Source organism: Streptomyces sp. NRRL S-920, from assembly GCF_000717945.1.
In the GTDB taxonomy this organism is placed as follows: Bacteria; Actinomycetota; Actinomycetes; order Streptomycetales; family Streptomycetaceae; genus Streptomyces; species Streptomyces alboniger.
Map to the genome: position 1 here is coordinate 1 of NZ_JODF01000020.1, position 57033 is coordinate 57033.

54 protein-coding genes and 1 pseudogene (1 of these 55 only partly in view) are annotated in these 57033 nt (G+C 71.3%); 36 read left to right on the forward strand and 19 right to left on the reverse strand.

The annotated features are described in order from the left end of the window. Window positions 1-575 (forward strand): annotated as a pseudogene (locus tag IG54_RS0116775) (hypothetical protein); the annotation flags it as partial. 292 nt (window positions 576-867) lie between these two features. Here IG54_RS0116775 and IG54_RS0116780 read toward each other — a convergent pair. Both IG54_RS0116780 and IG54_RS0116785 read right to left on the reverse strand, forming a co-directional pair. Further along, window positions 868-1371 (reverse strand): DUF3574 domain-containing protein, encoded by a 504-nt coding sequence (locus IG54_RS0116780; protein WP_030784031.1) that lies wholly within the window; start codon window positions 1369-1371, stop codon window positions 868-870. A gap of 58 nt (window positions 1372-1429) precedes the next feature. After that, window positions 1430-2047, reverse strand: coding sequence for a 2'-5' RNA ligase family protein (locus IG54_RS0116785; RefSeq protein ID WP_051819555.1), 618 nt, complete (start codon window positions 2045-2047; stop codon window positions 1430-1432). 157 nt (window positions 2048-2204) lie between these two features. On the opposite strand from IG54_RS0116785, the gene IG54_RS0116790 reads away from it, so the two are divergent. The 4 genes from IG54_RS0116790 to IG54_RS41325 all read left to right on the forward strand — a co-directional run bounded on the left by IG54_RS0116790 (window position 2205) and on the right by IG54_RS41325 (window position 5754). Continuing rightward, on the forward strand, window positions 2205-3227 hold the full coding sequence (locus tag IG54_RS0116790) for a phosphatidylinositol-specific phospholipase C domain-containing protein (RefSeq protein WP_051819574.1): 1023 nt from the start codon (window positions 2205-2207) through the stop codon (window positions 3225-3227). A gap of 71 nt (window positions 3228-3298) precedes the next feature. After that, window positions 3299-4681 (forward strand): amidohydrolase, encoded by a 1383-nt coding sequence (locus IG54_RS0116795; protein WP_030784038.1) that lies wholly within the window; start codon window positions 3299-3301, stop codon window positions 4679-4681. Between the two features lie 110 nt (window positions 4682-4791). Beyond that, window positions 4792-5475: a DUF899 domain-containing protein gene (locus IG54_RS0116800; RefSeq protein WP_030784041.1), complete on the forward strand. Its 684-nt coding sequence runs from the start codon at window positions 4792-4794 to the stop codon at window positions 5473-5475. A 105-nt stretch (window positions 5476-5580) separates the two neighbouring features. Next, complete coding sequence (locus IG54_RS41325) at window positions 5581-5754, forward strand: hypothetical protein (RefSeq protein ID WP_106977024.1); 174 nt, start codon at window positions 5581-5583, stop codon at window positions 5752-5754. Between the two features lie 4 nt (window positions 5755-5758). Here the strand turns inward: IG54_RS41325 and IG54_RS0116810 are convergent, their stop codons facing one another. Both IG54_RS0116810 and IG54_RS0116815 read right to left on the reverse strand, forming a co-directional pair. Beyond that, window positions 5759-6202: a hypothetical protein gene (locus IG54_RS0116810; RefSeq protein ID WP_030784044.1), complete on the reverse strand. Its 444-nt coding sequence runs from the start codon at window positions 6200-6202 to the stop codon at window positions 5759-5761. A gap of 178 nt (window positions 6203-6380) precedes the next feature. After that, window positions 6381-6974 carry an ATP-binding protein gene (locus IG54_RS0116815; RefSeq protein ID WP_324615416.1) on the reverse strand — a complete coding sequence of 198 codons (594 nt, stop codon included), beginning with the start codon at window positions 6972-6974 and terminating at the stop codon, window positions 6381-6383. A gap of 65 nt (window positions 6975-7039) precedes the next feature. On the opposite strand from IG54_RS0116815, the gene IG54_RS0116820 reads away from it, so the two are divergent. From IG54_RS0116820 to IG54_RS0116830, 3 genes are read left to right on the forward strand one after another with little or no spacing between them, the layout of a single operon-like run. Then, window positions 7040-7900: a helix-turn-helix domain-containing protein gene (locus tag IG54_RS0116820; protein ID WP_030784049.1), complete on the forward strand. Its 861-nt coding sequence runs from the start codon at window positions 7040-7042 to the stop codon at window positions 7898-7900. Between the two features lies 1 nt (window position 7901). Next, window positions 7902-8222 (forward strand): DUF397 domain-containing protein, encoded by a 321-nt coding sequence (locus IG54_RS0116825; RefSeq protein ID WP_234336209.1) that lies wholly within the window; start codon window positions 7902-7904, stop codon window positions 8220-8222. A gap of 59 nt (window positions 8223-8281) precedes the next feature. After that, entirely contained in the window at window positions 8282-9079 is a 798-nt protein-coding gene (locus IG54_RS0116830) for an SAM-dependent methyltransferase (protein WP_030784054.1), read from the forward strand. Between the two features lie 94 nt (window positions 9080-9173). On the opposite strand, the gene IG54_RS0116835 is transcribed toward IG54_RS0116830, so the two are convergent. Both IG54_RS0116835 and IG54_RS0116840 read right to left on the reverse strand, forming a co-directional pair. After that, the gene (locus IG54_RS0116835; RefSeq protein ID WP_030784057.1) at window positions 9174-10664 is read right to left on the reverse strand and encodes a glutamate synthase subunit beta; all 1491 of its coding nucleotides are present in this window, start codon (window positions 10662-10664) and stop codon (window positions 9174-9176) included. A 112-nt stretch (window positions 10665-10776) separates the two neighbouring features. Then, window positions 10777-11256: a DUF1772 domain-containing protein gene (locus IG54_RS0116840; RefSeq protein WP_030784059.1), complete on the reverse strand. Its 480-nt coding sequence runs from the start codon at window positions 11254-11256 to the stop codon at window positions 10777-10779. Window positions 11257-11498: 242 nt separating this feature from the next. Here IG54_RS0116840 and IG54_RS0116845 point away from each other — a divergent pair, with 242 nt between their 5' ends. The 3 genes from IG54_RS0116845 (at window position 11499) to IG54_RS0116855 (ending at window position 13196) form a co-directional block, all read left to right on the forward strand. After that, window positions 11499-12131 carry a uridine kinase gene (locus tag IG54_RS0116845; RefSeq protein ID WP_030784062.1) on the forward strand — a complete coding sequence of 211 codons (633 nt, stop codon included), beginning with the start codon at window positions 11499-11501 and terminating at the stop codon, window positions 12129-12131. Between the two features lie 119 nt (window positions 12132-12250). Then, the gene (locus tag IG54_RS0116850; RefSeq protein WP_030784065.1) at window positions 12251-12667 is read left to right on the forward strand and encodes a PPOX class F420-dependent oxidoreductase; all 417 of its coding nucleotides are present in this window, start codon (window positions 12251-12253) and stop codon (window positions 12665-12667) included. A 109-nt stretch (window positions 12668-12776) separates the two neighbouring features. Beyond that, a complete protein-coding gene (locus IG54_RS0116855) occupies window positions 12777-13196 on the forward strand; it encodes a CBS domain-containing protein (RefSeq protein ID WP_030784069.1) in 420 nt (139 codons plus the stop codon). Window positions 13197-13235: 39 nt separating this feature from the next. Here the strand turns inward: IG54_RS0116855 and IG54_RS0116860 are convergent, their stop codons facing one another. After that, the gene (locus IG54_RS0116860; protein WP_030784071.1) at window positions 13236-14381 is read right to left on the reverse strand and encodes a magnesium and cobalt transport protein CorA; all 1146 of its coding nucleotides are present in this window, start codon (window positions 14379-14381) and stop codon (window positions 13236-13238) included. 147 nt (window positions 14382-14528) lie between these two features. Here IG54_RS0116860 and IG54_RS0116865 point away from each other — a divergent pair, with 147 nt between their 5' ends. After that, window positions 14529-15359, forward strand: a complete 831-nt coding sequence (locus tag IG54_RS0116865) for a methyltransferase domain-containing protein (RefSeq protein ID WP_030784073.1) — start codon at window positions 14529-14531, stop codon at window positions 15357-15359. Window positions 15360-15432: 73 nt separating this feature from the next. On the opposite strand, the gene IG54_RS0116870 is transcribed toward IG54_RS0116865, so the two are convergent. The 3 genes from IG54_RS0116870 to IG54_RS0116880 form a co-directional block, all read right to left on the reverse strand. Continuing rightward, window positions 15433-16020 carry a DinB family protein gene (locus tag IG54_RS0116870; protein ID WP_030784075.1) on the reverse strand — a complete coding sequence of 196 codons (588 nt, stop codon included), beginning with the start codon at window positions 16018-16020 and terminating at the stop codon, window positions 15433-15435. A gap of 107 nt (window positions 16021-16127) precedes the next feature. Next, window positions 16128-17081, reverse strand: a complete 954-nt coding sequence (locus IG54_RS0116875; protein WP_106977025.1) for a carbohydrate kinase family protein — start codon at window positions 17079-17081, stop codon at window positions 16128-16130. Beyond that, on the reverse strand, window positions 17081-17986 hold the full coding sequence (locus IG54_RS0116880; protein ID WP_030784080.1) for a pseudouridine-5'-phosphate glycosidase: 906 nt from the start codon (window positions 17984-17986) through the stop codon (window positions 17081-17083). Before IG54_RS0116880 ends, IG54_RS0116875 begins: the two co-directional genes overlap by 1 nt. Before the next feature lie 83 nt (window positions 17987-18069). Between IG54_RS0116880 and IG54_RS0116885 the strand changes: the two genes are divergently transcribed. Continuing rightward, entirely contained in the window at window positions 18070-18435 is a 366-nt protein-coding gene (locus tag IG54_RS0116885; protein WP_030784083.1) for a cupin domain-containing protein, read from the forward strand. A 39-nt stretch (window positions 18436-18474) separates the two neighbouring features. Here IG54_RS0116885 and IG54_RS0116890 read toward each other — a convergent pair whose 3' ends face one another. The 3 genes from IG54_RS0116890 to IG54_RS0116900 all read right to left on the reverse strand — a co-directional run bounded on the left by IG54_RS0116890 (window position 18475) and on the right by IG54_RS0116900 (window position 21412). Continuing rightward, window positions 18475-19743, reverse strand: a complete 1269-nt coding sequence (locus tag IG54_RS0116890) for an MFS transporter (RefSeq protein ID WP_030784086.1) — start codon at window positions 19741-19743, stop codon at window positions 18475-18477. Between the two features lie 138 nt (window positions 19744-19881). Continuing rightward, window positions 19882-20442 (reverse strand): methylated-DNA--[protein]-cysteine S-methyltransferase, encoded by a 561-nt coding sequence (locus IG54_RS0116895; protein ID WP_030784089.1) that lies wholly within the window; start codon window positions 20440-20442, stop codon window positions 19882-19884. 73 nt (window positions 20443-20515) lie between these two features. Beyond that, window positions 20516-21412 (reverse strand): glycerophosphodiester phosphodiesterase, encoded by an 897-nt coding sequence (locus IG54_RS0116900; RefSeq protein WP_030784092.1) that lies wholly within the window; start codon window positions 21410-21412, stop codon window positions 20516-20518. 274 nt (window positions 21413-21686) lie between these two features. Here IG54_RS0116900 and IG54_RS0116905 point away from each other — a divergent pair, with 274 nt between their 5' ends. The 6 genes from IG54_RS0116905 to IG54_RS0116930 all read left to right on the forward strand — a co-directional run bounded on the left by IG54_RS0116905 (window position 21687) and on the right by IG54_RS0116930 (window position 29946). Continuing rightward, entirely contained in the window at window positions 21687-22562 is an 876-nt protein-coding gene (locus tag IG54_RS0116905; protein ID WP_030784094.1) for an MHYT domain-containing protein, read from the forward strand. Between the two features lie 62 nt (window positions 22563-22624). Then, window positions 22625-24778 (forward strand): excinuclease ABC subunit UvrB, encoded by a 2154-nt coding sequence (uvrB, locus tag IG54_RS0116910; RefSeq protein WP_030784097.1) that lies wholly within the window; start codon window positions 22625-22627, stop codon window positions 24776-24778. A 155-nt stretch (window positions 24779-24933) separates the two neighbouring features. After that, window positions 24934-25512 (forward strand): TerD family protein, encoded by a 579-nt coding sequence (locus IG54_RS0116915; RefSeq protein ID WP_030784099.1) that lies wholly within the window; start codon window positions 24934-24936, stop codon window positions 25510-25512. 70 nt (window positions 25513-25582) lie between these two features. Then, a complete protein-coding gene (locus IG54_RS0116920) occupies window positions 25583-27514 on the forward strand; it encodes a TerD family protein (RefSeq protein WP_030784101.1) in 1932 nt (643 codons plus the stop codon). A 233-nt stretch (window positions 27515-27747) separates the two neighbouring features. Beyond that, window positions 27748-28767, forward strand: a complete 1020-nt coding sequence (locus IG54_RS0116925; RefSeq protein ID WP_030784105.1) for a TerC family protein — start codon at window positions 27748-27750, stop codon at window positions 28765-28767. A gap of 78 nt (window positions 28768-28845) precedes the next feature. Then, window positions 28846-29946: a calcium:proton antiporter gene (locus IG54_RS0116930; protein ID WP_030784108.1), complete on the forward strand. Its 1101-nt coding sequence runs from the start codon at window positions 28846-28848 to the stop codon at window positions 29944-29946. A gap of 12 nt (window positions 29947-29958) precedes the next feature. On the opposite strand, the gene IG54_RS0116935 is transcribed toward IG54_RS0116930, so the two are convergent. Both IG54_RS0116935 and IG54_RS0116940 read right to left on the reverse strand, forming a co-directional pair. Further along, the gene (locus IG54_RS0116935; protein WP_030784110.1) at window positions 29959-31221 is read right to left on the reverse strand and encodes an MFS transporter; all 1263 of its coding nucleotides are present in this window, start codon (window positions 31219-31221) and stop codon (window positions 29959-29961) included. A gap of 96 nt (window positions 31222-31317) precedes the next feature. Next, complete coding sequence (locus IG54_RS0116940) at window positions 31318-32364, reverse strand: S66 family peptidase (protein WP_030784112.1); 1047 nt, start codon at window positions 32362-32364, stop codon at window positions 31318-31320. Between the two features lie 79 nt (window positions 32365-32443). Between IG54_RS0116940 and aroQ the strand changes: the two genes are divergently transcribed. Beyond that, complete coding sequence (gene aroQ / locus IG54_RS0116945) at window positions 32444-32917, forward strand: type II 3-dehydroquinate dehydratase (protein WP_030784114.1); 474 nt, start codon at window positions 32444-32446, stop codon at window positions 32915-32917. Window positions 32918-32950: 33 nt separating this feature from the next. Here aroQ and IG54_RS0116950 read toward each other — a convergent pair whose 3' ends face one another. Both IG54_RS0116950 and IG54_RS0116955 read right to left on the reverse strand, forming a co-directional pair. Continuing rightward, window positions 32951-33607 (reverse strand): MBL fold metallo-hydrolase, encoded by a 657-nt coding sequence (locus IG54_RS0116950; protein ID WP_030784117.1) that lies wholly within the window; start codon window positions 33605-33607, stop codon window positions 32951-32953. 10 nt (window positions 33608-33617) lie between these two features. Beyond that, window positions 33618-34310 (reverse strand): maleylpyruvate isomerase family mycothiol-dependent enzyme, encoded by a 693-nt coding sequence (locus IG54_RS0116955; RefSeq protein WP_030784118.1) that lies wholly within the window; start codon window positions 34308-34310, stop codon window positions 33618-33620. Window positions 34311-34537: 227 nt separating this feature from the next. Between IG54_RS0116955 and uvrA the strand changes: the two genes are divergently transcribed. Continuing rightward, window positions 34538-37663, forward strand: coding sequence for an excinuclease ABC subunit UvrA (gene uvrA / locus IG54_RS0116960; protein ID WP_037897284.1), 3126 nt, complete (start codon window positions 34538-34540; stop codon window positions 37661-37663). A gap of 174 nt (window positions 37664-37837) precedes the next feature. Beyond that, complete coding sequence (locus IG54_RS0116965) at window positions 37838-38608, forward strand: crotonase/enoyl-CoA hydratase family protein (protein WP_030784120.1); 771 nt, start codon at window positions 37838-37840, stop codon at window positions 38606-38608. A 359-nt stretch (window positions 38609-38967) separates the two neighbouring features. Here the strand turns inward: IG54_RS0116965 and IG54_RS0116970 are convergent, their stop codons facing one another. Next, window positions 38968-39882, reverse strand: a complete 915-nt coding sequence (locus IG54_RS0116970; protein ID WP_030784122.1) for a carbohydrate kinase family protein — start codon at window positions 39880-39882, stop codon at window positions 38968-38970. Window positions 39883-40087: 205 nt separating this feature from the next. Here IG54_RS0116970 and IG54_RS0116975 point away from each other — a divergent pair, with 205 nt between their 5' ends. Then, window positions 40088-40531: a Rieske (2Fe-2S) protein gene (locus IG54_RS0116975; RefSeq protein WP_030784125.1), complete on the forward strand. Its 444-nt coding sequence runs from the start codon at window positions 40088-40090 to the stop codon at window positions 40529-40531. Between the two features lie 15 nt (window positions 40532-40546). Here the strand turns inward: IG54_RS0116975 and IG54_RS0116980 are convergent, their stop codons facing one another. After that, window positions 40547-41527 carry a hypothetical protein gene (locus tag IG54_RS0116980; RefSeq protein ID WP_030784127.1) on the reverse strand — a complete coding sequence of 327 codons (981 nt, stop codon included), beginning with the start codon at window positions 41525-41527 and terminating at the stop codon, window positions 40547-40549. A gap of 225 nt (window positions 41528-41752) precedes the next feature. Here IG54_RS0116980 and IG54_RS0116985 point away from each other — a divergent pair, with 225 nt between their 5' ends. The 13 genes from IG54_RS0116985 to pgi all read left to right on the forward strand — a co-directional run. After that, on the forward strand, window positions 41753-42433 hold the full coding sequence (locus IG54_RS0116985) for a papain-like cysteine protease family protein (protein WP_030784130.1): 681 nt from the start codon (window positions 41753-41755) through the stop codon (window positions 42431-42433). 5 nt (window positions 42434-42438) lie between these two features. Then, window positions 42439-43281, forward strand: coding sequence for a hypothetical protein (locus tag IG54_RS0116990; protein WP_030784133.1), 843 nt, complete (start codon window positions 42439-42441; stop codon window positions 43279-43281). Between the two features lie 119 nt (window positions 43282-43400). Then, window positions 43401-45704, forward strand: coding sequence for an excinuclease ABC subunit UvrC (uvrC, locus tag IG54_RS0116995; protein ID WP_234336210.1), 2304 nt, complete (start codon window positions 43401-43403; stop codon window positions 45702-45704). After that, window positions 45701-46636, forward strand: coding sequence for an RNase adapter RapZ (rapZ, locus tag IG54_RS0117000; RefSeq protein WP_030784139.1), 936 nt, complete (start codon window positions 45701-45703; stop codon window positions 46634-46636). The genes uvrC and rapZ overlap by 4 nt, the downstream gene beginning before the upstream one ends. Continuing rightward, the gene (locus IG54_RS0117005) at window positions 46633-47655 is read left to right on the forward strand and encodes a gluconeogenesis factor YvcK family protein (protein ID WP_030784142.1); all 1023 of its coding nucleotides are present in this window, start codon (window positions 46633-46635) and stop codon (window positions 47653-47655) included. The genes rapZ and IG54_RS0117005 overlap by 4 nt, the downstream gene beginning before the upstream one ends. Next, window positions 47646-48635 carry a DNA-binding protein WhiA gene (gene whiA / locus IG54_RS0117010; protein ID WP_030784145.1) on the forward strand — a complete coding sequence of 330 codons (990 nt, stop codon included), beginning with the start codon at window positions 47646-47648 and terminating at the stop codon, window positions 48633-48635. The genes IG54_RS0117005 and whiA overlap by 10 nt, the downstream gene beginning before the upstream one ends. Window positions 48636-48833: 198 nt before the next feature. Continuing rightward, window positions 48834-51797, forward strand: coding sequence for a M14 family metallopeptidase (locus IG54_RS0117015; protein ID WP_030784148.1), 2964 nt, complete (start codon window positions 48834-48836; stop codon window positions 51795-51797). A 189-nt stretch (window positions 51798-51986) separates the two neighbouring features. After that, window positions 51987-52997, forward strand: coding sequence for a type I glyceraldehyde-3-phosphate dehydrogenase (gene gap / locus IG54_RS0117020; RefSeq protein ID WP_030784152.1), 1011 nt, complete (start codon window positions 51987-51989; stop codon window positions 52995-52997). A 110-nt stretch (window positions 52998-53107) separates the two neighbouring features. Continuing rightward, window positions 53108-54319: a phosphoglycerate kinase gene (locus tag IG54_RS0117025; RefSeq protein WP_030784155.1), complete on the forward strand. Its 1212-nt coding sequence runs from the start codon at window positions 53108-53110 to the stop codon at window positions 54317-54319. A 6-nt stretch (window positions 54320-54325) separates the two neighbouring features. Further along, window positions 54326-55102 carry a triose-phosphate isomerase gene (gene tpiA / locus IG54_RS0117030; RefSeq protein ID WP_030784157.1) on the forward strand — a complete coding sequence of 259 codons (777 nt, stop codon included), beginning with the start codon at window positions 54326-54328 and terminating at the stop codon, window positions 55100-55102. A gap of 101 nt (window positions 55103-55203) precedes the next feature. Then, the gene (gene secG, locus IG54_RS0117035) at window positions 55204-55434 is read left to right on the forward strand and encodes a preprotein translocase subunit SecG (protein ID WP_030784160.1); all 231 of its coding nucleotides are present in this window, start codon (window positions 55204-55206) and stop codon (window positions 55432-55434) included. Window positions 55435-55593: 159 nt separating this feature from the next. Continuing rightward, window positions 55594-55929, forward strand: coding sequence for an RNA polymerase-binding protein RbpA (locus tag IG54_RS0117040; RefSeq protein WP_003957010.1), 336 nt, complete (start codon window positions 55594-55596; stop codon window positions 55927-55929). 181 nt (window positions 55930-56110) lie between these two features. Beyond that, a protein-coding gene (pgi, locus tag IG54_RS0117045) for a glucose-6-phosphate isomerase (protein WP_030784163.1) crosses the window boundary here: on the forward strand, window positions 56111-57033 show its 5' portion. 730 nt of this gene lie beyond the right edge of the window; the window shows 923 of its 1653 coding nt (coding positions 1-923); its start codon is at window positions 56111-56113; its stop codon lies beyond the right edge, outside the window.

Here is a 57033-nt window from a genome sequence, read left to right on the forward strand (position 1 = left end):
CGCAGGCGCCCCCGGCCCACCCCGGCGAGCCTCCCGTGCTCCCCTCCCTGCCCGGAGCCCCGGACCCGACCTCCCTGGAGTTCCTGGTCACGGACGCGGCGGCGAGGGCCCACGCCTACCTCACCACCGGCGCGGACCCCTTCACCGCCGCGTCCCCCTGGCACGACGCGGTCCGCCTCGCGGCCTGCCACCCCGGCCTCACGGGCCGCCGCACCTTCAGCCGCCCCTTCGCCGAGCTGGCCCGCTCGGTGGGCCGCACCCCCGCCGACCTGTCCCGGGCGGCCGCGGCCTGGCGCCAGGGCGGCGAGGAGGGCCTGGCGGTCCTGGAAACCCCCTGGGACCCCCCGGCGGGCCCCTTCGACCGGGCCCGCGGAGCCCTCGCCGGGGCGGACCTCCCCCGCATGACGATCCACCGCAACACCCTGACGAACGCGGAAGCGTCCCTCCAGATCCGCTACGGCCGCGACGGCCGCTGGTACCCGTACCGCAGCGAGCCGCGCGCGGAGGACTGGTGGCCCGAGGGGGAGGCGGACGTGGACGTGGTGGGGGCGCTGACGGCGGTGCTCGGTGCGTGAGGAAGGGATGGCCTCCGCGAAGAGCGCCGGGCAAGGCGCCCGTCGTCCTCGGCGGCTCCCGCGCGCAGGGCACCCGCACCGCCGACAGCGATAACGTGCTGCCGGGCGAACTGCCGCGCCCCGCCTACCCCGAGGCCCTGCGCCGCGAGGCGCTCCGCGTCTGGCTCGCCCGCGCCCGCGCGACCCGCGGCTACGCGCGGGCAACGCCCCGCGCGCCCAGCCCACCGAGGTCGCCGGCGCCCTCGCCGCGAAGGCAGCGGAGTCCTCCTGGCCGCCGCGTCTGCGGAACCGCTCAGAAGTCGGCCCGCGTCCGTTCGTCGAGCCGCGCCACCGAGTCCTGCGCGAACGCCTTCTCGTAGTCGCCGCGGATCTCCTCGATCAGGACGTCCTTCTTGCGGGCCTCGCCCGTCGGGTACAGCAGGATCAGTTCGTACGAACGTTCCCGCTCGATCCTGCCGTTGGAGTCGCGCCACTGCCCGCGCCCGTCCTGGATGGTCAGCCCGTCGGGGAAGCCGGGCGTGACCTCCTTGTCGATGAAGGCCATGAACTGCTTGTCCGTGACGGCGGGCCCGCCGTCGGGGCGCTCCGTGCCGAAGAAGAGCCGGGTCTCGGTGAAGGGCTTGCCCCGGGCGGCCGTCGAGGAGGTCGTCGAGGAGGTGGACGCGGCCGAGGACGACGGCCGTGCCGCGCCCTCCAGGGAGGCGTACGCCGCCGGGGCGCCGACCGCGAGGACCGCGGTCACGGCGCCCGCCACGGCGAGTCGGGTGCGGGTGATGCGGGAGAGGCTGCGAGTCACGGCGTGGTCCCTTTCGGTGGAGGGCGAGGGCGTCCGGCTGCGGCGGCGGGCGAGGGCGTCAACCCGCGTGTGACGAGGAGCCGTACTCCGTCGTCGGCCGCACACCGTAGCGGACACCTAGGCGGTATGTGGCGAGGTCCCGCCACGCGCCGCCCGCCCCGTCGGTCACGATCAGGTGGACCGTGTCGACGCGTCCGACGATCGGCAGGTGAGGGGCCAGCTCGGACTCCAGGGCGTCGTAGGCGGCCTGATAGGTGTCGGGGCCCTCGTGGTTCGCGAGCGTCAGATGGGGTGCCAGGGGCGGCGTGAAGACGCCGCGGTAGGGGACCGCCTCGGGCCAGCGGGCGGTGAGGGACGCGGTGAGGGCGCGGACCGGGGTCTCGGGCCGCGGGGGCAGGTAGAGGACGCCCGGATAGCGGCGGAACTCGGTGAACGCCAGGGTGAAGGGCGCGTGGGCCGCGAAGAGGTTCGTCAGGTCGGCATGGGTCGAGGCGGTGAAGCGGGACGTGTTGAGGAAGGGGTAGAGCACGGTCACATGGGCGGGAAGGCCCGTCCTCACCAGGGGGTTCACCTCGGGGACGCGGATGGTGAGGGCCGTGTCACCGGGCAGGTCGGCCCAGCCGCCGCCCGCCGCGTCAGTGACTGCCCCTGCCGGTTCTCGTACCTCGTTGCTCACAGCCCGGCATCGTGTCACGGCGGACCCCGGGCCCCCAAAGCCGTAAGACGGTGTCTTCCCTTACGTCATTCGACTCCCTTACGTTGCGCATGACTTGGCCGGTGTGATGTGCGAGGGGGCGGTGGGCGTGACGGTGCGCAGGGGAGTGGTGGGGCTGATGGCGGGAGCCCTCGTCGCGTGGGGCGCCCTGGGGGGCGGGAGCGGGGACGCGGTCGCCGCCGACGGTCCCGCGCCGGACTCCGCGTACTCGGCCACGACCGGCGTCGGTCTGCACAACGCGTACGAGAAGGCGAAGTACCCGTACTTCGCCGACGCCCTCGACTCGGGTGCCGGGATGCTCGAACTCGACGTATGGACCAACGGATTCGGCAGCGGCTGGCGGGTCTCGCACAGCAACCCGCTCGGCAACGACAACAACTGCGAGAACGCCCAGCACCCCGGCGAACTGCGCACCAAGCCGCGCAACCAGAGCCTGGCCGGGTGCCTGCGGGACATGCGCACCTGGCACGACGCCCACCCCGGCCACCGGCCCGTCCTGGTCAAGGTCGAACTGAAGGACGGCTTCCATGGCAGACGCGGGCGCGGGCCCGCCGACCTCGACGCGCTCCTGACGAGCGTGCTCGGCGACGCCGTGTACCGGCCGGGCCGGCTGGCCGCGGGACACCCCACCCTCGACGACGCCGTACGGGCCAAGGGCTGGCCGTCGCGCGCCGAACTCGCGGGGAAGTTCGTGGTCGAGCTGATACCGGGCACCGTCGAACAGGGCAACCCCGCGGACACCCTGTGGACCGACCGCGAGTACGCCACCCATCTGCGCGACCTCGCCGCGGCGGGGCGCCTCGGGGAAGCCGCCGCCTTCCCCGCCGTGCTCGGCGCCGTGGCGGGGGATCCGCGCGGCCGGTACGCGGACCCCTCGATCCGGCCGTGGTTCGTGCTGTTCGACGGGGACGCCACGGCGTACGCGGGCGGGGGCATCGACACCCGGTGGTACGCCGACCGGCGCTACCTCCTCGTCATGACCGACGCCCACAACGTCGCCCCCGCCATCGACGGCACACGCCCGACCGAGGCACAGGCGAAGGAACGGGTCGCCCTGCTCGCGGGCCGGCACGCCAGCATCGTCTCCTCGGACTGGCATCCGCTGCCGACGGTCCTCTCGACCGTCCTGCCGCGAGGCTGAACCACGGCCGAACCGGGGTGAACTCCCGTCGGGAGGCGGGCACGGGGCGCCGCGCTGGCTACCGTGAACAGATGACGCCGCCTCCCGCCCCGGGCCCCGCCGACCTCGTCATCACCGGCTGCACGGCCCTGACCCACCGCCCCGACGGGGAGATCCTCTTCGTCGAGGACGCCACGATCGTCGTACGCGAGGGAGTCATCGCCTCCCTCACCGCCCCCGGCGCCGAGCCGGGCCAGGATCCCGCCGGGCCGGGCGCCGCCGTCGAGCACATCGACGGCCGGGGCACGGTCGCCCTCCCCGGCCTGGTCAACTGCCATACGCACACCCCCATGGTCGCCCTGCGCGGGCTGGCCGAGGACCTGCCCGCCCACGCGTGGTTCAACGAGTGGATCTGGCCCGTCGAGTCCAATCTGACCGAGCGCGTGGTCCGGCTCGGCGCGCGGCTCGCCTGCGCCGAGATGATCCGCGGCGGCGTCACCACCTTCGCCGACCACTACTTCGCGATGGACGCGGTGGCCGACGTCACCGAGGAGAGCGGCCTGCGCGCCGTCCTCGGCCAGGCCTACTTCAGTTCCCAGGGGCCCGAGGGCCGGGCCGCCTCCCTCGACTTCGCCCTGCGCCGGCGCGGCACCGCGGGCGGCCGCGTCACCACCTGCCTCGCCCCGCACGCCCCCTACACCGTCGATGACGCCGACCTCGCCGCCACCGCCGGACTCGCCCGCGAACACGGCCTCCTCGTCCACCTCCACGCCGCCGAGAACCGCGAGCAGACCGACCACAGCCTGGCCCGGCACGGCCGCACGCCCATCGAGGTCCTGGAGCAGGCCGGACTCCTCGACGTGGATCTCCTCATGGCCCACGCCACCGGCCTCGACACCGCCCGCGACCTGCCCGCACTGCGCCGCGGCGGCGGACGCGTCGCCGTGGCCTCCGCGCCCCGCGGCTATCTGAAGTTCGCCTGGGACACCACGCCCGTGCGGGCGCTGCGCGACGCCGGCATCCCCGTCGGCCTGGCCACGGACGGCGCCGCGTCCAACAACACCCTCGACGTGTGGGAGTCCATGACGCTCACCGCCCTCGTCCAGAAGCACGCGGAGCACGACCCGACCTGGCTCACCGCCCGCCAGGCCCTGGACCACGCCACCCTTCAGAGCGCGCGAGCCGTCGGCCTGGGCGAGGAGATCGGGAGCCTCGCCGCGGGGCGGCGGGCCGACATCGTCCTCGTGGATATGACCGGCCCGCACACCCAGCCCGTGCACGACCTGGCCGCCACCCTCGTACACAGCGCCCGCTCCGCGGACGTACGCACCACGGTCGTGGACGGCCGGGTCCTGATGCGCGACCGCGAACTGCTGACCGTCGATGTGCCGCAAACCGTACGGGAGTTGGGGGAACTCCTGCCCGAACTGGTCGACCGGAGCCACGGCAGGCGCGTCCAGGAGTACGGGGGCTGAATCTTTTCCGGCTTTCTCGCCGCCGAGCGATGAGTTCGGCACACCCCGCCGGTCCACCCTTCGCGGAGCTGCACGCTCGAAGGCCGCTCGAAGGGTGGAGGAGACACGCCATGGGACTTCCGGACATCGTCACACGCGAGGAGTGGCTCGTCGCGCGTGAGGAGTTGCTGGCCAAGGAGAAGGCCGCCACTCGCGCGCGCGACGCGCTGAACGCCGCGCGGCGCGGCCTGCCGATGGTGGAGGTCGACAAGGAGTACTACTTCGACGGTTCCGCCGGGAAGGCGACGCTGCTCGACCTCTTCGACGGGCGTGACCAGCTGATCGTCTACCACTTCATGTTCGCCCCGGAATGGGACGCGGGCTGCCGCAGCTGCTCCGCCTTCCTCGACCAGATCGGACACCTCGCGCATCTGCGGGCCCGCGGTACGAACTTCGTGGCCGTGTCGCGCGCCCCGTACACCGCGCTGCTCACCTTCAAGGCCCGTATGGGCTGGACCGTGCCCTGGTTCTCGACGAACGGCGGCGACTTCAACTACGACTTCGGGGCGTCCTTCCCCGAGGAGCCGCGCGATGTGCCCGCGATCAACTGCTTCCTGCGGGACGGCGACCGCGTCTACCACACGTACGCGACGTTCGCCCGAGGCCTGGACGGCATCGGCTCCACGAGCAGCCTCCTCGACCTCACGGCGCTCGGTCGGCAGGAGGAGTGGGAGCGGCCCGCGGGGCGTGCCTCGGCGCTCGGGGCCCCGGCGGGCAGCGCGCGGGTGCGGTACCACGACGAGTACGAAGACTGAGGAATGCCTCAACTCCGTGTCGGTTCGGTCACGTTGCGAGCCCTGAGGGGGTCCGCGCGCGTTCTCACAGACAGAGCCGGACCGAATCGTACGGGGGACAGGAACATGACGAACGGACGAGTGGTGCTGGAGAGGTTTCCCGCGGGCGGACCCCGCGGTTCGTGGCCCGCGGAGGAGTTCGCGTGGGCCCGCCGCCAGGAGGGGCAGCCCGCGGAGGTCGTGATGGACCTCGCCTCGGACGCCTACCTGGTGATCGTGCGGGAGCCGGCCGCCCGGTAGACCCTCACCCCGGCGGAGCGCCCGCGCCCACCGGGGACCACCCCGGCGTGGTCCCCGTCACCCGGCACAGCGCCAGATACAGCGGAATCGGCGGGGTGTAGGGCACGTCGCCCTCGGGCCGGTTGATGAGCACGGGCGTCCGGCGCCCGCCGCTGCGCACCACCGCGCCCGCCGAGTAGGCGACCGGCGAGGGCCACTCCATGGCGACGTCGGAGTCCGCGGGAACGATCCACCACCAGTGCGGCCCGTCCTCGTACACGCAGCCCACGCGGGGCAGCCGGGACATCAGCCGGGGCCCGAGCGCGGCGGGCACCGCCACCGCGTCGCAGCCGAGCGGCTCGGTCATCCCCGCGGGCAGATCGAGCCGCAGGGGTGGTGGCGGGGCCCCGGGGCGCTGTCGACGCCGGGAGAGCCGGACCAAGGTGTTCAGATCCAACGGCCGCACCATACCCGCGCTCACATGCCCCCCGCCCGCATCACTGCCACGCTCGCCATCCCGTTGTCCGAACGTGCCGACGCTGTCGTTCCGGTCCACGCCGTCACTTCGGTACTGCTGTACTTCGTTCGGTACTTCGGTCCTCAGGTAGGCCGGTCCTCAGGTAGTCCGGTCCCTTCGCCGGCCCGGTCTACGCGAACTCCGGCGCTCCCTTCGGCGTCCTGCGCAACTCCGCCCACACCGTCCGCCCGATTCCGGGCCCCGCGTCGTGGACGCCCCACGCACTGCTCACCGCGTCGACGAGAAGCAATCCCCTCCCGTGCTCCTCATCGGCCCCCCTGTGCACCGGGCGCGGCGTCCGAGTACCGCAGCCTTCGTCACGTACGGCGATTCGCAGCCTCTCCGTATCCGCGCACAGCTCGCAGATGATCCGCCGGCTCGCGGTGTGCACCACGGCATTGGTGACCAGTTCGGAGAGTATGAGTGCCGCCGCGTCGCAGGCGTCGTCGTCCCGCACCGCCCACTCGCCGAACCGCACGCGCATCAGCCTTCTGGCTTGCGCTACGGAGTTCGGTCGCGGGGCGAGGGCGAAACTGACGCAGACCTCGGCAGCGCTCACAGGACGTGCCTCGGCGGGATCACCAAGACGGCCTTCGGCGGCTTCGGTTCCTAACGGCGCGGGCGGAGTCACGCTCTCCACTATCGCCCCGCCCCGAACACCTTGGCAAGACCCACTCTGAAAAGTGCACAGTGGCGTGTTCCTTCGAGACGGCGCATGGCACACTGCTCGCAACAGCTCGCGGTGCGGTGTGAGTTGTGAAAACGCGCAGTCGGGTGGAGGTAGGAGACGTGAGCGAACCGCGGTCCGCGCCGACCGTCGGCCAGGTCGTTCTCGGTCGTCGTCTCCAGGACCTGCGCGAAAGCGCGGGCCTGAAGCGCGAGGAGGCCGCGAAGATCCTGCGCGTCGCCCCCGCCACCGTCCGCCGCATGGAGACGGCCGAGGTCGCGCTGAAGATCCCGTACCTCCAGCTGCTCCTCAAGGCCTACGGCGTCTCCGACGACGAGGCCGACGCCTTCGTGACCCTCGCCGAGGAGGCGAACAAGCCGGGCTGGTGGCAGCGGTTCCACGACATCCTGCCCGGCTGGTTCAGCATGTACGTCAGCCTGGAGGGCGCGGCCAGCCTCATCCGGTCCTACGAGCCCCACTTCGTGCCGGGCCTGCTCCAGACCGAGGAGTACGCGCGCGGAGTGATGCGCTCCGGAGCCATCGGCCAGACCCGGCCCGCGGACATCGAGCGGTACGTGGCGCTGCGCATGGAGCGCCAGGCGCTGCTCACCCGCGAGGACGCGCCCCGCCTGTGGGTGGTGATGGACGAGACCGCGCTGCGCAGGCCCGTCGGCGGCCCCGAGGTGATGCGCGAGCAGCTCGACCGGCTGCTCGAAGCCACCGAGCTGCCGCACGTCACGCTCCAGGTCGCGCCGTTCGCGGCGGGCCCGCACCCCGGGACGTACGGACCGTTCGTGCTCTTCCGCTTCGCCATGGCGGAGCTGCCCGACATGGTCTACAGCGAGTACCTGACCGGCGCCGTCTATCTGGACGCGCGCAAAGAGGTGGCCACCCACTTGGAGGTCATGGACCGCATGGCGGCGCAGGCCGCCACCGCACAACGCACGAAGGACATCCTCCGCGATGTCCGCAAGGAGCTGTGACATGGACCGACACCGAGCCGGCACGCGCCCTGCCGGTCCGCGCGCACCCGGGGCCCGCGACGACTCGCGAGCCGAGCCCCGCGGGGAGTCCCGCATCTACAACGGCATGCCCGCCCGCGACCTCGGCAGCGACGGCTGGCACAAGCCGTGGAGCGGCGGCAACGGCGGCAACTGCCTGGAGGCCATGAAGCTGGCCGACGGCAGGGTGGCGGTGCGCCAGTCCGCCGACCCCGACGGCCCCGCGCTCATCTACACGCACGGGGAGATCACCGCGTTCATACAGGGCGCGAAGGCCGGCGAGGCGGACTTCCTGCTGTCGTGACCACGGAGTTCCCTCCTCCCTGACCGTCGCCTACGCCTACGCCTACGCCTGGAGCCGCTGTGACCGACCCGTCGTACATCGACACCAGCAAGCCGCACCCCGCACGGATGTACGACTGGTTTCTGGGCGGCAAGGACAACTACCCGGTGGACGAGGAGATGGGCCGCCAGCTCGTCGCGATGGACGGGCGGGTCCTGACGACGGCGCGGGCCAACCGCGCGTTCATGCAGCGCGCCACGCGCTGGCTCACCGACCATGGCGTACGGCAGTTCCTCGACATCGGCACGGGCATTCCGACCGAGCCGAACCTCCACCAGGTCGCCCAGGGGATCGCCCCTGACGCGCGCGTCGTCTACTGCGACAACGACCCCATCGTCCTCGCCCACGCCGAGGCGCTGCTCCGCTCCACGCCGCAGGGCGCCACCGAGTACATCCAGGCGGACTTCCGCGAACCGGACAAGATCCTCGAAGGGGCCGCGCGGGTCCTGGACCTCGACCGGCCGGTCGCCCTGTCGCTCGTCGCGCTGCTGCACTTCATCGCGGACGAGGACGGCGCGTACGACCTGGTGGACCGGCTGATGCGGGCGCTGCCCCCCGGCAGTTACCTGATGCTGTCGCACGGGACGGGCGAGTTCACCCCCGAGACGGCGCGGCGGGCCACGGAACTCTACAAGGCGCGCGGCATGACCCTGGCGCTGCGCACACGCGCCGAGGTGGAACGCTTCTTCGACGGTTACGAGATGGTGGCCCCCGGAGTGGCGGTCATCGACCACTGGAAGCCGGAACTGGGCGAGCGGGCGCCGGACACGGGGGAGGGGCCGACGCCGGGGTACGGCGCGGTGGCGCGCAAGCGCTGAGGGTTCGCGCAGCGGGGGTGCGGAGGTTGTGGCGCACCGGCCGGGGTGGAGGGGTGCGGGGCCCGGGATGCTCGTTGTCGGGCCCCGCGCCCGATCACACCGTCATCGGACGGTCGTACGGGGTGATCGGGGCCGGGAGGGACGTCGCGCCCATCAGCCAGCGGTCCACCGCGGCGGCGACCGCACGGCCCTCCGCGATCGCCCACACCACGAGCGACTGCCCGCGCCCCGCGTCCCCGGCCGCGAAGACGCCGGGGACGTTCGTCGCGAAGGCGGCGTCGCGGGCGAGCGCACCCCGGTCGTCGAGGTCCACGCCGAGCTGGTCCAGCAACCCGCCCGGCGCGCGCTCGGGCCCGGAGAAGCCGAGCGCGAGCAGCACCAGATCGGCCCGAAGCTTCCGTTCCGTCCCCGGCAGCGGCCGGCGCCGCTCGTCGACCCCGGTGAGGTGTACCGCCCGGACCCGCCCCGCGGCGTCCCCGCTGAAGCGGAGCGTGGACGCCGCGAAGAGGCGCGCGTCGGCGTCCGCGAGGGGCGCGGTGCGCAACTCCCCTGCCTCCTCGTGCGCGGCGGAGAGCCGGTAGAGCCTCGGATACGTCGGCCAGGGCTCCGCCAGCTCGTCACGGGCCTCGCCCGCTCGCGCGTAGATGTCCACCTGCGTGACGGACGCGGCCCCTTCCCGCACCGCCGTCCCCAGGCAGTCGGCCCCGGTGTCACCCCCGCCGACGATGACGACGTGCTTCCCCGCCGCGGACAGCGGCGAGGCCTCCAGCTCCCCCTCGCACACGCGGTTGGCCAGCGGCAGATACTCCATGGCCTGTACGACGCCCCTCAATTCCCGCCCGGGTACGTCCAGTTCGCGCCGGGCGGTCGCGCCGACGGCCAGCACCACCGCGTCGTGACGGGACCGCAGCTCCGCCGCGCCCACATCCCGCCCGGCCTCCGTCGACGTACGGAACCGCACGCCCTCGGCGGCCAACTGGCCGAGCCTGCGCTCCAGGTGGTGCTTCTCCATCTTGAACGCGGGGATGCCGTAGCGCAGCAGACCGCCCACCCGGTCGTCCCGTTCGTACACGGCGACGGTGTGCCCGGCGCGCGTCAGCTGCTGCGCCGCCGCGAGTCCGGCCGGGCCCGAGCCGACGACGGCCACCGTCTTCCCGGAGTGTCGCGAGGGCACCCGCGGCGGGGCGAGGCCGTCGGCCCAGATACGGTCGGCGACGGCCGCCTCGACGTTCTTGATCGTCACCGCGGGCTGGTTGATCGCGAGGACGCAGCCCGCCTCGCAGGGAGCCGGGCACAGGCGCCCGGTGAACTCGGGGAAGTTGTTCGTGGCGTGCAGCCGCTCCGCCGCCGCGTGCCAGTCGGCGCGCGAGACCAGGTCGTTCCAGTCGGGGATGAGATTGCCGAGCGGGCACGCCTGGTGGCAGAAGGGGACGCCGCAGTCCATGCAGCGATCCGCCTGCCGCTCGATCAGGGGCAGCAGGGCTCCGGGGACGTACACCTCGTCCCAGTCCTTCACCCGTTCCCCGACGGGACGGCGCGGCCATTCCTGGCGCGCGGTGGTGAGGAAGCCCTTGGGGTCGGCCATGGCCTCTCCCTCGCGCAGGCTTTTTGTCACCATACGTCCACCTGTCGGCCGCGGCGCGCTCAGGTTGCTCAGGCACTCGGGTCGCTCAGGTCTCTCGGGTCGCTCAGGTCTCTCAGGTCAGAGCGAGGAGGAAACACGCCGCCGCGGCGAGCGAGGCCGCACCGCGCACGTGGTTCCACGCGGTCCATTCACGGACGTACGTACGCCAGTACGCCGCGCCCTCCGCGCTCCGCGGGTCGACCTCGGCGAGGGCGTCGTTGCGCGGGACGTTCGCGGCGACGGTCACCCCGAACGAGCCGAAGAGGTGCAGCGCGGAGCCGAGCAGCAGTTCGACGGTGCCGTCCTCGGGCCAGAGTACGAACGTCACGACGGCGAGCACCGCGCAGAGTCCCGTCGCCCCCAGGAACACGGCCATGAACGCCGGGCCGACCGCGGTGACGTTGATCGAGTTCATCGCGGCGATGCCCTGGGCCGGGGGCAGCGCGGCCAGGCCCCTCATCACGAAGGCCGAGAACGCGACGAAGGCCCCGGCGGTGAGACCGCAGGCGAGCACCCCGAGCACGGTGAGGACGAAGTACGGTCCGTCGATCATGGCAACTCCCGGGGTGAATGGGGCGGTTACGTCTCGGATGGGCGGCCGCGAGTGATCCTGCACGGCGTCCCGTATACCCACAAGTCAATTGCGATGCGGCGGCGGGCACCATACGCGCATCTCGCGGGCGCATACGTCGGCGTCTCAGCCAGCGCCTCAGCCGGTGCCTCAGTCTGTGTCTCGGCTCCGCCGCCTGCTGGGGCCGCACGCGGTCGGCGGGGGCCCGGCGGCATCATGGGCCCGTGCGACTCGAACCGATCACCTGGGAACGTCTGGCCGACACCCTCGCCGACCGTCTGCTCGACCTGAAGGCGGCGGACGGGGGCCCCTGGCTCCGCGTCGCCGTGGACGGGGCGCCCGCGAGCGGCACCGGCGAGCTGGCGCGGCGGGTCGGTGACGCGCTGCGGCTGCGCGGGCGCACCTCGCTCGCCGTCGCCACCGAGGGGTTCCTGCGGCCCGCCTCGCTGCGGCTCGAATACGGTCACCAGGACGTGGAGGCGTACTACAGCGGGTGGTTCGACACCGGCGCGTTGTGGCGCGAGGTCCTCGGGCCGCTGGATCCGGACGGCACGGGGCGCGTGCTGCCCGATCTCTGGGACCCGGTGGCCGACCGCGCGACCCGCAGCCCGTACGTCCGACTCCCGCCCGGCGGCGTGCTGTTGCTGCACGGGCCGCTGCTGCTCGGCCACTGGTTCCCGTTCGACCTGACGGTTCACGTGCGCCTCTCGCCGGGAGCCCTGCGACGGCGTACGCCGGAGGGGGAGCGGTGGACGCTTCCGGCCTTCGAGCGGTACGAGACGGAGACGGACCCCGTGTCCGTGGCCGACGTGGTGGTGCGGGCGGACGACCCACGCCATCCGGCCTGGAGCGGCTGAGTGATCGGAACCGAGTGGAAGTAGGAGGAAGCGAGGGGGTTGGGGGCGAGAGGAACTCACTGGAACTGAGTGGAGCGGAAGCCTATCTACATGCATGTGCATATAGATAGGCTTCGGTCATGACCTCGAACCCGAGCACGACCCCTGTCGCCCTGGGCGAATCCGTCCGCGCCCTCCTCGACGGCAAGAACTTCGCCGCCGTCGCCACCCTGGGCCCCAGTGGCGCCCCGCAGAACTCGGTGGTGTGGATCAAACGGGACGGCGACGCCGTCCTGTTCTCCGCCACCGCGGGCCGCCAGAAGGTCCGCAACCTCGAACGCGACCCGCGCATCAGCGTCTCCGTCTACGACATCACCAACCCCTACTCCTCCGCCGAGATCCGGGGCACCGCCGAGATCCTGCCGGACGAGGGCAAGCGGCTCCCGCACGAGCTGTCGCACAAATACCTCGGCATCGACCCCCCGGCCGAGAAGGACGACGAGGTCCGGGTCATCGTCCGCGTGACGCCGCACAAGGTGATCACGTTCGCGCCCTGAGCGTCCGTCTCCGGATGCGCGCCGTCGGGGGCGCCGCGAGAATGAGGGGCGCCGGGACCAGCGGCGCGCTCGCGCCGCTCCGGACACTGCCCGGCAACGGGAGGTACCGATGACCACCGCCGGAGACATCATGCACCGGGGCGCCCAGTGGATCCCCAAGCACGAGACCCTGGACCGCGCCGCCCAGCTGATGCGCCAACTCGACGTGGGCGCGCTGCCCATCGGCGACGAGAGCGAACGGCTCTGCGGCATCCTCACCGACCGTGACATCGTGATCGGCTGCGTGGCCATGGGGCACGACCCCGCCAAGGTCACAGCGGGTGAGATGGCCAAGGGCACCCCGCGCTGGATCGACTCGGGCGCCGACGTCGACGAGGTGCTGCGGGAGATGCAGGGCCACCAGATCCGCCGCCTGCCGGTGATCGAGAACAAGCGGCTCGTCGGCATGATCAGCGAGGCCGACCTGGCCACGCACCTCAACGACGACCAGCTCGCGGGCTGGGTCGAGAGCGTCTACGCCAAGAACTAGCGTCCACGCCGAGACGTGGCGCTGTGGCGTCCCCGGGTGTCACAGCCATCCGCTCCTCCGGAACCCTCGGTACAGCGTGAGACAGGCCGCCACGACCAGGCTCATGACCAGTGGGTAGCCGAACCGCCAGTGCAGCTCGGGCATATGGTCGAAGTTCATGCCGTACATGCCGCAGACCATCGTCGGTACGGCGATGACCGCGGCCCAGGCGGTGATCTTCCGCATGTCCTCGTTCTGCGCGACGGTCACTTGCGCGAGGTGTGCCTGGAGGATGGAGTTCAGCAGCTCGTCGAAGGCGGCGATCTGCTCGGTGGCCCGCTTCAAGTGGTCGTCGACGTCCCGGAAGTACGCCTGTATCTCCGGGGCGATGACCCGCATCGGCTGGGTGGCGAGCACCTGGAGCGGGCGGCCGAGCGGCACCACCGCCCGCTTCAGCTCAAGCAGTTCGCGCTTGAGCTGGTAGATGCGGCCCGGGTCGAGCCGCTCGCCGTCCGGGGCGAAGACGGCCGTCTCGACCTGGTCTATGTCCGACTGCACCGCGTCCGTCGCCGCGAGGTAGTCGTCCACGACCTGGTCCGCGATCGCGTGCAGCACGGTGGCCGGACCCTGCGCCAGCTGCTCGGGCGACGCCTCCAACTCCTCACGCAGCGGGCCGAGCGAGCCATGGCGGCCGTGCCGGACCGTGATGACGAAGTCCCGGCCCACGAAGACCATGATCTCGCCGGTGTCCACCACCTCGCTGGTCGCCGTCAGCTCGGTGTGCTCCACGTAGCAGACGGTCTTGAAGACGGCGAACAGTGTCTGGTCGTACCGCTCGACCTTCGGGCGCTGGTGCGCGTGCACCGCGTCCTCCACGGCGAGGGGATGCAGGTCGAACAGGTCGGCGATGGACGCGAACTCCAGCTCCGTCGGCTCGTGCAGCCCCAGCCAGACGAAGCCGTCGCCCGTCTTGCGGACGCGCTCCACCGACTCGACCAGGTCGCGGCCGGGAGGCTGGCGCACCCCCTCGCGGTACGTCACGCAGTTCACCACCGACGAGCCCAGTGGGGAGCGGGCCGGGTGGCTCAAATCGACACGCGCGCCCCGGCGGCCCAGGCGTGCCACTCTGCGCAGGCCGCCGACCTTCCGCAGGCTTCCGACCTTGCCCAGGCTTCCGACTTTCCGCAGGCTGCCTGCCATCGACATGTGGGGCTCCTCGCGCTGACGACGTGACGTGCCAGTCTGCCAGGACGGCCGTCGACTCTGCTGAGGCCTGTGGGAACGGAGTACTCCGTTCCGGAATGATCGGTTCTGCCTCCCGGGAGCAAGCCGGACAACTGGGATGATCGCGGCATGACGCGAATCGACGGTCACCTCCTGGACCCCCGGCAGCTCCCCGACCCCCGTCAGCTCTCCGACGCGCGGCAGGCCGAGTCGAAGCAGCACTTCGCCGCCCACGCCGCTCTCTTCGACCCGACGACCTTCGGTCACATCGAACGCCTCGGCATCGGCCCCGGCTGGCGCTGCTGGGAGGTCGGGGCGGGGGGCACCACCGTGATCTCCTGGCTCGCCAAGCGGGTCGGCCCGACGGGCCGGGTCCTGGCGACGGACGTCGACACGTCCTGGCAGACCAGGGCCGCGCGCTCGCCCCTTGAGGTGCGCGTGCACGACGTCGCCGCCGACCCGCCGCCCATCGAGGCCTACGACCTCGTACACGCGCGGCTCGTCCTGGCCGACGTCGCCGACCGGGAGCGGGCCGTGAAGTCGATGATCAGGGCGCTGCGGCCCGGCGGCAGGCTCCTGATCGAGGAGGCCGACGTCGCACTTCAGCCGCTGGCGTGCCCCGACGAGTACGGCCCCGCGCAGGAACTGGCCAACAGGCTGCGCCACGCCGTACGGACGCTGCTCGCGGGGCGCGGGACCGACCTCGCGTACGGCCGCCGGATGCCGCGCCTGCTGCGCGAGGCGGGCCTGCGCCACGTGGAGTCCGACGCGTACTTCCCCCTGGCCTCACCGGCCTGCGCGGCCCTGGAGGCCACCACACTCCAGCAACTCCGCCAGGACCTGATCTCCGAGGGCCTGACCACGGCGGACGAGATCGACCACCACCTGTCCAACATCGCGACCCCCACGATGGACGTGGCGACGGCCCCCCTGATCTCCACCTGGGGAAGAAAGCCCTGACCCACTCCGCGCGCCCGAGCCCCTCCGGGGGCTCGGCCCCCAAAGGGGGCGCGGGGAACGGCGCGCTCAGCTCCTATTGATCCTTCTCGTTGGCAGCTTTGGCGGCTCGCTCGACGTTCGCCCGGTGGGCCTCCCAGAAGGCCGGGTCGTGCTGCGGGGTCGCGTACTGGGCAGCTGTCCCTGTCGAGTTGTCGAGCTGTTCACGCAGGATGTCGGCGTGTCCAGCGTGCCGGCTGGTCTCGGTGAGCACGTGGACCAAGATGTTGAACAGCTTCACGTGGGGACGTGGCCACCAGGGGACATGGCCGGGGGAGTCGATCGGGAGAGTGGTGATCGTCGCGTCTGAGTGCTCCCAGACGCGTCGGTAGCGGTCGATGATCTCCTCGCGTGTCTCGTGCTCCGTTGCCCACATGTCGGCGCCGCGCTCAGCGGCGTCGTCCCACCGGGGCAGTGCTTCGGGGAACGGTCGGTCGAAGACTTCGCCGAAGTACCTGGCCTCCCAGAGCGACAAGTGCTTGACCAGGCCGAGAAGGTTGGTACCGGTCGCGGTCAGCGGGCGACGGATGTCGTACTCACCAAGCCCCTCCAGCTTCCAGAGGATGGCCTTGCGTATCTCTCGCAGATCGTTGTGCAGGTAGTCCTTCACGAAGTCATCAGTCATGGGGCACGAGTCTGTCAGGCGTCGTTGAGGGGGTTAGTCGCGAGCACCGCCGCCGGTGAGGGGGTATCCAAGAGAACTCGGGATCGGAAACAGGCACCTTGTTATGACTAAGGCGCCCCGCCAGACGAGGCCCCGCCAGACAAGGCCCCGCCAGGACGGCCCCCCACCCGACCCACCGCCTCCGCCCCCGCCCGGCACCCCTCCTCCACCGTCCTCAGGACCCCCGCTCCCGCCAGCCGTGAAGCAAGGAACGCCCCCGTGAAGGCGTCCCCCGCCCCCGTCGTGTCCCGCACCTCCGCGGCCGTCGCCGATGTCCGCCCGATCACCTCGCCGTCCCGGGCCGCCACAGCACCACCGGCACCCGCCGTGACCACCACCAAGGGAAACCGCCGGCTGAGCCGCGCCGCCGCGTCCGCGGGATCGGGGAGGCCTGTGAGTGCCTCCGCCTCGTCCCTGCTGGGCAACAGCACCGCCGCGCCTTCCACCGCCGCGAGGAACCGCTCCGCGCCCAGCTCCCCGAGGAACCCCGCCGACGCCGGATCCACGCTCACCGGCACCCCACGCGCGCGTGCCGCCCCCAGTGCGTCCCGGGCCGCCGCCCGGCTCGGCTCGGCGAAGAACAGGTAGCCGGACAGATGCAGCCAGGCCACGCCGTCGAGCAGCGCGGGCGACCAGTCGGCGGGGGAGAGCCGCAGCGAGGCCCCGCTGTCCGTGAGGAACGTCCGCTCGGCGCCCGCACCCCCGTCCACCAGACAGATCACCGTCCCCGTCGGCGCCTCTGCGTCGACGACGAGCCGCGCCCGCACCCCCGCGCGCGTGAGCGCCGCCTCGTGCCACGCCGCGGAGTCGGCCCCGACCCGCCCCAGGAGGCGTACGTCGGGGCAGCCCCAGTGCGCGGCCCAGCAGGCCACGTTGGCCCCCGCTCCCCCCGGCACCGCGCGGATGGCCGCGGCCGTGTCGGTGCCCGGCGCCAGCGGCGTACGGTGCCGGGCGACGATGTCCGTGACGACGTCACCCACGACGAGCAGACCCCCGGCTGAGCGCCGTAACGCCCGCACCATCAGCGCTCGGCCCAGGAAGCCGCCACCCGCCCCGCGAGCCGTACGTTGCCGCGGACCGCCGCGAGGTTCGCCTCCAGCGACGCGCCGTCGGTACGGCGCACCAGCTCGTCGAGGAGGAACGGCGTGATCGCCTGCCCCGTGATGCCCCGCTCCTCGCACACCCGGAGCGCCTCGTCGAGCACGCGCGCGTGGAGGACGGGATCGAGCTGCTCGCTCGTAGGCACCGGATTCGCCACGATCAGCGCCGCCTCGGGCCCGCCGAGCGCGTCCTGCGCCCGCATCACCTCGGCGACCTCCCCGGGAGAGCGCAGCGTCCAGTCCACCTCGTGCCCGGAGTCCGCGAGGTAGAAGCCGGGGAAACGGTTCGTCCGGTAGCCCGCGACCGCCACGCCCAACGTCTCCAGCCGTTCCAGCGTCGCACCCACGTCCAGGATCGACTTCACGCCCGCGCACACCACCGTGATCCTGGTGCGGGCGAGCAGCCCCAGGTCGGCCGACTCGTCCTGCGTCACCGACCACTCCCGGTGCACGCCTCCGAGCCCGCCCGTGGCGAACACCCGCACACCGGCGCGCGCGGCCAGCTGCGCCGTCGCCGACACCGTGGTCGCCCCGCTCGCACCCGCCGCGACGGCGAGCGGCAGATCGCGGTGGCCCAGCTTGCGGATGCCGTCCTCGTTCGCGACCCGCTCCAACTGCTCCGCGTCCAGGCCGACATGGGGGCGCCCGTCCAGGACGGCGATCGTCGCGGGGACCGCGCCCTCATCGCGTACGACCGCTTCCAGTTCCTTCGCCACCTGGAGATTGCGCGGCCGGGGAAGGCCGTGCGCGATGATCGTGGACTCCAGGGCCACCACAGGGCGCCGCTGAGCGACAGCCGCTTGCACCTCGTCGGACACCACCAGCACGGGCCTGCCTCCTGCCTGTCGGGTCTCCCCTCATCCCTGGCGGGCGGCGGGCCCCGCCAAACCCTCGGCTAAGGTGACCGGCCATGACCACGAATGATCAAACTGTCGCGTCTTTTGCCGTGCATATTCCGGACGTCGAGCTGGAGGCCGAGCCCCTCGACCCGGAACAGATCGTCTCCGGTGATCCCGTGGTGACCGGAAAGGTGCTGTGGGAGTCCGCCGACGGCAAGCAGCTGCGCGGTATCTGGCAGATCACACCCGGCGTGGTCACCGACACCGAGGCCAACGAACTCTTCGTGGTCGTCAGCGGCCGCGCCACGGTGGAGGTCGAGGGCGGCGCCACCTTGGAGATCGGCCCCGGCGACGCGGCGGTGCTGCGCGAGGGCGACCGTACGACCTGGACGGTGCACGAGACGCTGCGCAAGGCGTACCACATCACGCTGCCCTGACCACTGCCCTTCCCGCCCCGCGGGGGCGGCCCGCGCGGGTCACGCCTTCCTGGCCGCCACCGCCCCGCGCAGCGCGAGCCCGGCCATGGGCAGCAGCACGCAGGCCCCGACGAGGTTGAGCCAGCCATAGCTCGCCCGCGCGACGATCAGGCCCGCGAGCGCCCCGCCGATGCCCGCCGCCGCGTTCATGGTCAGATCCGAGAGGCCCTGTACGGCGGCCCGGGCGGGCTGCGCCACCGAATCGGTGAGCAGCGCCGAGCCGGCGACGAGGCCCGCGGACCAGCCGAGGCCGAGCAGGAAGAGACCGGCGGCGGTCCGGCCGTGGCTCCCTCCGGCCGTCCCCGCGAGCAGCGCGGCACAGCACAGCAGCCCGACCGCCAGGCCGATCACGGAGAGGCGGCCGAACCGGTCGGCGAGCCAGCCCATCACCGGTGAGAACGCGTACATGCCCGCGATGTGGCCGCTGATGACCAGACCGACCAGTTGCAGGCCCGCGCCGTGGTGCGCCAGGTCGACCGGGGTCATCACCATGATGGAGACCATCACCGTGTGCGACACGGTCACGGTGACCAGCGCGAGGCGGGCCATCGGCGAGGCGGCCACCGCGGCGACACCGGCCCGCAGCGAGCGGTTCTGCGCGTTGTCGTCCTCCTGCGGGGCCAGGGCGCGGGCGGTGAGCAGCGGATCGGGGCGCAGCAGCACCGCCACCACCACCGCGGCCACCGTGAAGATCGCGGCGGCGAAGAGGAACGGCCCCGCGTTCTCGGGTACGGCGGTGTCGGCGAAGGCGCGGCTGGTGGGCGCGGCGATGTTCGGACCGATGACCGAGCCGATGGTGGTGGCCCAGATGACGAGCGAGATGGCGCGGCCGCGCCGCTCGGGCTCGGCGAGATCGGCCGCAGCGAAACGTGCCTGCAAATTGGCCAGCGAGCCCGCGCCGAAGGCCGACATGCCGAGCAGCAGCAGAGGGAAGCTCTCGACGACCGCGGCCAGCACCACGAGGCCCGCCCCGAGCGCGCCGATCACGTACGCGAGGACGAGGCCCGCCCGCCGCCCGCGTGCCGTCATCAGCGCGGCGAGCGGCACCGAGAGCAGGGCCGTGCCGGCCACGGAAGCGGTGGGTGCGAGGCCGGACAGCGCCTCGGTCCCGCTCACCTCGGTCGCGAGCACGGGGGCCAGCGCGATACCGATCGGTATCCCGAGGCCGCCCAGGATCTGGCTGGCCATCAGCACCGCGGTCGTGCGGCGGCGCAGGGCGGGCAGCGTCTCCGAGGCGGGTATGTCAGGGGCATCGACGGTGTCGGTCACCGGGGAAGTGTGACAGGGGCCGCCCGGACGCGAAACAGCTACCGGCTCCCCTACGGCACCTCGGGCGACCAGGAGCGCCGGCCCCGCGGCGACCAGGAGCGCCGCCCCCGCGGCGACCAGAAGCGCCGGCCCCGCTCCTCAGAACAGCGGCTGTGGAAGCACACCCTCCAGTGCGAGCAGCTGCCGCTTCGTCTCCAGGCCGCCGCCGAAGCCGCCGATGCCGCCGTCGCTCTCCACCACGCGGTGGCACGGCACCACGACCGGCAGGGGATTGGCGCCCATCGCGATGCCGACGGCCTGGGCGGCGCGCGGCTGGCCGACCCGGCGGGCCAGATCGCCGTAGCCCACCACTGAGCCGTACGGCACGCCGGTGGCCAGCTCGCGCAGCACCTGCCGGTTGAAGCCGGATATCAGCGACCAGTCGAGCGCCAGCGCGAACTCGCGCCGCTCGCCCGCGAAGTACTCCGCGAGCTGCCGTATCGCCTCGGCGAGCAGCGGCGATCGCGGCGCTCGTACCGGCTCGGCGCCCAGCCGGGAGCCGAGCCGGTCCAAAGTCCTGTCCCGCACGTCGTCCGTGGCGTGGAAGCCCACGGTGACGAGCCCCGTGCCGGTCGCGGCGAGCAGGAGGGGGCCGATGTCGCTCTCGACGACGGCCCACTCGGCTTGGCGCCGGTCCTCCTGGCGCTGGTCCTCGTTCATGCCGACCACGGTACGGCCGCCCACTGACAACGCGACGCGTCAGTGGGCGGTCCCGCGCCGGACCAGCGGCGTCTCAGGCGCCGTGCAGCGCCTTGCGTACGACGTCGGGCGTGTTGGTGATGATCCCGTCCACGCCGAAGTTCGCGGCGCGCACCGCGTTCGGGGCGTCGTTGACGGTCCACGTGAAGATCTCCAGGGGCTTGCCGTGCGGGCCCTTGAACGCGTGGATCGCGGCGACGTAGGGGGTCGAGATGGAGGTGTGCGTCGAGTTGATCTGGTCGGCGAACTTCGCGTACGCGGGCAGATCGGCGACCGCGGGCGTGCCGAGGAAGCCCGTCTTCACATCGGGCCGCAGCGCGTGCACGGTCTTCACGCTCTCGGCGCTGAAGCTCTGGATGACGAGCCTGCTTCTGACGTGGTGCTTGTCGAGCCACCCCGTCTCGCGCAGCACGCGAAGGCCCTGCTGCTCGATGCCCGGGTACAGCTCGGGCTTCTTGAACTCGAAGACGAGCCGCTGGTGGTTGCGCGAGACCCGGCGCATGTACTGCCTAAGGGTCGGCACGCGCTCACCCGCGTACTTCGGGCTGAACCAGCTGCCCGCGTCGAGGCGTGCGATCTCCGCCGCCGTGAAGTCCGCGACCTTCCACGGGGCACGGTCGGGGAAGACCTCCTCGACGTTCGTCGTGCGCTTCAGGTTGTCGTCGTGCATGATCACGAGTTCGCCGTCCTTGGTCCGCTGGACGTCGTTCTCGACCCAGCGGAACCCCATGTCGCGCGCCTTGTCGATGGCCGCCAGCGTGTTCTCCGGGGCGTACGCGGAGGCGCCGCGGTGGGCGATGACCAGCGGGTGGTCGTGCCAGGCGGCGCGCGGCGCCGCGGGCGCCTGCGCGGAGGCGGGGGCGGAGGGGAGGACGAGTGCACCGGCCCCCAAGAGGGCGGCGGTGGTGGCAGCGGCAGCGCGTGCGAACACGGGTACTCCTCGCGTCGTGAGATCGCGGACCGGTCGAGAGTGACAGTCCACGGCCAACGGGAAACAGGTGCAGGATGGCCACAGGTTGAACGGAGTCGCCAAAGTCGAGGACCCCGCGCGCGGGTAACGCGATTCTTTGCCGGAAAATCGTGTCGACGTCCCGGCGTGAGCTTTACTCTCTGCGTCAGCCGACGGTCTTTCAGATGGCCGACGGTAGGGGGTGTATAGGACGTTACGGGGCATTTAGGCACAACAGGCGGAAGGGCTACCGCGCATGCAGGGCACGGTCGACGGGTTCAGCTACGGAGTCGTCACACCGGTGGTGGCCTACGTCATGGCCTGCCTCGGGGGAGCACTCGGGCTGCGCTGCACGACCAGATCGCTGCTCGTCGCGCACTCCTGGCGCCCCGGCTGGCTCGCCCTCGGCTCGGCCGCGATCGGCTCCGGGATCTGGACCATGCACTTCGTGGCGATGATGGGCTTCACCGTCAAGGAGGCGCCCATCCACTACGACAAGGCGCTGACCTTCGCGAGTCTCGCCGTCGCCATCGTCATGGTCGGCATCGGGATCTTCATCGTGGGGTACCGCGGCGCGACCGGAACCGCCCTGTTCACCGGCGGCACGATCACGGGCCTCGGCGTGGCGTCGATGCACTACCTGGGAATGGCCGGTATGCGTCTGCGCGGGACGCTGGAGTACAACACGCTCACCGTCGCCGCCTCCGTCGTGATCGCCATGGTCGCCGCCACCACCGCCCTCTGGGCGGCCGCACAGGTCAGGGGCTTCCTGTGGAGCCTCGGTGCGAGCCTCATCATGGGCCTGGCCGTGAGCGGGATGCACTACACCGGAATGGCGGCCCTCAGCGTCCATCTGCACGGCTCGGGCGCGGCCCCGCCCGGCGACTCGCCCGCCGAGATCCTCGCACCGATGATGATCGGACCGCTCGCCTTCCTGCTCCTCGCGGGCGTGATCGTCATGTTCGACCCGCTGATCCTGGTGGGCGGCCGCCAGGCGGACACCAGGGCCACCCCGCGCGGCGGACACCCCCGCCGCCCCTACCCCGTCCCCCGCTCGGGCGACCGCCACGCCCCCGCGCCGCGCCGCGGGACCCGGCCGCGGCCGGGCTCGCGCACCCCGCAGAACCGCTGACGGAGCACGGCTGAGCGGCTTCTCCCACCCGGTTGTCAGTGCTGGGTCGTACGGTGGATTCCATGCGGCCCGTATCCAAGATCGAACGCACGGTGGCACCTTTCGAGGTCGTCAGTCCCTACCAGCCCAGCGGCGACCAGCCGGCGGCCATCGCCGAGCTGGAGCGGCGCATCCTCGCAGGTGAGAAGGATGTCGTCCTCCTCGGCGCGACCGGCACCGGCAAATCGGCCACCACCGCGTGGATGATCGAGAAGCTCCAGCGCCCCACCCTCGTGATGGCGCCGAACAAAACGCTGGCCGCCCAGCTGGCGAACGAGTTCCGCGAGCTGCTGCCGAACAACGCGGTGGAGTACTTCGTCTCGTACTACGACTACTACCAGCCCGAGGCATACGTCCCGCAGTCGGACACGTACATCGAGAAGGACTCCTCGATCAACGAGGAAGTGGAGCGCCTGCGGCACTCCGCGACGAACTCACTGCTGACCCGCCGCGACGTGGTCGTGGTCGCCTCCGTCTCCTGCATCTACGGCCTCGGCACCCCGCAGGAGTACGTGGACCGCATGGTCCCGCTCAAGGTCGGCGACGAGATCGACCGCGACCAGCTGCTGCGCCGCTTCGTCGACATCCAGTACACGCGCAACGACCTGGCCTTCACCCGCGGCACCTTCCGCGTCCGCGGCGACACCATCGAGATCTTCCCGGTCTACGAGGAGCTGGCCGTCCGCATCGAGATGTTCGGCGACGAGATCGAGGCGCTCTCCACCCTCCACCCGCTCACCGGCGAGGTCATCAGCGACGACGACCACCTCTACGTCTTCCCCGCGTCCCACTACGTAGCGGGCCCCGAGCGCCTGGAGAAGGCGGTCAACGGCATCGAGAAGGAGCTGACCGAGCGCCTCGCCGAGCTGGAGAAGCAGGGCAAGATGCTGGAGGCCCAGCGCCTGCGCATGCGCACCACGTACGACCTGGAGATGCTCCGCCAGATCGGCTCCTGCTCCGGCGTGGAGAACTACTCCATGCACTTCGACGACCGAGCCCCCGGCACGGCCCCCAACACCCTCCTGGACTACTTCCCGGAGGACTTCCTCCTCGTCCTCGACGAGTCGCACGTCACGGTCCCGCAGATCGGCGCGATGTACGAGGGCGACGCCTCCCGCAAGCGCACCCTCGTCGACCACGGCTTCCGCCTGCCGTCCGCGCTGGACAACCGCCCCCTGAAGTGGGAGGAGTTCCTCGGCCGCATCGGCCAGACGGTCTACCTCTCGGCGACCCCGGGGAAGTACGAGCTGTCGCGCGGCGACGGCTTCGTCGAGCAGATCATCCGCCCCACCGGCCTCGTGGACCCCGAGGTCGTCGTCAAGCCCACCGAGGGGCAGATCGACGACCTGGTGCACGAGATCCGCACGCGCACCGAGAAGGACGAGCGCGTCCTGGTGACCACGCTCACCAAGAAGATGGCCGAGGACCTTACCGACTACTTCCTCGAACTGGGCATCCAGGTCCGTTATCTGCACAGCGACGTCGACACCCTGCGCCGCGTCGAGCTGCTGCGCGAGCTGCGCGCCGGGGAGTACGACGTCCTGGTCGGCATCAACCTCCTGCGCGAGGGCCTCGACCTGCCCGAGGTCTCCCTGGTGGCGATCCTCGACGCCGACAAGGAGGGCTTCCTGCGCTCGGGGACGTCCCTGATCCAGACCATCGGCCGCGCCGCGCGCAACGTCTCCGGTCAGGTCCACATGTACGCCGACAAGATCACCCCGGCGATGGAGAAGGCCATCGACGAGACCAACCGCCGCCGGGAGAAGCAGATCGCGTACAACAAGGAGAGGGGCATCGACCCGCAGCCCCTCCGCAAGAAGATCAACGACATCGTGTCCGCGATCGCACGCGAAGAGGTCGACACCGAACAGCTCCTCGGCTCCGACTACCGCAAGCCCAAGGCGGGCAAGGGCGCCAAGGCCCCCGTGCCCGCACTCGGCGGCGACGCGGCCAAGGCGGGCAAGGCGGCCACCTCCGCGAAGGCCAAGGGCAAGAAGGGCGCGACCACCCCGACCGACCGCCCCGCCGCCGAACTGGCCGAGCAGATCGAGGAGATGACCGCGCGTATGCGCGCGGCCGCCGCCGACCTCCAGTTCGAAATCGCCGCGCGGCTGCGCGACGAGGTGTCGGAGATGAAGAAGGAGCTGCGCCAGATGAGGGAGGCGGGCCAGGCCTAGGAGCACGCCCGGGGCAGGGGAGATGGCGTACTGGCCGGTCTGTTGCAGGACCGCCACAATGTGCGACCCGCGGTGCGGCGGTACGGGCCGCGCTGCATAGGGTGCTGGGCAGCCGCAAGAGGCGGTTGCCCAGGCAGTTCGAGAGGGGACAGCGCGTGACGGTCAACATGACCAAGGGTCAGGCCATCAGCCTACAGAAGGACGACGGGGGCGCCCTTTCCGCGGTGCGTATGGGCCTCGGATGGCAGGCGGCCCCGCGGCGCGGCCTGTTCGGCAGCCGCACCCGCGAGGTCGACCTGGACGCCTCGGCGGTCCTGTTCGCCGACAAGCAGCCGGTCGACGTCGTCTTCTTCCGCCACCTCGTCAGCGACGACGGCTCGGTGCGCCACACCGGCGACAACGTGGTCGGCGGTGTCGGCCAGGGCGGCGACGACGAGGCGATCCTCGTCGACCTCCAGCGCGTCCCCGTCCACATCGACCAGATCGTCTTCACGGTGAACTCCTTCACCGGCCAGACCTTCCAGGAGGTGCAGAACGCGTTCTGCCGCCTGGTCGACGAGACCAACGGCCAGGAACTCGCCCGCTACACCCTGGACGGCGGCGGCCAGTACACCGCCCAGATCATGGCCAAGGTCCACCGCGCGGGCGCCGGCTGGCAGATGACGGCCATCGGCAGCCCCGCCAACGGCCGCACCTTCCAGGACCTGATGCCGTCGATCCTGCCGCACCTGTAGCAGCCTGCCTCAGAAGAAGCCTGCGTCAGGCTCTGCGCCACATCCGTACGTACAAGGGGGAACGAAAGCGATGACGGCCGAGCTGGTGCGGGGGCAGAACCACCCGCTGCCCGGGACCCGACTGGAGATCCGGATCTCGGCCGGCAAGCCGATCGTGGCGGGGGCCACGCTCGGCGACGAGCGGGGCAGGGTCCGTGGTGTGGAGTGGGTGGCCCACCCGGGCTCGCCCTCCCTGCCGGGCCTGGAGGTCTCCAAGCAGGCGGCGGCCGACCACCGCCTCGCCGTGGACCTCGGCGCCCTGCCGGACACCGTCCACCGGGTCAGTGTCCTGCTCGCACTGCCCGTCGGCGGCGCGGGCCCGGCCGCCTTCCGTACGCTCGCCGCGCCCTTCGTGGCGGTCACCGGGCTCGACGGCGCCGAGATCGCCAGCTACACCATCACCGGCCTCGACGCCGAGTCCGCGGTCGTCGCCGTCGAGCTGTACCGCCGCCAGGGCGCCTGGAAGGTCCGCGCCGTCGGCCAGGGATACGCGGGCGGTCTCGCCGAGATGCTGACCGACCAGGGCCTGTCCGAGGCCCGCGAGATAGCGGCCGCCGTCAACGACGCGGTCGCCGGCGGCCTGGCCCGCTCCGTGTCCGCGCCACCGCCCCGCCCCGCCGACGACGCCCGCGTGCGCACCACCACTCAGGGCCCCGCGGGCCCCGCGCAAGGGCACCCCGCGCCGCCTCCCGCGCCCCCGAGCGGCGACGCCCCCGCCGCGCAGGCCGGGACCCCGGGCGGCGGCGGACCCGTCGACTACACCCACCCGCGCCGCCAGACCACCGCGCCACCGCCGCCGCCCCCCGCCGCGCCCCCGGCCGGGCCGGGAGAGCCCGCCCGGCCGGTCGCGGGCGACGCCACCGGCTGGTCCATGGAGGAGCGGCTCTACAACCAGGTGTGGGGCATGTTCGAAGACCTGGCCCGCACCACGGCGGCCTACCGAAGCGCCGTCGACTTCGCCGACTCCCGCATGGAGCAGGAGCTGGACAAGGTCCTCGACGACCCGCGCGGCCGCATCGGCGGCGCCGGTGACGCCGCCCGCGAAAGCGCCCGGGCCAAGCACGCCGACCTCGTCGGCCAGGCCAGGGCGGCCCTCGACCGCGACCTCGCCCAGCTCACCGCCGAGGCCGACGTCGTCGAGCCCGCCCTGCCCCCGGCCTTCGCGGCATGGAGCAGCCCCGTCTGGCACGCCTATCGCGCGCCCATGGAGATCCCGATGGCCGTGCGCCTCGGCGACCTCCACCTCCCCGAGCGCACCGAGCTGCGGATCCCCATGCTCGTACGGCTGCCCCTGGAGCGCGGCCTGTGGATCGACAGCGGCAAGGCCCTCACCAACCACCGCACCGACTCCACCGAGGTGCGCCGCCTCGCCATGGACACCGCCGTCGCGCACGCCGCCCGGCTGCTCGCGGTCTACCCGGCGGGCGAGTTCCAGGTGCACGTCATCGACCCGGCGGGCTCCGCGGGACCCGCCCTCGCCCCGCTCGTCACGGCCGGTGTCCTCGCCGGGCCCCCGGCCTCCGGCGCGGCCGGTGTCTCCGCGGTCCTCGCCCAGCTCACCCAGCGCGTCGACCTGGTCCAGATGGCGATCCGCGGCGGCGCCGCCGACGCGCTGCCCCCGGACCTGGACACCGCCGAGCAGCTCCTGATCGTCAACGACTTCCCGCACGGCTTCGACGACCGCGCCGTGACCCAGCTGCGCTACCTCGCCGACGAGGGCCCGGCCGTCGGCGTCCACCTCATGATGGTCGCCGACCGCGAGGACGCCGCCGAGTACGGCCCGTTGCTCGATCCTCTGTGGCGCGGGCTCCTGCGACTGGCCCCGGTGCCCGACGACCACCTCGCCGACCCGTGGGTCGGGCATGCCTGGACGTACGACCCGCCGGCCTTCCCGCCGGGCAGCCGGATCCTGGGGCAGATCCTCGACCGGGTCGCCGAGGCCCGCCGCACCGGCAGTCGTTAACCCTCCACTGAACTGGCCTTTTGGTTTTTGTTTGCCATCCCCTTTACCAATCCTTGGTATTTCGCGTACTCTGGTGACAGCGGAGGGGAGTACTCCCGGCTGCGACGTACCCGTCAATACGGACCGCCATCGGTCCCGGGGCGTCGGCCCGATCCATGGCGGTGACGCCTCGGGTGGAAGAGACCTCCGGCAGCGACGACGCTGATCAGTAGCCGTACGAAGCCGGAGGCGCAGTGGACGTTTCAATGACCCTGTGGGTAGCGACCGTTCTAGGTCTGTGTGCCCTGATCGCGGTCGACTTCTTCATCGGGCGCAAGCCCCATGACGTGTCGATCAAGGAAGCCGGAACATGGACGGTCGTCTGGATCGTCCTCGCGGCCCTCTTCGGCCTCGGCCTGCTGGTCGCGGGTGAGAGCCAGGCGTCCGGCGAGTTCTTCGCGGGCTTCATCACCGAGAAGTCGCTCTCTGTCGACAACCTCTTCGTCTTCATCCTGATCATGGCGAAGTTCTCGGTGCCGTCCCACCTCCAGCAGCGTGTACTGCTGTTCGGTGTGCTGATAGCCCTGGTCCTGCGCGCGATCTTCATCGCCGCCGGCGCCGCGGTGATCGCCAACTTCTCGTGGGTCTTCTACATCTTCGGCGCGTTCCTGATCTACACCGCGTGGAAGCTCATCCAGGAAGCCCGTGCCGACGACGAGGAAGAGGACTGGGAGGAGAACCGCCTCCTGAAGTCCATCGAGAAGAAGTTCGGCGTCTCCGACCGGTACGAGGGCACGAAGCTCTTCATCCGGAAGAACGGCAAGAAGATCATGACGCCCCTCATGGTCGTCATGCTCGCCATCGGCACCACCGACGTGCTTTTCGCGATGGACTCCATCCCGGCGATCTTCGGCCTCACCCAGGACCCGTACATCGTCTTCACCGCCAACGCCTTCGCGCTGATGGGCCTGCGCCAGCTGTACTTCCTCATCGGCGGACTGCTCAGGAAGCTCGTCCACCTCAGCTACGGCCTGTCCGTGATCCTCGGCTTCATCGGCGTGAAGCTCGTCCTGCACGCCCTCCACGAGAACGGGGTGCACGTCCCCGAGATCTCCATCCCGGTCTCGCTCGGCGTCATCTGCGGCGTCCTGGTGATCACCACGATCACCAGCCTCATCGCCTCCAAGAAGCAGGAGCAGAAGGCGGCGGCCGAGGCCGCAGCCGCAGGGGAGACCTCGAAGGACCGCACCGAGAAGGACAGCATCGAGGCCTGACGGTCTCACCAGGTGCCGCCCCCTCGCCGGAGGCGGCACCGAGTCGCGACACCCGAGCGCCCGGGGCAGCATCGAGTCATGGTCACTCGGCTCCGGGCGCTCGGCACGCAGTGGACGACCGTGGTCCCGCTCCTCGCGGTCGTCCTCCTCGCCCTCACTTGGGGCCGCGATCTGCCCGGTGCGGTCGTCGCCCTGGTGACGCTGATCCTCGCCGGAGCGGTGCTGGCCGCCGTCCACCACGCCGAGGTGATCGCCCACCGCGTCGGCGAGCCCTTCGGTTCGCTCGTCCTCGCGGTCGCCGTGACGATCATCGAAGTCGCGCTGATCGTCACCCTCATGGCCGACGGCGGCGACAAGAGCTCCACACTCGCCCGGGACACGGTCTTCGCCGCCGTGATGATCACCTGCAACGGCATCGTGGGCCTCTGCCTCCTGGTCGGCGCGCTGCGCCACCGCGTCGCCGTCTTCAACCCCGAGGGCACCGGCGCCGCCCTCGCGACCGTCGCCACCCTGGCCACGCTCTGCCTGGTCCTGCCGACATTCACCACCACCAAGCAGGGCCCGGAGTTCTCCACGAGCCAGCTCACCTTCGCCGCCGTCGCCTCGCTCATCCTGTACGGCCTGTTCGTCACCACGCAGACCGTGCGCCACCGCGACTACTTCCTGCCCCTCACCAAGCAGGGCCAGGTCATCGACGCCGACAGCCATGCCGAAGGCCCTTCCTCCCGGCAGGCGCTGACCAGCCTCGGTCTCCTCGCGCTGGCCCTGGTCGGCGTGGTCGGACTGGCCAAAGGCGTGTCACCGACCATCGAGTCGGGCGTGGAGAGCGCCGGCATGCCGCACGCCGTGGTCGGCGTGATCATCGCACTGCTCGTGCTGCTCCCCGAGACCATCGCGGCCGTCCGCGCCACCCGCCGCGACCGCGTGCAGACCAGCCTGAACCTCGCCCTCGGCTCGGCGATGGCCAGCATCGGCCTGACCATCCCGGCCGTCGCGGTCGCCTCCGTCTGGCTGGCCGGGCCGCTCGTGCTCGGCCTGAGCGCGACCCACATGGTGCTGCTCGCCCTCACAGTGATCGTCGGCACCCTCACGGTGGTGCCGGGGCGGGCAACCCCGCTCCAGGGCGGCGTCCACCTGGTGCTGTTCGCGGCGTACCTGGAGCTTGCGGTCACTCCGTAGGCTCTCCTCGGATCACCCTGTGGCCGCCGCCACCTCCCGCACCGGCCGCGTCTCCGGGAGCAGCGCGAAGCAGCCGAGGCTCAGCAGCGCGATGCCCGACAGATACGCGGCCACGCCCCACGGCGCCCCCTCCCCCTGCGCCACCGCCGTCGCCACGATGGGCGTGAGCGCGCCGCCGAGCACCCCGCCGAGGTTGTAGCCGACCGCGGCGCCCGTGCAGCGCACGCGCGGCTCGTACAGCTCGGGCAGATACGCGGCGATCACGGCGAACATGGTGATGAACGCGACCATCGCCACCAGGAAGCCGAGGAACATCAGCAGCGGCTGCCCGGTCGAGAGCAGCGCGATCATCGGGAACATCCACAGCGCCGTCGCGGAGCAGCCGAGCAGGCACAGCGGCCGCCGCCCGTACCGGTCGCCCAGCACCGCCACCACCGGCGTCAGGGCGCCCTTCACCACGACGGCCGCCATGACGCAGGCCAGCATGACCGTACGGCTCACCCCGAGCCGCTCCACTCCGTAGGCGAGGGACCAGGTCGTCACCGCGTAGAAGACGGCGTACCCGACCGCGAGCGCGCCCGCCGTCAGGAGCACCAGGCGCCAGTGGTCGCGGACCACCTCGGCGAGCGGCACGCGCGCGTGCTCGCGCACCCGCAGGAAGTCGGGGCTCTCCGCGAGCGAGGAGCGCAGCGCGAGCCCGGCGGCCGCGAGCACCCCCGCGGCCCAGAACGGCACGCGCCACCCCCAGGCCGCGAACTGCGCGTCGGTGAGCGTCGCGGAGAGCGCCAGCATGATGCCGTTGGCCAGCAGGAACCCGACCGGGGGCCCGATCTGGGGAAAGCTCGACCACAGCCCGCGCCGCTCGGCCGGCGCGTGCTCCGCCGTCAGCAGCACGGCCCCGCCCCACTCACCGCCGAGCCCGAGACCCTGCACGAAGCGCAGCACGAGGAGGAGCAGGGGAGCGGCGATCCCGATCGAGTCGTACGTCGGTACGCAGCCGACGGCGACCGTGGCGAGGCCGGTCAGGAGCAGCGACCCGAGGAGGACGGGCCGCCTCCCGCGCCGGTCCCCGATGTGCCCGAAGACGATCGACCCGAGGGGCCGTGCCACGAAGCCCACTCCGAATGTCGCGAAGGCCGCGAGAGTTCCCGCCAGCGGCGAGAACGTGGGAAAGAACAGCGGCCCGAGGACCAGGGCCGCGGCCGTCCCGTAGATGAAGAAGTCGTAGAACTCGATGGCGGTTCCGGCCAGCGAGGCCGCCGCGAGCCGTGGCATAGAGGGGGGTCGGGTGGTGCGCATGTCGCGTCAACTACCCACAGTTACGAGTAGTTACGGCTGGTTACAGGGGGCGCACAGAGGTGACCGGATCGCTCAGTACGTCACCGTGATGCGCCGCCCCGGCCCGTCGACCCGCACATTCCCTCCGTAAGGGATCACCAGCTGGGGGTCGGTGTGCCCGAGGTCCACGTCGAAGACCGCCATCGTGTCCGGGGCGTACATGCCGAGCGCCCGCAGTACGGCTTCGCGCTGCTCACGTGCGTGCGCGGCCTTCTTCTCGGCGTCCTGGGGGCGGGCGAACGACCAGGCCTTGGCGCGTCCCATCAGGAGGGCGGGGAAGCGGTGCAGCATCCCGCGCTCACCCATGTTGCGCAGGATGCGGAACACCTGCTCGGCGCCGATGAGTTCCTCGCAGGTCTCCAGGAACAGTACGCAGCCCTCGTACGCCGACAGGTCCCGCGCGACCTCGCGGTCCGCCATCAGGAGCCACGAGACGATCTCCAGCTCGCCGCCCCAGGAGCGGCCCTCCACGACCCGCTCAGGCCGGTGCCAGTGCCAACCGGAGCCCGGCTCGGTCGGCGGCTCCTCCGCGAAGGCCGCGGGGTCCTCCCAGGGCAGGTCCACGTCGCGGTAGCGGTCGGCGGGGTGCAGCTCGTAGGCCCCGGACGTGAAGAGCGCGGCGCGCAGCGAACGTTCCGTCAGGGGTGCCATCGCGCCGGGCCGGCCCAGCTCGCACATCACGGAAGCGCCGTGGTAGCCGACGATGCCGCACTGCCAGAGGTAGGCCAGCAGGTTGGTGTTGTCGCTGTAGCCGAAGAACGGCTTCGGGTGGGCGCGGATCAACTCGCGGTCCAGGTGCGGCAGTACGGTGATCTGGTCGTCGCCCCCGATGCTGGCGATGACGGCCTTGACGGTCGGGTCGGCGAAGGCCGCGTGGATGTCGTCGGCACGCTCCCGGGGCGTCGAGCCCATTCTTCGCGTCGAGGGATACTCCACGGGTTCGAGGCCGAACTCCTTGCGGAGCCGTTCGAGGCCCAGCTCGTAGGGGAGCGGGAAAAGCCCCGGCAGGCCGCTGGACGGCGAGATCACGGCGATGCGGTCACCGGGCGAGGGCTTGGGCGGGTACAGCGGTTCGATCATCATGGAGCGCAGCGTAGGGCCGTACTCACACACAGCGCACCGGAGTTCCCGCGCGCGGGAGGCGTGATAGACCTCCTCCATGACCCTCAGCGCCCGCGGCCTCGCCACCGCTCCGATCATGATCCTGAACGGCCCGAACCTGAACCTCCTCGGGCAGCGCCAGCCCGAGATCTACGGCTCGGACACCCTCGCCGACGTCGAGGCCCTGTGCGCCGAGGCGGCGGCGGCGCACGGCGGGACGGTGGACCTGCGGCAGACCAACCACGAGGGTGAGTTGGTCGACTGGATCCACGAGGCGCGCGAGCACCACGCGGGCATCGTCATCAACCCCGCCGCCTACTCCCACACGTCCGTCGCGATCCTGGACGCCCTCAACACCTGTGACGGGATGCCCGTGGTGGAGGTCCACATCTCCAACATCCACCAGCGTGAGGCGTTCCGGCACCACAGCTACGTCTCGCAGCGCGCCGACGGCGTCATCGCGGGCTGCGGCGTCCAGGGGTACGTCTTCGCGGTGGAGCGGGTGGCGGCGCTGGTGGCCGCAAGGGCGTGACGCCTGCCCCCGGCCCGCCGGCGCCGCCCGTGCTCACCAGCCGCGGGCGCGCCACTCCGGCAGGTGCGGGCGCTCGGCGCCCAGCGTCGTGTCGTCGCCGTGGCCGGGGTAGACCCACGTCTCGTCGGGGAGCGTCCCGAAGATCTTCGTCTCGACGTCGTCGATGAGGCTGGCGAACGCCTTCGGGTCCTTCCAGGTGTTGCCGACGCCGCCGGGGAAGAGGCAGTCGCCGGTGAACACGTGCGGATGGCCGTGCGGGTCGTCGTAGACGAGCGCGATCGAGCCCGGGGTGTGGCCCACGAGGTGGCGGGCGGTGAGGGTGACCCCGCCGACCGTGATCGTGTCGCCGTCGTCGACGAGGACGTCCGTCGGCACGGGGATGCCCTCGGCGTCCTCGCGGCCCGCGTACGTCCGCGCGCGGGTCGCCGAGACGACCTCGGCGAGTGCCTGCCAGTGGTCGCCGTGCTGGTGCGTGGTGACGACGGACGCGATGCCGTCGTCACCGATCAGCGTCAGCAGCGTCCCGGCGTCGTTGGCCGCGTCGATCAGGAGCTGCTCGCCGGTGGCCCGGCAGCGCAGCAGATACGCGTTGTTGTTCATCGGCCCGACCGCGACCTTGGAAATCATGAGGTCCGGCAGCTCGTGCACATCCGCGCCCCCGCCGACCTTCACCGCTCCGCTGTACGTCATGGCCGTCAGCCTATAGCGGGGGCAGGGTCGGCAGGAGGCCTCCTTCGGCCGTCAGCGCGGAGCCGTCGCGGCGGCCGGAGAGCCAGCCGACCACCTCCGGGGCCGGGCCGGACACGGTGATGGTGGCGTCGTCGGGGGCACCCTCGCGGCCGGTGCTCCACGCGTGCGTGCCGTCGGTGATCCGGGTCGGCGGCACCGTCGCGTTCCCCGAGAAGCGTGCGGCCAGGAACGCGATCTCCCGCCGGACGAATTCCTGGGGCAGGTCTTCCAGCTCGTACCCGACGCCGAGGTCGACGTGGTGCAGCTCGACCTCGACCCACCGGCGGAAGGGCACCCGCGACGCGGAGTCGGTGACGCCGTTGCGCATGGTGATCGTGCGGGACCAGTCGGCGGGCACCGCGGCCTGCGCCTCGAAGCGGGCCGCGCTCTCCCGGACGTCGGCGAGCTGCGCGGCCGGCGGCCTCGGGGCGTCCCGCTCGATGTCCGCGTCACGGGCCTCGGCGCTGGCGTACATCGGCCGCCCGGCGAGCACGTTCACCAGCGCGTCCGCGTTCCGCGCGAGGTGGGCGAGGACATGACCGCGGGTCCAGCCCGGCAGGCGTGACGGCTCGGCGATCGAATCGTTGTTCAGTTTCATGACCGCGCTGAGCAGTCGGTCGGTCGCGTCACGTACAGACGCGAGGTCGCGCACATGATCAATCATGCGCCCGACGATAGCTGGGTCACACGTTCGGGTGAAGGAGTCCAGGTCACCCCGTAAATCGAATGTGCGTGCTATATGGTCGAGGGTGGCATCGGGCATTCTTGACGGTGCGGGCTTGTTCCACAGGTGAACCAGGGAAGCAGCCCGGCGTTGTCAGTGGCTCGCCCTAGTCTGTGAAAGACGGGGTTTCGTCCCTGTCACTTCTCTCTAGAAAGGTGCGGACCGGCGTGGCCGACCGTCTCATCGTCCGTGGCGCGCGCGAGCACAATCTCAAGAACGTCTCGCTCGACCTCCCGCGTGACTCCCTCATCGTGTTCACCGGACTCTCCGGCTCGGGCAAGTCCTCGCTCGCGTTCGACACGATCTTCGCCGAGGGCCAGCGGCGGTACGTCGAGTCGCTGTCCTCGTACGCCCGGCAGTTCCTCGGCCAGATGGACAAGCCCGACGTCGACTTCATCGAAGGCCTCTCCCCGGCGGTCTCCATCGACCAGAAGTCGACCTCGCGCAACCCGCGCTCGACGGTCGGCACCATCACCGAGGTCTACGACTACCTGCGCCTGCTCTTCGCGCGCATCGGCAAGCCGCACTGCCCCGAGTGCGGCCGCCCCATCTCCCGGCAGTCGCCGCAGGCCATCGTCGACAAGGTCCTCGAGCTGCCCGAGGGCAGCCGTTTCCAGGTCCTGTCCCCGCTGGTGCGCGAGCGCAAGGGCGAGTTCGTCGACCTCTTCGCCGACCTCCAGACCAAGGGGTACTCCCGCGCGCGGGTCGACGGGCAGACGATCCAGCTCTCCGAGCCGCCCACGCTCAAGAAGCAGGAGAAGCACACCATCGAGGTGGTCATCGACCGCCTCACCGTGAAGGACTCCGCCAAGCGCCGCCTGACCGACTCCGTGGAGACCGCCCTCGGCCTCTCCTCGGGCATGGTCGTGCTCGACTTCGTCGACCTCCCCGAGGACGACCCCGAGCGCGAGCGCATGTACTCGGAGCACCTCTACTGCCCGTACGACGACCTGTCCTTCGAGGAGCTTGAGCCCCGCTCCTTCTCCTTCAACTCGCCCTTCGGCGCCTGCCCGGACTGCACGGGTATCGGTACGCGCATGGAGGTCGACCCCGAGCTGATCATCCCGGACGAGGACAAGTCGCTCGACGAGGGCGCCATCCACCCCTGGTCGCACGGGCACACCAAGGAGTACTTCGGCCGGCTCGTCGGAGCACTCGCCGACGCCCTCGGCTTCTCCACCGACATGCCCTGGGCCGGTCTGCCGCAGCGCGCCAAGAAGGCCCTCCTGTACGGCCACAAGACGCAGATCGAGGTGCGCTACAGGAACAGGTACGGCCGGGAGCGGGTCTACACCACCGCCTTCGAAGGCGCCGTCCCCTTCGTCAAGCGCCGTCACAGCGAGGCCGAGAGCGACGCCAGCCGCGAGCGCTTCGAGGGCTATATGCGCGAGGTGCCCTGCCCCACCTGCGAGGGCACCCGCCTCAAGCCCATCGTCCTGGCCGTCACGGTCATGGGGAAGTCCATCGCCGAGGTCTCCGCGATGTCCATCAGCGACTGCGCGGACTTCCTCGCGGAGCTGAGGCTGGGCGCCCGCGACAAGAAGATCGCCGAGCGCGTCCTCAAGGAGGTCAACGAACGGCTGCGCTTCCTGGTCGACGTCGGCCTGGACTACCTGTCGCTGAACCGCGCCGCGGGCACCCTCTCCGGAGGCGAGGCCCAGCGCATCCGGCTGGCCACCCAGATCGGCTCCGGTCTCGTCGGCGTGCTCTACGTCCTGGACGAGCCGTCCATCGGCCTCCACCAGCGCGACAACCACCGCCTCATCGAAACCCTCGTACGCCTGCGCGACATGGGCAACACGCTCATCGTCGTCGAGCACGACGAGGACACCATCAAGGTCGCCGACTGGGTCGTCGACATCGGCCCCGGCGCGGGCGAGCACGGCGGCAAGGTCGTGCACAGCGGCTCCATGAAGGAGCTGCTCGCCAACGACAAGTCGATCACCGGGCAGTACCTCTCGGGCAAGAGGTCCATCCCGGTCCCGGACGTGCGCCGCCCCGCCGACCCCTCCCGGCAGCTCACGGTGCACGGCGCCCGCGAGAACAACCTCCAGGACATCGACGTCTCCTTCCCGCTCGGCGTCCTCACGGCCGTCACGGGCGTCTCGGGATCCGGCAAGTCGACGCTGGTCAACGACATCCTCTACACCCACCTGGCCCGCGAGCTGAACGGCGCCCGGTCCGTCCCGGGCCGCCACACGCGCGTGGACGGCGACGACCTCGTCGACAAGGTCGTGCACGTCGACCAGTCGCCCATCGGCCGCACCCCGCGGTCGAACCCGGCGACGTACACCGGAGTCTTCGACCACGTCCGCAAGCTCTTCGCGGAGACCACGGAGGCGAAGGTGCGGGGCTACCTCCCCGGGCGCTTCTCCTTCAACGTCAAGGGCGGCCGCTGCGAGAACTGCTCCGGTGACGGCACCATCAAGATCGAGATGAACTTCCTGCCGGACGTGTACGTCCCGTGCGAGGTCTGCCACGGCGCCCGCTACAACCGCGAGACGCTGGACGTGCACTACAAGGGCAAGTCCATCGCCGAGATCCTCGACATGCCGATCGAGGAGGCGCTCGACTTCTTCGAGGCCGTGCCCGCCATCGCCCGCCACCTGAGGACGCTCAACGACGTCGGTCTCGGGTACGTGCGCCTCGGCCAGTCCGCGCCCACCCTCTCCGGAGGCGAGGCCCAGCGCGTGAAGCTGGCCTCCGAGCTACAGAAGCGCTCCACGGGCCGGACCGTCTACGTCCTCGACGAGCCGACCACCGGCCTGCACTTCGAGGACATCAGCAAGCTGATCACGGTCCTGTCCGGCCTGGTCGACAAGGGCAACACGGTCATCGTCATCGAGCACAACCTCGACGTCATCAAGACCGCGGACTGGGTCGTCGACATGGGCCCCGAAGGCGGTAACGGCGGCGGTCTCGTCGTCGCCGAGGGCACGCCCGAGGCGGTCGCGGGGGTGGCGACCAGCCACACCGGCAAGTTCCTGCGGGACATCATCTCGGCGGACCGGATCAGCGACGCGACGCCCTCGCAGGGGCGCGGGTCGGCCAAGAAGGCCCCGGCGAAGAAGTCCGCCGCCAAGCGGGCGGTCGCGGCGAGCGCCACGGCCACGAAGAAGACGGCCACGGCCCGGACGGGCACCGCCGCCAAAAAGGCTGCCGCTACGAAGACGACGGCTACGAAGGCGACGGCTGCGAAGTCGTCGGCTACGAAGAAGGCTGCCGTCGCCAAGAAGACGACCGCGCCCAAGAAGGCCGCCGCCAAGAAGGCGACGCGGGCCCGCAAGGCCTGACCGGCGCCTGGCACCCGGTACCGGCCGTAGCGCCCCGCCCCCTCTGGGCTCCACTGGAGTCCACCGAGGGGGGGCGGGGCGTTCTCGGGTCGCGGGTCCGGAGGCGGATCCTGCGGCGGGGATGTGTTGCGGGGACGTCTTGTCGGGTGCCCCCGCCCGTGGTCGGCTGGCCCCATGTCCGTACGTACTGAACGCGAAGGGCCCGTCACCACCATCGTGCTGTCCCGGCCCGCCGCCCGGAACGCCGTCGACGGGCCCACCGCCCGCGCCCTCGCCGACGCCTTCCGTGCCTTCGACGCCGACCCGGACGCCTCCGTCGCCGTCCTGTGGGGCGAGGGCGGCACCTTCTGCGCGGGCGCCGACCTCAAAGCCATCGGCACCCCCGACGGCAACGACGTGACGGAGGACGGCGAGGGGGACGGCCCCATGGGGCCCACCCGGATGCGCCTGTCCAAGCCGGTGATCGCCGCGATCGCCGGTCACGCCGTCGCGGGCGGCCTCGAACTCGCCCTCTGGTGCGATCTGCGGGTCGCCGAGGAGGATGCCGTCCTCGGGGTCTTCTGCCGCCGCTGGGGTGTCCCGCTCATCGACGGCGGGACGGTACGGCTGCCGCGGCTGATCGGCGAGAGCCGTGCCATGGACCTGATCCTGACGGGCCGTCCGGTGGGCGCGGCCGAAGCGCTCGCCATGGGCCTGGTCAACCGCACGGTGCCCACCGGCACCTCGCGCGCCGCGGCCGAGCGCCTCGCCGCCGAGATCGCCGCGTTCCCGCAGACCTGCCTGCGGCACGACCGGCTCTCCCTCCTCGAACAGGGCGGCCTGTCCGAACAGGAGGCGATGGCGGGGGAGTTGCGGCACGGCCTGCACTCACTGGCCGAGGCCGCCGAGGGAGCCGCCCGCTTCACGGCGGGCGCGGGCCGGCACGGGACGTTCACGGAACGGTGACCCGCCCGCCCCCCCGCCACCGGCTGACCGCGCCCAATGCGAATACGCGCCCCCACCGAACGCGCGCCCGACCCGGACTCGCGCTCCTATCCGACTCGCGCCCGACCCGGACTCGCGCTCCTACCCGACTCGCGCCCGACCTGGACTCGCGCCCCCACCGAACGCGCGCCCGACCCGGACTCGCGCTCCTACCCGGCTCGCGCCCGACCTGGACTCGCGCTCCTACCCGGCTCGCGCTCCTACCCGGCTCGCGCTCCTACCCGGCTCGCGCCCCGACCCGGACTCGCGCCCCGACCCGGACTCGCGCCCGACACGGACTCGCGCCCCTACCCGACTCGCACCCCACCCCAACTCGCGCCCTACCCGAGTTCCGCCGCATACGGAGGTTCCGCGCCCGTCCGCGAGCAGGTGACCGCCGCTGCCCGCGCCGCGAACCGCAGGACGTCCGACCAGGTCTCGGCGTCCAGCCCGGCCACCGCTTCCGGCGAGAGCGCGTCCCGGGTCGCGAGGCCGTGCAGCAGCGCGGCGTTGACCGTGTCGCCCGCGCCGATCGTGTCCACCACGTCGACCGGCTCGCCGGGAACGCGCAGCTCGTCCCCCTCCCGCGTATACAGCCACAGGCCCTCGCCGCCGCGCGTGACGACCACGGCCGACGGCCCGGACGCCAGCCACTCCCGCGGGGTGCCGCCGAGCCAGTCGGCGTCCTCCTGCGACAGCTTGAGCAGCGACACCGACGGCAGCCAGCTCTTGAACCGCGCGCGGTACGCGTCCGCGTCGGGGATCAGCGCGGCTCGTACGTTCGGGTCGAGCGCCGTGAACACCCCGCGCCCCGCCGCCCGGCGCAGCAGTTCCTCGTACGCGCTCGCGCCCGGTTCGAGGACGAGCGAACACGTGCCGAACGACATCGCGCGTACGCCGTCGGGAAGCCGGTCCGGAGCGGTGAACAGGCGGTCGGCCGTGCCCTCGACGTAGAAGGAGTACCCGGCGGAGCCGTCCGCGCCGACCGAGGCGACGGCGAGCGTCGTCGGCTCGGGGCCGCGCTGCACGTACGACAGATCGACACCGGCCGCCCGCAGCCCGCCGAGGAGCGCCTCGCCGAACGCGTCGCGTGACACGCGCGAGCAGAACGCGACGGGTGAGCCGAGGCGGCCGAGCGCCACGGCGGTGTTGTACGGGCCGCCGCCGAGGCGGGGCGCGAGCGGGGGCAGCCCGGCGTCCTGGTCCGCCTCCTGCGGCACGAGGTCGATCAGGGCCTCTCCTGCGACGACTATCACGGGCGGTTCCTCTCGGGCGCTGCCTGGCTCGGCTCGGGCCGCGCGGCGCGGCGCGCGCCCGGCATCCCGCTCAGGCTAGGCCGTGCGCGGCCCTTCGGCAGGAAGCGGGCGGCACTCGGGCACGCCCGCGCCCAAACCGGCCCCGAAGCCGCGCGCCGGTATGGTCTGATCCGTCACCGAAACGTCCCTGACCTGTGGAGACACCATGCCCGGCACGCCCCCCGCCCGCCGCACCGTGCTGCGGGCCGCCGCTCTCGCCCCGGCCGTCGGGCTCGGCCTCACCGCCTGCGCCTCGGACGACGGCGGATCGAACAGGTCGGCGCCGACCGCGCCGGTGGACCTCGGGAAGTCCGACGACGTGAAGGTGGGCGCCTCGAAGCTGTACACGGACAAGAACGTGGTCGTCAGCCGGATCTCCGACGACGAGTACAAGGCGTACAGCACGATCTGCACACACGCGCGGTGCCCGATCAAGACGCTGGAGGGGCACAAGCTCATCTGCCAGTGCCACGGCAGCCAGTTCGACGCCACGAACGGCAAGGTGCTGAAGGAGCCGGCCGTCAAGCCGCTGGCCGAGCTGCCGGTCAAGGTGGAGAACGGCAAGATCATCGCGGGCCCCCGGAACCCCGGCAACGGGGACACGCCCTAGCTCACCCCGAGGCCCCTACTCCCAGTCCCACGCGATCCCCAGCAGCCCCGCCCGTACCTGTGGCTCCACCAGATGCACCGAGCGGTGGCTGCCGCTCAAGGTCAGCTCCTGCCGGCCCCCGCGCGGCCCGGCGGCCGACTGCTGGGCGAAGCGGTGGCAGCGTACGGGCAGGGCCAGCTCGTCGAAGCGGATCTGGAGCGCGTACTGCCCGCCCGCGTACGTGAAGCCGCGCACGTACTCGGTGGCCGTCCCCGCCGTGCCGTCCTCGAAGCCGTACGCGAACAGATGCGTGTCGCCCGCCCGCAGCCGCGCGTCGAAGAGCAGTTCGGCGACAAGCACCCCCGTCCCCTCATGCCAGCGCACGCGCCCGGTACGGCAGTTCTCCAGGGCCCGTACGCGTACGCGGTCCGGGGCGCAGCCCGGGTCGCCGTGGTGGATGGCGACATAGCGGTCCACGCCGTCGCGGTGGGCGCGTACGACGTGCTGCGACTCGCGGCCCACCAGCTCGCGGCGCGCGCCGATCCGCACCCGCTCGTGGTGGCCGATGGTGTGCAGCCCGCCGTCGACCGGCGAGCCCAGCTCGGTCAGGAGCGCGCGCAGCACGTCGGAGGCCTCCACGAGGGAGCGGTACGAGCGGGCGGCGGGCCGTTCGGTGTCGGCGCGCTCGGCGGGGTGGGCGAGGAGCCGGAGCAGTGACTCCTCGGGGAGCTGAAGGATCTCCTCCAGGGCGCGTACGGCGCGCAGCGACTCGGCGCGCTGGGGGCGCCGGGCGCCCTGCTGCCAGTAACTCAGGCTGGTCACCCCGACGTTGATGCCGTGCTGGGCCAGATGGTGACGCACGCGCTGCAAGGGCAGTCGCCGGACGGCGATCGCGGTGCGCAGCGCGAGGTGGAAGGGGCCGGTGCGCAGGGCGGCCGTCAGCTCCGCCGGTTCGTCGTCCGCCATCCATGCCGCGTCCGCGGGCACGCCGTGTGCGAACCGTGTGCCGTGTCGCATGCGGGCCCCTTTCTGTGAACGTTCACTCAAGCCGCCCGGCGTTCGTGCCGGTCGGAGCGGGTCGCCAGGTCGGCGTACGACGTCCGTTCACATCCGTACGCCGCCGTTCACGGCCCAAGTAATTCCGCATTGAAGCGTGTTGACCTGCACTCGACAACACTCGATGCTCAACGCAGCGTCCGGACGCGCTCCTCCACACCCCACATCCCGCTCGGGAGGAACGCGATGCGCCCACCGATCAGCAGGACCAGCAGCACAGGCAGACGCAGATATCTCTGCGCGCTCGCCGTCGTCGCCGCCGCGCTCCTGACCGCCCCCACGGCCACGGCGGCCCCCGCCCCCACCACCTCCGCCGCCCCCGTCACGTCCGCCGCGCCCGCCGCCTCCGAGGCGAGCGGCACGGGCGCCGCCGACGTCTCCGCCCTCGCCGCGAGGCGCCTGAACATCACCATGCAGGCGCAGCAGAAGACCAACTGGTGCTGGGCCGCGGGCGGCAACACCATCGCGGCCTTCATGGGCCGGAACTACAGCCAGAACCAGTTCTGCAACGCCGCCTTCGGGCGCAGCCAGAACACCGAGTGCCCCAACAACCAGGCCACGCTCGGCAATGTGCAGAACGGCCTGCGCTGGACGGGCATCAACCCCGGTTCGTACGTCACCGGGTGGCTGCGCTACTCCACGGTCAAGACCGAGGTCGACGCGGGCCGCCCGGTCGAGACCCGCATCCAGTGGTCCAACGGCGGCGGTCACATGCACGTCCTCTACGGCTACGACGACGCCAACAGCTGGGTCTACTGGGGCGACCCCTGGCCCTCCAGCGACCGCTACAACTGGGCCTCGCACGCCTGGTACGTCGACAACAACACCTTCTCCTGGACCCACTCGCTCTACCGGATAGGGGCGTGAGAGCGATGACCCGTCACCTTCCCCGCCACCTGGCCAGGGCCGCGCTCGCCACATCGGCCGCCACCCTGCTCGTGGGCCTCGCCACCCCGGCCGCCACCGCCGACTCCGGTCCCCCCGCCCCCTCCGCGGCCTCCCGTGACGCCGCGCACAAGGCGGCGCAGGCGCCGAAGACCCTGGAGACGCTCTCCCGCTTCTTCTCCCGGGAGGGCGCGGTCACCAGGGCCGCGGCCGACCCCCGGGTCGAGGGCAAGGCCGTACCGGTGTACTACCTCTCCCCGGAGTTCGTCGCGGGCAAGAAGGGCGCCCCGGTCGCCCGCCTGGAGTTCCTCGCCAGCAAGGCCGTCTCCTCGGACGGCCAGGAGGCCTCCCTGTGGACGGTCGAGCGAGGCGGGTCGTGGCAGGTCGTGAACATCGCCACAGGGGACGACGAGACCCGCTACGCGCGCGCGGGCGCCAAGAAGCTCCCCGGAGGCACCGTCTTCCACGAGCCGCAGATCAACGCCTGGTACGTGCAGGGCCACGCGCGCGTGCTGCCCCTCGACAAGGACGCGGTGCGAGCGGTGGGCGCCGACGGCACCTCGCTGGCGGCCTATCGCAAGCGCGTCCAGAAGGCGTACGGCGACAAGCTGCCGGGCTCCGCGTACGAGAAGTCGGGCAAGGCGGGCGGCTACGACGACGCGAAGGCCGGACAGGGGGCGGGGCGGACCTCGGAGCAGGCCTCCGGGCAGACCTCGGGTGAGGGCCCGGTCACGGTCGCCTCGTCGCTGGCGGGCGCGGGCGCCCTGGTCGCCCTCGGCCTCTCCGGTACGGCGCTCATGCGGCGCCGCGCCGCCCGGCAGCGGGGTTGACCCGGGGGGACGGTGGCCGGGACGCCGGCCACCGTCCCGTACGCCGTCCCGCAGCCTCGCCCGCCCGGAGCGTCGGCGGCCCGCGTGGACTGTCAGTGCACGCCAGTAGGCTGTCCGACATGGCCGACCCTTCCAGCTACCGCCCCAAGCCGGGACAGATCCCCGACGCCCCGGGGGTCTACAAATTCCGCGACGAGCACCGCCGGGTGATCTACGTCGGGAAGGCCAAGAGCCTGCGCCAGCGCCTGGCCAGCTACTTCCAGGACCTGGCGAATCTGCACCCCCGCACCCGCTCCATGGTGACGACCGCCGCCTCCGTCGAGTGGACGGTGGTGAACAACGAGGTCGAGGCGCTCCAGCTGGAGTACTCCTGGATCAAGGAGTTCGACCCCCGGTTCAACGTCAAGTACCGCGACGACAAGAGCTATCCGTACCTCGCGGTGACGATGAACGAGAAGTTCCCGCGCGTGCAGGTGATGCGCGGCCACAAGAAGAAGGGCGTGCGCTACTTCGGCCCCTACGGCCACGCCTGGGCGATCCGCGACACCGTCGACCTCCTCCTGCGCGCCTTCCCGGTGCGCACCTGCTCCGCGGGCGTGTTCAAGAACGCCACCCGCACCGGCCGCCCCTGCCTGCTCGGCTACATCGGCAAGTGCTCGGCGCCCTGCGTGGAGCGCGTCACCCCCGAGGACCACCGCGAACTCGCCGAGGACTTCTGCGACTTCATGGCGGGCCGCACCGGGACGTACATCCGCCGTCTCGAGCGGCAGATGGCGGACGCGGCCGAGGAGATGGAGTACGAGCGCGCGGCCCGCCTGCGCGACGACATCGACGCCCTCAAGAAGGCGATGGAGAAGAGCGCCGTCGTCCTCGCCGACGCCACCGACGCCGACCTCATCGCCCTCGCCGAGGACGAGCTGGAGGCCGCCGTCCAGATCTTCCACGTCCGGGGCGGCCGCGTGCGCGGCCAGCGCGGCTGGGTCACCGACAAGGTCGAGGCCGTCACCAGCGGCGACCTCGTCGAGCACGCGCTCCAGCAGCTCTACGGCGAGGAGACCGGCGACGCCGTGCCCAAGGAGGTGCTGGTCCCGGCCCTGCCCGAGCCCCTGGAGCCGGTCCAGGAGTGGCTGACGGAGCGCCGCGGCGCCAACGTCTCGTTGCGCATCCCGCAGCGCGGCGACAAGAAGGCCCTCATGGAGACCGTCGCGCGCAACGCCCAGCAGTCCCTGGTCCTGCACAAGACCAAGCGCGCCTCCGACCTCACCACCCGCTCCCGCGCCCTGGAGGAGATCGCGGCCGCCCTGGAGCTGGACAGCGCGCCCCTGCGCATCGAGTGCTACGACATCTCGCACCTCCAGGGTGACGACGTCGTGGCGTCGATGGTCGTCTTCGAGGACGGCCTCGCCAGGAAGAGCGAGTACCGCCGCTTCCAGATCAAGGGCTTCGAGGGCCAGGACGACGTCCGCTCCATGCACGAGGTGATCACGCGCCGCTTCAAGCGCTACATCTCCGACAAGGAAAGGACGGGGGAGTGGTCCCCGGAGGACGCCGCAGACACCCCGGACGCAGGCGCTCCGGACACCATCGATGCCAACGGCCAGGTCCCCGCCGACGGCCTCACCGAGGAGGACGGCCGCCCCAAGCGGTTCGCGTACCCGCCGCAGCTCGTCGTCGTCGACGGCGGCCGGCCGCAGGTGGCAGCCGCCCAGCGGGCCCTCGACGAGCTGGGCATCGACGACATCGCGGTCTGCGGCCTGGCCAAGCGCCTGGAGGAGGTCTGGGTCCCCACCGAGGAGGACCCGGTGATCCTGCCGCGCACCAGCGAGGGGCTCTACCTCCTCCAGCGCGTACGTGACGAGGCGCACCGCTTCGCCATCACCTACCAGCGCGCCAAGCGGGCCAAGCGCTTCAAGGCGGGGCCGCTGGACGAGGTGCCGGGCCTCGGCGACGCCCGCAAGCGGACGCTGATCAAGCACTTCGGTTCGGTGAAGAGACTCCGATCCGCGACAATCGACCAGATCTGCGAGGTTCCGGGCATAGGCCGCAAGACGGCCGAGGCCATCGTGGCGGCCTTCGCCCGGGCGGCACCCGCCGCCCCCGCCGTGAACATGGCGACCGGAGAGATCATGGAAGACGAGGAGCCCACCTCGGCGGGCGCCTCGGACACTGGAGCCGAGGAGCCCGTGACGGCGGGTGCCTCGGACGGTGTGACCGAGGAGCCCGTGACGGCGGCGCTCCCCGGCAGCGAGACCGAGGAGCCCACCTCGGCGGGCGCCTCGGGTAGTGCGGTCGAGGTGCCCGCCCCGGCGGGCGTCTTTGGCGGCGAGGACGAGGAACCCGTGACCGCGGGTCCCTCCGGCAGCGCAGACGAGGAGCCCGTGACCGCGGGCGCCGCAGAGGAACGACGGGGGCAGCAGACATGAGCGAGCACGACGAAGGTGGAGAGCAAGTGAGTGCGGGCACGCCCATCGAGACGCCAGGGGTGCCGGAGGCGGCGATCCCCGAACTGGTGATCATCTCCGGTATGTCGGGCGCCGGACGCAGTACGGCCGCCAAGTGCCTGGAGGACCTCGGCTGGTTCGTGGTCGACAACCTGCCGCCCGCGCTGATCCCCACGATGGTGGAGCTGGGCGCCCGCTCGCAGGGCAACGTCGCCCGCATCGCGGTCGTCGTCGACGTCCGCGGCCGGCGCTTCTTCGACAACCTCCGCGAGTCCCTCGCCGAGCTGGAGTCGAAGAACGTCACACGGCGCATCGTCTTCCTGGAGTCCTCCGACGAGGCCCTGGTGCGCCGCTTCGAGTCGGTCCGCCGTCCGCACCCGCTCCAGGGCGACGGCCGCATCGTCGACGGCATCGCCGCCGAGCGCGACCTGCTGCGCGAGCTGCGCGGCGACGCCGACCTCGTCATCGACACCTCCAGCCTCAACGTGCACGAGCTGCGCGCCAAGATGGACGCCTCGTTCGCGGGCGAGGAGGAGCCCGAGCTGCGGGCCACCGTCATGTCCTTCGGCTTCAAGTACGGGCTCCCGGTCGACGCCGACCTCGTCGTCGACATGCGCTTCCTGCCGAACCCCCACTGGGTCCCCGAGCTGCGCCAGTACACCGGCCTGAACGAGGAGGTGGCGGCGTACGTCTTCAACCAGCCCGGCGCCAAGGAGTTCCTCGACCGCTACGCCGAGCTGCTCCAGCTCATCGCCGCGGGCTACCGCCGCGAGGGCAAGCGTTACGTGACGATCGCGGTCGGCTGCACCGGCGGCAAGCACCGCTCGGTGGCCATGTCGGAGAAGCTCGCGGCACGCCTGGCCTCCGAGGGTGTGGAGACCGTCATGGTCCACCGGGACATGGGGCGCGAGTGAAGCCGACCCGCCGGACCGTCCGCCTGACCCGTCTGGGCCGCAAGCGGGGCACCCAGCCGAAGGTGGTCGCGCTCGGCGGGGGCATGGGCCTGTCCGCCTCGCTCGCCGCGCTGCGCCGCATCACCGGGGCCGGTGACCTCACCGCCGTCGTCACGGTCGCCGACGACGGGGGCTCCAGCGGCCGCCTCCGTGACGAGCTGGGCGTGCTGCCTCCCGGCGACCTGCGCAAGGCGCTCGCCGCGCTCTGCGGCGACGACGACTGGGGCCAGACCTGGGCCCGCGTCATCCAGCACCGCTTCCAGTCCCGCGGCGACCTGCACGAGCACGCGGTCGGCAATCTCCTGATCGTCGCCCTGTGGGAGCAGCTCGGCGACCACGTCCAGGCCCTGGACCTGGTCGGCCGCCTGCTCGGCGCCCAGGGCCGGGTGCTGCCCATGTCGGCCGTCCCCTTGGAGCTACAGGCCCTGGTCAAGGGCCACGACCCGGCCCGCCCCGACGACGTGGACACCGTCCGCGGCCAGGCCACGGTGGCCCTCACCCCGGGCGAGGTCCAGTCCGTGCACGTCGTCCCGCACGACCCGCCGGCCGTCCCCGAGGCGGTCGCCGCCGTGCTCGACGCGGACTGGGTCGTGCTCGGACCGGGCTCCTGGTTCTCCTCGGTGATCCCGCACCTGCTGGTCCCCGAACTGCTCGACGCGCTCACCGAGACGAAGGCCCGCAAGGTCCTCCCGCTCAACCTCGCGCCGCAACCGGGAGAAACCGATGGCTTCTCTCCGCAGCGTCATTTGGAGGTTTTGGCCCGACACGCCCCTAAACTCGCCCTGGACGTGGTGCTGGCCGACGAGGCCGCCGTGCCCGACCGAGAGTCGCTGACCGATGCCGCGAAGCGGCTCGGCGCGACGGTCGAGCTGGCGCCGGTGGCCCGGCCCGACGGGACTCCGAGGCACGATCCGGAGCTCCTGGCAGCCGCGTACGACCGTATTTTTCGGATGCATGGAAGGATCGGCCCATGGCGATGACGGCAGCGGTGAAGGACGAGATCTCCCGGCTCCCCGTCACCCGGACCTGCTGTAGGAAGGCAGAGGTCTCGGCGATCCTGCGGTTCGCGGGCGGCCTTCACCTGGTGAGCGGCCGCATCGTGATCGAGGCGGAGCTGGACACCGCGATGGCGGCACGACGCCTGAAGCGGGACATCCTGGAGATCTTCGGGCACAGCTCGGAGCTGATCGTGATGGCCCCCGGCGGCCTGCGGCGCGGTTCGCGTTACGTCGTTCGGGTGGTCGCGGGCGGCGATCAGCTGGCCCGGCAGACCGGCCTCGTGGACGGCCGCGGCCGTCCCATCCGGGGCCTGCCGCCGCAGGTGGTCTCGGGGGCCACCTGCGACGCGGAGGCGGCCTGGCGCGGAGCGTTCCTCGCGCACGGCTCGCTCACCGAGCCCGGCCGCTCGTCCTCCCTGGAGGTCACCTGCCCCGGCCCGGAGGCCGCGCTCGCGCTCGTCGGCGCCGCGCGCAGACTCCAGATCGCGGGCAAGGCGCGCGAGGTGCGGGGCGTGGACCGGGTCGTCGTACGCGACGGGGACGCGATCGGCGCGCTGCTCACCCGTCTCGGGGCGCACGAGTCGGTGCTCGCCTGGGAGGAGCGGCGGATGCGGCGCGAGGTGCGCGCCACCGCCAACCGCCTGGCCAACTTCGACGACGCGAACCTGCGCCGCTCGGCCCGCGCGGCCGTCGCCGCCGGTGCCCGCGTGCAGCGCGCCCTGGAGATCCTCGGCGACGAGGTGCCCGAACACCTGGCGGCCGCCGGGCGGCTGCGCATGGAGCACAAGCAGGCCTCCCTGGAGGAGCTGGGCGCCCTCGCCGATCCGCCGCTGACCAAGGACGCCGTCGCGGGCCGCATCCGCCGGCTGCTCGCCATGGCCGACAAGCGGGCCCAGGACCTGGGCATCCCCGGCACGGAGTCCAATCTGACCGAGGAGCTGGCGGACAACATGGCGGTCTGACCCCAGGTCCTGACCGCACCGCACCGCAGGCCACGTGAGCCGCCGGCGCCCCACACGGCACCGGCGGCTTTCGCGTACCCGCCCCCGCCTTCCGCGCCCCCGCCCCATGGCACCCTCACCCGCTGTATTGACATGATCATGCACTGTCACGAGCCTTGCATCCGGCACATCTGTGCCGGACAACCGCAAGGGGGGCACATGAGACGAAGAGCGAGCGCGAGATCGATCCTCGCCGCGAGCGCACTGCTCATCGGCGGTCTCGCCGCCGCGCCGCACGCCCAGGCGAGCGGACCCGCGAAGTCACCGGCAGCCGACGACGACCCGGCGGCCGTGAAGGTCTACCAGGCCGACGTCACCAAGAAGCAGATACCGATCCTGATCAAGGCGGGCCAGGACGCCCACGAACTCGCCGGACAGGCACCCGAGCGCGGCACCGGCCGCGTCGAGCTGTATCTGACCGAGGGCCAGGCCAAGGAGATCGAGCGCCAGGGCATCGAACTCAGCGAGCACAAGGTGTCCCCGGCCGCGGAGAAGAGGGTCGAGGCCGCGGGCGACGGCGTCTACCGCCCGTACAGCGGAAAGGGCGGCCTCAAGGAGGAGATCGTCAGGACCGGGCAGGCCCACCCCGGCCTCACCAAGGTCGTCTCCATCGGCAAGACCCTTCAGGGCAAGGACATCCTCGCCCTGAAACTCACCAAGAACGCCAAGAAGTCCAAGGACGGCTCCAAGCCGTCCACGCTCTACCTGTCCAACCAGCACGCACGCGAGTGGATCACCCCCGAGATGACCCGCCGCCTGATGCACCACTACCTGGACAACTACGGCAAGGACAAGCGCGTCACCAAGCTGGTGAACTCCACCGAGCTGTGGTTCGTGCTCTCCGCCAACCCCGACGGCTACGACTTCACGCACGCCGCCGACGGCGAGCGCCAGTGGCGCAAGAACCTCCGCGACATCGACGGCGACGGCCGGATCGCCCCCGGCGACGGCGTCGACCTCAACCGCAACTTCGCCTACAAGTGGGGCTACGACAACGAGGGTTCCTCCCCCCACCCCTCCTCGGAGACCTACCGCGGCGCAGGACCCATGTCCGAGCCCGAGACCAAGGCGCTCGACCGCTTCCAGAAGCGCATCGGCTTCGAGTACGGCGTCAACTACCACTCCGCGGCCGAACTGATCCTCTACGGAGTGGGCTGGCAGGTCGCCACGCCCACCCCGGACGACGTGCTCTACAAGGCACTCGCGGGCACCCCCGAGAAGCCCGCGATACCCGACTACCACCCACAGGTCGCCTCCGAGCTGTACACCACCAACGGCGAGGCCGACGGCCACGCGGGCAACATCAACGGCATCCCGATGTTCACCCCCGAGATGTCCACCTGCCAGACCGCCTCGAACGTCGACCCCGGCGACGCCTGGCGGCCCGAGGACTGCGCGTCCATCTTCACCTTCCCCGACGACGAGAAGCTGATCCAGCAGGAGTTCGCGAAGAACGTGCCCTTCGCGCTCGCCGTCGCCGAGACAGCACTCCACCCGGACCAGCCGGTCTCCGTCACCGGCATCGAGGCCCCGGACTTCACCCCGGACACCTTCTCCACCTCGTACGCCCGCGGCGGCGACCAGGAAGTCGCCGTCACCGCCCGCAAGTCCGTGCGCGGCAAGGAGCTGAGGTACCGGATCAACGGCGGCCGCACGCACGACGGGAAACTCAAGGCATGGAAGGGCGGCGAGACCTACGGCGGTGCGGACAACCTCCACTTCGACCAGTACCGCGCCGAGGTCGAGGGCGCCCGCGCGGGCGACAAGGTGGAGGTGTGGTTCACGGGCCGCACCAAGAAGGGCCGCGCCCAGAGCGAGCACTTCACGTACACCGTCGCCGAGCGCCCGAAGGGGAGCGCGCTCGTCGTCGCCGAGGAGGGCGCCCCGGCCGCCCAGACCAAGAAGTACGTCGACGCCCTGAAGGCCAACGGACGCTCCGCCGCCGTCTGGGACGTCGCCGAGCGAGGTGCCCCGCACCCGCTGGGCGTCCTGTCGCACTTCTCCGTAGTCGTGCACCACACCGGCGACCCCGTCCCCGGCGCACCCACCCAACTCGCCCTGCGTGCCTACCTCAACGAGGGCGGCAAGCTCATCGAGTCCGGTGAGCGCACCGGCGGGGACGTCGACCTGGGCGAGGCCCTGACCGACGACTTCGCGCAGTACTACCTCGGCGCCTACGAACGCCTGCCCGCCCCCGGCGTCAAGAGCTTCAAGGGCAGCGGCGCGCTCGGCCGGGTGAACACCCCGCTCGCCGACGCCGGCGCCAACCCGCCGGACAAGGCCGGCCGCTTCACCGTCACCTCCGACAACCTGCCCGCCAGGCAATTCCCGCAGTTCAAGAGCGCCGCCGCGGGCTCCTACCCCGGCCTCACCAACCCGTACGCGCCCTACGAGGGCCAGGGCATGGCCTCGGCCACCCACGCCGACCGGGACTACAAGCGGCTCACCCGCACCCTCGACCTGACCGGCGTCTCGGCCGCCGACCGGCCCGAGCTGCGGCTGGCCCTCAACTGGAGCCTGGAGCCCGGATACGACCACGGGCTGCTCGAAGCCCGTACCCCGGGCGCCGACGACTGGACGACGCTGCCCGACAGGAACGGCAACTCCCGGGCCACCGTGCCCGCCGAGTGCGCCGCCGGGTTCCTCCTCAACGGCCACCCCTTCCTTCGCCACTACCTGACGCTCGGGGCGGGCGGCTGCACGGCCACCGGCAGCAGCGGCTCCTGGAACAGCTTCACGGGCTCCTCCGGCGGCTGGAAGCCCGTCGCCTTCGATCTGAGCGCCTACGCGGGCAAGAAGGTCGAGGTCTCCCTCGCCTCCGTCACCGACCCCTCCAGCGGGGGGCGCGGCCTCTTCGCCGACGAGGCGCAGCTGGTCATCGGCGGCGATGTCAAGGAGACCGAGGGATTCGAGACCTCGCTCGGCTCCTGGAAGGTCTCCCCGCCCCCGGCCGGGAGCCCCAATATCACAGGCGACTGGAGCAGCTCCGGGGAGCTGTACAAGCCCTACGCGGCGGTTACAGCGCGTGACAGCGTGCTCCTCGGCTTCGGTCTGGAGCATGTGCCCGGAAGCGCAGAAAGGGCCGCTCTTATGGGCGCCTCCCTGGCACATTTGCGCAGCTGACACGGCGTAATCGGGACCAAGGTCCCGGTGGCCCGTACCCCTACTGAGGGGTACGGGCCTTTGTGCCGCTTCCAGCCCCACTCAATGTCACCTCGGGGCCTTCGGAGAGGTAGGGTCGGAGGCGGTCGGGGACATCCCATACAACTCGCCGGCGTCTAAAACCGGCGTACCAACGAGGAGATCGGTTTCGTGACGATCCGCGTAGGCATCAACGGCTTTGGCCGCATCGGTCGCAACTACTTCCGCGCACTGCTCGAGCAGGGCGCGGACATCGAGATCGTGGCTGTCAACGACCTGGGTGACACCGCGACCACCGCACACCTTCTGAAGTACGACACCATCCTGGGCCGCCTCAAGGCCGACGTGTCGCACACCGAGGACACCATCACCGTCGACGGCCGCACCATCAAGGTGCTGTCCGAGCGCAACCCCGCGGACATCCCGTGGGGCGACCTCGGCGTCGACATCGTGATCGAGTCCACGGGCATCTTCACGAAGAAGGCCGACGCCGAGAAGCACATCGCCGGCGGTGCCAAGAAGGTCCTCATCTCGGCTCCGGCCAAGGACGAGGACATCACCATCGTGATGGGCGTCAACCAGGACAAGTACGACGCGGCCAACCACCACGTCATCTCCAACGCCTCCTGCACCACCAACTGCGTGGCGCCGATGGCCAAGGTCCTCGACGAGAACTTCGGCATCGTCAAGGGCCTGATGACGACGGTCCACGCGTACACCAACGACCAGCGCATCCTGGACTTCCCGCACTCGGACCTGCGCCGCGCCCGCGCCGCCGCGGAGAACATCATCCCGACGACCACCGGCGCCGCCAAGGCCACCGCCCTGGTCCTGCCGCAGCTCAAGGGCAAGCTGGACGGTATCGCCATGCGCGTCCCGGTCCCCACGGGCTCCGCCACCGACCTGGTCGTCGAGGTCTCCCGCGAGGTCACCAAGGACGAGGTCAACGCCGCGTTCAAGAAGGCCGCCGACGACGGCGACCTGAAGGGCTTCCTCTTCTACACCGAGGACCCGATCGTGTCCTCGGACATCGTCGGTGACGCGGCCTCCTGCACCTTCGACTCGTCCATGACGATGGTCCAGGACGGCAAGTCGGTGAAGATCCTCGGCTGGTACGACAACGAGTGGGGCTACTCCAACCGTCTGGTCGACCTCACGGTCTTCGTCGGCGGTCAGCTCTAATATCCAGAGCAGGCATCTCGATGTGAGCACAGGGTCTGTCCCGCGCACCGCCGCGCCGGACGGGCCCTGTTGCATGTCATTGCATGTCAGCCCTCCCAAGGAGTCCAGTAGTGAAGACGATCGACGCACTTCTCGCCGAAGGGGTCAACGGCAAGCGGGTGTTCGTCCGCGCCGACCTCAACGTGCCGCTCGCCGACGGCACCATCACCGACGACGGCCGCATCCGCGCCGTCCTGCCGACCGTCAAGGCCCTCGCCGACGCGGGTGCCAAGGTCGTCGTGGCCTCCCACCTGGGCCGCCCCAAGGGTGCCCCGGACCCGGCCTTCTCACTGCGCCCCGCCGCCGAGCGGCTCGGTGAACTCCTGGGCGCGCCCGTCGCGTTCGCGCAGGACACCGTCGGCCCCGCCGCGCACGACGCGGTGGACGGCCTGGCGCCCGGCCAGGTCGCCGTCATCGAGAACCTCCGCTTCAACGCGGGCGAGACCAGCAAGGACGACGCCGAGCGCGGCGAGTTCGCCGACAAGCTCGCCGCCCTCGCGGACATCTACGTGGGTGACGGCTTCGGCGCCGTGCACCGCAAGCACGCGTCCGTGTTCGACCTCCCGGCCAAGCTGCCGCACTACGCGGGCCACCTCATCGCCACCGAGGTCGGCGTCCTGAAGAAGCTCACCGACGACGTGAAGCGGCCCTACGCCGTGGTCCTCGGCGGCGCCAAGGTCTCCGACAAGCTCGGCGTGATCGACCACCTCCTGGAGAAGGCCGACCGCATCCTCATCGGCGGCGGCATGGCCTACACCTTCCTCAAGGCCCAGGGCCACGAGGTCGGCATCTCGCTCCTCCAGGAGGACCAGATCCCGGCGGTCAAGGAGTACATGAAGCGGGCCGAGGCGAAGGGCGTCGAGTTCGTCCTCCCCGTCGACGTGCTGGTCTCCCCGGACTTCCCGGACCTGAAGACCAAGGCCCCGGCCAACCCCACCACGGTCGCCGCCGACGCCATCCCGGCCGACCAGGAGGGTCTCGACATCGGCCCCGAGACCCGTAAGCTCTACGCCTCGAAGCTCGCCGACGCGGCCACCATCTTCTGGAACGGCCCGATGGGCGTCTTCGAGCACCCCGACTACGCCGAGGGCACCAAGGCGGTCGCCCAGGCGCTCCTCGACACCTCGGCCTTCACGGTCGTCGGCGGTGGCGACAGCGCCGCCGCCGTGCGGACCCTGGGCTTCGACGAGAACGCATTCGGCCACATTTCCACCGGTGGCGGCGCCTCCCTCGAATACCTCGAGGGCAAGACGCTCCCCGGCCTCGCGGCACTGGAGAACTGACACCTGATGACTACGCGCACCCCGCTGATGGCGGGCAACTGGAAGATGAACCTCAACCACCTTGAGGCCATCGCCCACGTCCAGAAGCTGGCCTTCGCCCTGGCCGACAAGGACTACGAGGCCTGCGAGGTCGCCGTCCTGCCGCCCTTCACCGACCTGCGCTCCGTGCAGACCCTGGTCGACGGCGACAAGCTCAAGATCAAGTACGGCGCCCAGGACATCTCGGCGCAGGACTCCGGTGCCTACACCGGCGAGATCTCCGGCCCGATGCTGGCCAAGCTGAAGTGCTCCTACGTGGCCGTGGGCCACTCCGAGCGCCGCCAGTACCACAACGAGACCGACCAGATCTGCAACGCCAAGGTGAAGGCCGCCTACAAGCACGGCCTGACCCCGATCCTCTGCGTCGGCGAGGGCCTGGAGATCCGCAAGGCGGGACAGCAGGTCCAGTACACGCTGAACCAGGTCGACGGCGGCCTCAAGGACATCCCGGCCGAGCAGGCCGAGTCCATCGTGATCGCCTACGAGCCGGTCTGGGCGATCGGCACCGGTGAGGTCGCGACCCCCGAGGACGCGCAGGAGGTCTGCGGCGCGATCCGCGGCCGCCTCGCCGAGCTGTACTCGCAGGAGCTGGCCGACAAGGTGCGCATCCAGTACGGCGGCTCGGTGAAGTCCGGGAACGTCGCCGCGATCATGGCCCAGCCCGACGTCGACGGCGCCCTCGTGGGCGGCGCCGCGCTCGACTCGGACGAGTTCGTCAAGATCGTCCGCTTCCGCGACCAGTGAGTATGCGGTAGCGGCGATACGTCGTACCCTGACGGGGGCCGAAGCCTGCCTTCGGCCCCCGTCGTCGATTCAGATCCGAGGAAGTTGGTCCAGCCGTGGTTATGGGGTTCTCGATCGCCCTGATCGTCTTCAGCGCTCTGATGATGCTTCTGGTGCTGATGCACAAGGGCAAGGGCGGCGGTCTCTCCGACATGTTCGGTGGCGGCATGCAGTCGTCCGTCGGCGGCTCCTCCGTCGCGGAGCGCAACCTCGACCGCATCACGGTCGTGGTCGGTCTGCTGTGGTTCGCGTGCATTGTCGCGCTGGGCCTGCTGATGAAGGCGAACAACTAGCGCCAGGCACTGGTCGCTTGTCCGGTGCGAGCCCGCCTGCGCGGCTTATCATGGGGCTTGCGTCCGGGGGAGGGGTGTAACTCCCGACACTGGACGCGCGTTGGGCCTTACGTAAACTGAGGCGCCCGCAGCAGCACCATCACGCAGGGAGTTACGACCGTGGCAAGTGGCAACGCGATCCGAGGAAGTCGGGTCGGGGCGGGGCCGATGGGCGAGGCCGAGCGCGGTGAGTCCGCCCCGCGACTGCGCATCTCCTTCTGGTGCTCCAACGGGCACGAGACACAGCCGAGCTTCGCCAGCGACGCGCAGGTCCCCGACACGTGGGACTGCCCCCGCTGCGGCTTCCCAGCAGGTCAGGACCGGGACAACCCGCCGGACCCGCCGCGCACCGAGCCGTACAAAACGCATCTGGCGTATGTGCGTGAGCGGCGCAGCGACGCGGACGGCGAGGCGATTCTCGCGGAGGCACTCGCCAAACTGCGGGGCGAGATCTAGCACTTGGAAAACGGCCGGGCACCGAGAAGGTGCCCGGCCGGTTTCTTATCTCGGTACGGGTACGGACAGACAGCTTCAGACATCTCATACCGCCCTCTGATCCATTAGGTTGGGCTGCACCATTAAATGGGGCAGCGGGACAAGGTACGTACGCGGGTACGAGAGAAGGCTGAAGTCCGAGATGAACGCAGAAAGCCGCGCCAGGCTCAATCAGACACCCGAGTGGACGGCGCTCGCCGCCCACCGCGAGCAGCTCGGGGAGGTGCGGCTGCGCGATCTGTTCGCCGCGGACCCGGCGCGCGGCACCGCGTACACCCTCCAGGTCGGTGACCTGCACATCGACTACTCCAAGCACCTCGTCACCGCGGAGACGCTGACGCTGCTGCGCGACCTCGCCGCCGCCACCGACGTCTTCGGCCTGCGGGACGCCATGTTCCGCGGCGAGAAGATCAACACCACCGAGGACCGCGCCGTCCTGCACACCGCGCTGCGCGCCCCGCGCGACGCCGTCATCATGGTCGACGGCGAGAACGTGGTACCGGCGGTGCACGCCGTCCTCGACAAGATGAGCGCCTTCTCGGAGAGGATCCGCTCCGGCGAGTGGAGCGGCCACACCGGCAAGCGCATCAAGAACATCGTCAACATCGGCATCGGCGGCTCCGACCTCGGCCCCGCCATGGCGTACGAGGCGCTGCGCTCCTTCACCGACCGCGACCTCACCGTCCGCTTCGTGTCGAACGTGGACGGCGCCGACCTGCACGAGGCCGTGCGGGACCTGGACGCCGCCGAGACGCTGTTCATCATCGCCTCGAAGACCTTCACCACCATCGAGACGATCACCAACGCCACCTCCGCGCGCGACTGGCTGCTCACCGAGCTGAAGGCGGGTCAGGACGCGGTCGCCAAGCACTTCGTGGCCCTGTCGACCAACGCCGAGAAGGTCTCCGACTTCGGCATCGACACGGCGAACATGTTCGAGTTCTGGGACTGGGTCGGCGGCCGCTACTCGTACGACTCCGCCATCGGCCTCTCCCTGATGATCGCCATCGGGCCCGACCGCTTCCGCGAGATGCTCGACGGCTTCCACCTCGTCGACAAGCACTT

Coding starts and splice junctions, on each gene's coding strand:
- IG54_RS0116840 (WP_030784059.1), bottom strand. CDS start 11,256: ATGATCGACGGACCGTACTTCGTCCTCACCGTGCTCGGGGTGCTCGCC.
- whiA (WP_030784145.1), top strand. CDS start 47,646: ATGGCGATGACGGCAGCGGTGAAGGACGAGATCTCCCGGCTCCCCGTC.
- IG54_RS0116955 (WP_030784118.1), bottom strand. CDS start 34,310: ATGATTGATCATGTGCGCGACCTCGCGTCTGTACGTGACGCGACCGAC.
- IG54_RS0116990 (WP_030784133.1), top strand. CDS start 42,439: ATGACCCGTCACCTTCCCCGCCACCTGGCCAGGGCCGCGCTCGCCACA.
- secG (WP_030784160.1), top strand. CDS start 55,204: ATGGGGTTCTCGATCGCCCTGATCGTCTTCAGCGCTCTGATGATGCTT.
- IG54_RS0116895 (WP_030784089.1), bottom strand. CDS start 20,442: ATGAACGAGGACCAGCGCCAGGAGGACCGGCGCCAAGCCGAGTGGGCC.
- IG54_RS0116855 (WP_030784069.1), top strand. CDS start 12,777: ATGACCACCGCCGGAGACATCATGCACCGGGGCGCCCAGTGGATCCCC.
- IG54_RS0116870 (WP_030784075.1), bottom strand. CDS start 16,020: ATGACTGATGACTTCGTGAAGGACTACCTGCACAACGATCTGCGAGAG.
- IG54_RS0116905 (WP_030784094.1), top strand. CDS start 21,687: ATGCAGGGCACGGTCGACGGGTTCAGCTACGGAGTCGTCACACCGGTG.
- IG54_RS0116825 (WP_234336209.1), top strand. CDS start 7,902: ATGGACCGACACCGAGCCGGCACGCGCCCTGCCGGTCCGCGCGCACCC.
- IG54_RS0116940 (WP_030784112.1), bottom strand. CDS start 32,364: ATGATCGAACCGCTGTACCCGCCCAAGCCCTCGCCCGGTGACCGCATC.
- IG54_RS0116790 (WP_051819574.1), top strand. CDS start 2,205: ATGGCGGGAGCCCTCGTCGCGTGGGGCGCCCTGGGGGGCGGGAGCGGG.
- IG54_RS0116920 (WP_030784101.1), top strand. CDS start 25,583: ATGACGGCCGAGCTGGTGCGGGGGCAGAACCACCCGCTGCCCGGGACC.
- tpiA (WP_030784157.1), top strand. CDS start 54,326: ATGACTACGCGCACCCCGCTGATGGCGGGCAACTGGAAGATGAACCTC.
- IG54_RS0116850 (WP_030784065.1), top strand. CDS start 12,251: ATGACCTCGAACCCGAGCACGACCCCTGTCGCCCTGGGCGAATCCGTC.
- IG54_RS0116965 (WP_030784120.1), top strand. CDS start 37,838: ATGTCCGTACGTACTGAACGCGAAGGGCCCGTCACCACCATCGTGCTG.
- IG54_RS0116930 (WP_030784108.1), top strand. CDS start 28,846: ATGGTCACTCGGCTCCGGGCGCTCGGCACGCAGTGGACGACCGTGGTC.
- IG54_RS0116975 (WP_030784125.1), top strand. CDS start 40,088: ATGCCCGGCACGCCCCCCGCCCGCCGCACCGTGCTGCGGGCCGCCGCT.
- IG54_RS0117015 (WP_030784148.1), top strand. CDS start 48,834: ATGAGACGAAGAGCGAGCGCGAGATCGATCCTCGCCGCGAGCGCACTG.
- uvrC (WP_234336210.1), top strand. CDS start 43,401: ATGGCCGACCCTTCCAGCTACCGCCCCAAGCCGGGACAGATCCCCGAC.
- IG54_RS0116800 (WP_030784041.1), top strand. CDS start 4,792: ATGGGACTTCCGGACATCGTCACACGCGAGGAGTGGCTCGTCGCGCGT.
- IG54_RS0116875 (WP_106977025.1), bottom strand. CDS start 17,081: ATGGTGCGGGCGTTACGGCGCTCAGCCGGGGGTCTGCTCGTCGTGGGT.
- rapZ (WP_030784139.1), top strand. CDS start 45,701: ATGAGCGAGCACGACGAAGGTGGAGAGCAAGTGAGTGCGGGCACGCCC.
- IG54_RS0116835 (WP_030784057.1), bottom strand. CDS start 10,664: ATGGCCGACCCCAAGGGCTTCCTCACCACCGCGCGCCAGGAATGGCCG.
- uvrB (WP_030784097.1), top strand. CDS start 22,625: ATGCGGCCCGTATCCAAGATCGAACGCACGGTGGCACCTTTCGAGGTC.
- IG54_RS0116885 (WP_030784083.1), top strand. CDS start 18,070: ATGACCACGAATGATCAAACTGTCGCGTCTTTTGCCGTGCATATTCCG.
- IG54_RS0116980 (WP_030784127.1), bottom strand. CDS start 41,527: ATGCGACACGGCACACGGTTCGCACACGGCGTGCCCGCGGACGCGGCA.
- IG54_RS0116985 (WP_030784130.1), top strand. CDS start 41,753: ATGCGCCCACCGATCAGCAGGACCAGCAGCACAGGCAGACGCAGATAT.
- IG54_RS0116950 (WP_030784117.1), bottom strand. CDS start 33,607: ATGACGTACAGCGGAGCGGTGAAGGTCGGCGGGGGCGCGGATGTGCAC.
- IG54_RS0116810 (WP_030784044.1), bottom strand. CDS start 6,202: ATGGTGCGGCCGTTGGATCTGAACACCTTGGTCCGGCTCTCCCGGCGT.
- aroQ (WP_030784114.1), top strand. CDS start 32,444: ATGACCCTCAGCGCCCGCGGCCTCGCCACCGCTCCGATCATGATCCTG.
- IG54_RS0116795 (WP_030784038.1), top strand. CDS start 3,299: ATGACGCCGCCTCCCGCCCCGGGCCCCGCCGACCTCGTCATCACCGGC.
- IG54_RS0116935 (WP_030784110.1), bottom strand. CDS start 31,221: ATGCCACGGCTCGCGGCGGCCTCGCTGGCCGGAACCGCCATCGAGTTC.
- IG54_RS0116860 (WP_030784071.1), bottom strand. CDS start 14,381: ATGTCGATGGCAGGCAGCCTGCGGAAAGTCGGAAGCCTGGGCAAGGTC.
- IG54_RS41325 (WP_106977024.1), top strand. CDS start 5,581: ATGACGAACGGACGAGTGGTGCTGGAGAGGTTTCCCGCGGGCGGACCC.
- IG54_RS0116865 (WP_030784073.1), top strand. CDS start 14,529: ATGACGCGAATCGACGGTCACCTCCTGGACCCCCGGCAGCTCCCCGAC.